Consider the following 48,102-nt stretch of genomic DNA (forward strand, 5'->3'; position numbering starts at 1 on the left):
ACCGGTGAGTCGTGCGGCCCTTCTCGCGCGCCGCCGGGCAGCGGGTGCTCAGGAGCCGGCGCCCGCGCTCCCCGCATCCCACGCGCCGGCGAGCAGGGCGTCCGCGGCGAGGGCGAGGTGACGCCGGGTGATGTTGTCGGCGCTCTCGTCGTCGAGCCACTCGTGGCCGCCCCACTCGCTGCAGAACGTGCCGGAGAAGCCCGTCCCGGCCAGCGCGGCGCCCAGCTCGCGGATGGGGGCGGACACCCGCGCGTCGCGATCGTCCAGGTCCCAGAACTTGAGATGGAAGGCGCCGGTGAGGGGGAGGATCGGGGCCAGGTCCTCGACCCGCGACCGGCCGAACCGGATCAGCAGGTTCATGTAGAGCGTGTGGATGTGCGGCGGCACGGCACCCGAGCGCAGGAACGCGACCACCTCATCGGCGGTGCCCTCGTCGCGCCACCGGTCCGCGAGGGCGTCGACCAGCGTCCCCGGGAGGCCGCCCGCGGCCAGTCGCTCCACATAGCCAGGCGGCAGCGACGGCATGAGCATGCTGATGTCGATCAGCAGCCGGATCCGCGGGTCGTCCAGCTCTGCGATGACGTCGATCGCGGCGCCGGCCGGAGAGGCGGGAGTCTGCTGGCCCTGGATCTCCTCGTACAGCGTGAGGTCCAGGTCCGCCAGCACCGGCCGGATCCGGCGGAGCAGCTCCGGTCCGGCCTGGCCGATCGGCAGCCGGGCGCCGTGCGCCCCGAGCCGCGCGGCCGCGCGCAGCTGGGGGAGCAGGAAGGCATAGCGCTCGTCCTCGTTGCGGCGCCGCGTCGGCGTGGCCCAGTCGTCGATGCTGGCGCCGACGATGCTCACCCGGCCTCCCGCGTCCTCGAGTGCGGCGCGCAGGGCATCGACGTCGCTGTCGGCGGGCTCGGGGTACGAGCGCCAGAGCTGCCCGAGTTCGAGCTCGATGGCGTCCGCGACGCCCGAGCGCACGATGTCGGCCGCGATCTCCGGGGCCGGCCGCTCGGCGCGGATGATGTCCGGCGTCCAGTTGAAGGCGCTGGCGCTGAGTGCCCAGCCTGCCGGTAGCGCCGTGGACACGGGGGTCCGCTCGTCGACGGTCTGCCGGTTCATGCGGCGTCCCTCGAGATGGAGTCGAGGGCGACGCCCGGGCGGAGCGTGCGGCTCTCCCGGAAGGGGAGGGTGAGCGGCGCATCCGGGCCGGCGGGCAGGTACGGGATGACGAGCCGGAACGCGACGTCGACCTCGTGCGGCGCGTCCGCGAGCGTCCGGCGGCCGGCCAGGACGACCCGGTCCTGGAGGAACCACCAGCCCTCGCCGTCACCGACGCGGACGTCGACCGGTTCGGAAGCGCCGTCGATGATCACCTCGACCTCGTGCAGGCTCGAGAGGGGCAGGGAACGGATCCAGGGCAGGGAGACCCGCAGCTCGAACCGGTCGTCGTCGACCGTGAGCGCGTCGTCCCGGAGAAGGGGGAGCGTCATAAGCGCTAAAGCTACCGACTTATGTCGGAAATAGGAAGAACAAGTTTCGCCCCGCTCAGGCGGCGAGGTAGACGTCCTCCGCCGTGGGCCGCCCTCCCGCGAACCAGCGCGGGAACGTCACCTCGAACAGCTGCTCGATCGCCAGCTCCGCTCCGCCGAGCAGCGGTTCGTCCTCGTCGCCGATCGAGCGGACGATGGCGAGATCGCGGGTCGCCAGCGGCAGCGAGAGCTCGTACACGCGCTGCCGCACCTCGGCGAGGAAGACCTCCCCGGCCGACGACATCGCGCCGCCCACGACGATCACGCCCGGGTTGAACATGTTCACCAGCGCGGCGATGGACTCGCCGACCAGTCGCGCCGACCGCTGCACGAGCTGGATGGCCAGCGGATCCCCGTCGATCGCCGCGATGGAGATCGCCTCGGGCGTCAGCGGCGATCCATCGGCCACCCGGGATGCCAGCAGTCCGTCGGCGCCGGCGTCGATGGCCGCCTGGGCGTCGCGGACGACGGCCCAGCCTCCGGCCTCCGCCTCGAGGCAGCCGATCTTGCCGCAGCGGCAGACGGCGGTCGAGTCGTGGATCCGCACGTGGCCGATGTCGCCGGCGGCGCCGTTGGCGCCGCGGTGGATCCGGCCGTGCGAGACGAGCCCCGCGCCGATTCCGCTCCCGACCTTGCAGTAGATGAGGTCCACCGGCTCGTCCCTGCGGTGCCGCCGCTCGGCGAGGGCCAGCAGGTTCACATCGTTGTCGACCCAGACCGGTGCGCCGAAGCGCTTCTGGAACCAGCCGCGGACGTCGAAGCCGTTCCAGCCGGGCATGATCGGCGGCGCCACCGGCGAGCCGAGGTCGAAATCCACGGGGCCCGGCGCCCCGATCGTCGCGGCCCAGATGGTGGGGCCGTCGGCATTCGTCAGGAGGTCGTCCAGCATCGAGCAGGCCGTCTCGAGCGTTCGCTCTGGGCCGTTGGCGATGTCCCAGGGGCGGTGGTCGGACGCGAGGATGGTGCCGTCGAGGTCGGCGAGCCCGACGCGGATGTGCAGTGCGCCGAGGGCGCAGACGAGGATCACGGCCTGGTCCGAGCGGAAGCGGAGGGTGCGCGGCGCCCGGCCGCCGGAGGAGGGGCCGACCGCTCCCTCCTCGAGGAAGCCCATCTGGATGGCGGCCTCGACGCGCTGCGTGACCACGCCGCGCCCGAGCCCGGTGACGCGTCCGATCTCGGGCCTGGTCTCCGCCTCACCGGTCCGCACGAGGTTGACGATCCGGAGGAGGCTGGTGACCTCGTCGGTCTGCGCGCCGAACTTCAGCGCCGATCCTGTAGCCATGGTTAATTCTGACACAAGCTCCGACGGAGAGGGAGGAAACGGCCGAACTATGGACGGGAAGCTCCGGACTTTGGCATAATCCTGACAAAAGGAGGCGAAGATGCCCTACGGAGTCGCCGTCATCGGCGCGGGCCCCGGCGCGGGAGCCCTGCACATCCCGACCCTCGGCGAACTGGACGACCTGTACTCCGTCGTCCATGTCACCGACAGCGGCAGCGGACGCGCGGTCGCGGCGGCGGAGCGGCTCGGCGCACGCCGGTCGACCGACATCGCGGAGGCGCTCGCCGATCCGCGCGTCGACGTGATCGCGCTCTGCTCGCCGCCGGACCAGCACGCGCGCCAGATCCTGGCCGCGGTGGATGCCGGAGTCCGTGGCATCTTCTGCGAGAAGCCGCTCGCCACGGAGCACGCCGATGTCGATGCGGTCGTCGACGCCTGCCGGAGCAGCGGCACCGCCCTCCTCGTGGGCACGAACCATCTGCACGACGCCGCCTGGGGCCGTGCGACCCACCACCTCACCGCCGGTTCCGGCTCCGTGCGCAGCGTCGCCCTGACGCTGGCGCTGCCGCCCAACCGGCGCTACCACGAGGTGGTGTCGGACGCGGGACCGTTCGCCTCGCCGGATCGCGGCCGGCCGGATCTGAGCGACCCGCGGGTGGCCTCCGCCGTGCTGCGCCAGCTGCTCACCGGGCTGGCCGTGCACGACATGCCCGCCGTCCGCGACCTCGCTCCCGAGCTGGAGCGGGTAGTCTACGCGCGGCTGGCGCCGCCCATCGGCTACTCGGTCGGCTTCATCGCGAGCGGGGTGATGGTGCAGCTGATGCTCACCATGCTCCCCGGCGGTCCGGACGCGCTGTGGCGGCTCACCATCACCACCGAGGCCGACCGCGTGGACGTCGACTTCCCGCCCGCGTTCGTGCACGCGGGGAGCGCCTCGGTCACGGTCCGCGGGCCCGACGGCCGCGTGACCGAGTACCGCCACGACGATGAGGACGGCTACGTGGCCGAATGGCGCGCGTTCGCACGACTGATCGACGGCGCAGACGCGGTCGAGTACGACGACATCCGCGCCGACGCGCACTACGCCATCTCGCTCGCCGACGCCGCCGCCGAGCTGGTCCGTCAGGGGGACGCCGCATGACCGACACCCGCATCGCCGTCCTCGCCCGGGACCGCCGGCACCGCGCCGCCGTCGCCGAGCTCCCGGCGCAGACCAGGCACGCGCGGCCGGGGGAGGAGCCGCAGATCGTCGTGCTCGGCGAGCGGCCTGCTCCCGACGAACGCGCCGCCGCCCACCGGGCGGGCACGGTCGTGCTCACCGCCGCCGGCGCCCCCGGATCGGAGTCCTTCGTCGGCACGGTCGTCGTCCACCGCCGCTGGCTGCGGCCCGACGTCGTCGCCGACGCGCTGAGCGCCCGCGACGGGGCGCCCCACACCGCGATCGTCGTCGAGTGCGTCGGGCCGCCGGCGGAGCTGCTCGACGTCCTGACGGACGCCGTCGGCTGGATCCGCGCGTTCGTCCCTGGCGGTGTGCTGATCGACCAGGCCGCCGGCGACGGGTCCGCGGGGCTCGCGTCCCTGCGTTCGGCGGCGGACGGCTCTCCGATCTCCGTCGGCTACGTCCGCCAGCAGGGGTCACGGGGAGGCGCGGTGCGCGTCACCGTGCTGGGCGTCGTCCGCACCGACGTCCAGGTGGACGTGGCGGCGGGCCGCATCACCGTCGACACCCGGACCGAGGATGGTGCCACGCGCACTCCGGAACGCTTCGAGCGGGCGGAGCGCGTGACGCTTCGCCGCGCCCTCCAGGCCCTCGCCGATGGCGCAGGAGCGGACGACCTTCGGGCGTTCGAGCACGACAGGCGACTGGCCGATTCGATCCTCGCGGGCGTCGCCGCCGACGTGGCTCGCGCATAAATCAGCCCGATCCCGGGGATAGGAAATATGCGCTTCCCTGATGTGCGACGGCTCGCGAATAGTAGGTGTCCAGGGCTGAACAGTCGCCCTTTCGGAAAGGATCGAAGATGATCAAGCTTCTCTCCCACCTCTCGTACGTGGCGATCACGTCGCCCGACGTCGAGGCCTCGGTGGAGTTCTACGTCGACCAGGTCGGCCTCACGGTCGTGGACCGCGTCGACGGCCGCGTCTACCTCCGCTGCTGGGGCGACTACTACGCCTACTCGGTCGTGGTCGTGCCCGGCGACGAGCCGTCGCTCGAGACGATGGCCTGGCGGACCTCCAGCGCCGAGGCGCTCGACGAAGCGGCGCGCCGCCTGGAGGCCGCCGGTGTCGAGGGCGAGTGGGTCGACGTGCACAAGATCGGCCGCGCGTACCGCTTCACCGGGCCGTGGGGTCACAGCATGACCCTGCACTGGGACGTCACCCGCCACCAGGCGCCCGGCGCCGTCGCCTCCATCTACCCCGACCGGCCCGAGAAGCGCAGCTCCGTCGCGGGCGCCCCGCGGCAGCTCGACCACGTGACGATCGCCACCAGCGACGTCGACGCGTTCGCGACGTGGTACAACGACGTGCTCGGTTTCCGGATCATGGCGCGCACGGTGCTCGACGAGGCGCCCATCTCGGTGTTCTCGGTGCTCACCACCAACGAGAAGTCGCACGACCTCGGCGTCGTGCTGGACGGCTCCAGCCGCGCCGGCCGCGTCAACCACTACGCGTTCTGGGTCGACACCCGCGAGGAGCTGCTCATCGCGGCCGACGTGCTCATGGAGAACGGCATCCCGATCGAGTACGGCCCCTCCATCCACGGCATCGGCGAGCAGAACTTCCTGTACTACCGCGAGCCGTCCAGCCTGCGCATCGAGCTGAACACCGGCGGCTACCGCAATTACGTGCCGGACTGGGAGCCGAACACCTGGAAGCCGTCGCTCGGGTCGAACAACTTCTACCGCAACGGCGCCATGCCGATGTCGATGACCGAGTCGTTCCCGCCCGCCGACGGTCCCAGCGCCACGGAGGAGGGCGTGCCGGACGAGATCAAGGACGCCCTGCTGAACCCGTACGCGCAGCAGGGCCGAGGCTGACCGAGCCGACGACCAGGGGCGGCCGCGCCCATCCATCCCCGCGGCCGCCCCGCACCACCCCGCACCACCGGAGAAGGACTCAATGACGACGAACCGACTCACCGCCCCGTTCGCGCTGGCACGCTACCGCGACGGGGATTCGCTGCGTCCCGGCCTGGTCGCGGGCGAGCGCATCCGCCCGCTCGACGCAGCCGACCTCGGCGCGGCCGACCTCAACGGCTTCCTGGCCGCGCCCGACTGGGACCGGCTGGGCGCGCTCGCCTCCGCGGAGGGGGAGTGGCGGCCGCTGGCGGAGGTCGTGCTCGGCGCGCCGGTGGAGCCGCGGCAGGTGCTCCAGACCGGCGCGAACTATCGCGAGCACGTCATCCAGCTCGTCGCCGCCGGGCTGACCCAGGACGGCTCGCGCACGCCGGAGGAGGCGCGCGCCTTCGCCGCGGACCTGATGGACAAGCGCAAGGCGCACGGAGAGCCCTACTTCTTCATCGGCCTCCCGGCCTGCGTGGTCGGCGACGACGTGCCGCTCGTGCTCCCCGCATACAGCGACGTGCACGACTGGGAGCTCGAGCTCGCCGTGGTGATCGGCGCCCCCGCCTTCCGGGTGAGCCGCGAGGAGGCCATGTCCCACGTCGCCGGGTACACGATCGCCAACGACATCACCACCAGGGACCTCGTGTTCCGCAAGGACATGAAGGAGATCGGGACGGACTGGTACCGGGCGAAGAACGCGCCCGGCTTCCTGCCCACCGGCCCCTTCCTCGTCCCGGCTCCGTTCGTCGAGCCCGCCGACCTGAACCTCCGCCTGGAGCTCAACGGCCAGGTGATGCAGGACGCGTCGACCAGCGACCTCCTCTTCGACATCCCGGCGCTCATCTCGGGCGCCTCGCAGACCATGCCGGTGCTCCCCGGCGACCTGCTGCTGACCGGGAGCCCGGCCGGCAACGGGCAGCACTGGAAGAGGTTCCTGCGCGACGGGGACGTGATGACCGGCAGCATCGAGGGCCTGGGCACCCAGGTCGTCCGCTGCGTGGCGGAAGGAGAGGGACGATGAGCGACGTGCGCACCGAGGCGCCTGCGGAGGATCCGGCGCTGCTCGACAGGAACGACCCGGAGGGCGAGATCGCCGCGCGGGCGGAGGCGTACCGCAACTGGGGCCGCTGGGGCGACGACGACGTACTGGGCACCCTCAACTTCATCGACGAGGCCAAGCGGGTGGAGGCCGCAGGGCTCGTCCGCGATGGCCTGTCGCTCTCGCTGAGCCAGTCGTTCGACATGGACGGGCCGCAGAAGGGGTGGCGCCGCCGCACGAACCCGGTGCACACCATGCTCGACACGGGCACGGACGCCGAGCGCGGCAACCAGGGCTTCCCGCACGGGCTGGGTGGCGCCGACGACGTCGTCGCGATGCCGCTGCAGTGCTCCACCCAGTGGGACGGGCTGGGCCACATCTTCGACCACGGCTTCGCCTGGAACGGCCGCCGCGCGGGCGACGTCGTCACGAGCGACGGCGACCTGGTGACCGGCATCGAGCACGCCGCGGACGTCATCGTGTCGCGCGGGGTGCTGCTCGACCTGGGCCGCCACCTCCGCCCCGCGACCGGCGAGCTGGAGGACGGCTACGCGATCACCCCGGCCGACCTCGAGGCCTGCGCCGCGGCGCAGGGAACGACCGCGCGGGTCGGCCGCGGCGACATCGTGCTGATCAGGACCGGCCACCTGGCGCGTGCCCGCCGCGAGGGCTGGGGCGACTACGCCGGCGGCGCCGCGCCCGGGCTGTCGCTGACGTCGGCCGGCTGGCTCCACCGGACAGAGGTCGCGGCGATCGCGACGGACACCTGGGGCTTCGAGGTGCGGCCGAACGAGTTCGACGTGCCCGCCTTCCAGCCGCTGCACCAGGTCGCCATCCCGAACATGGGGCTGACCATCGGCGAGCTGTGGGATCTGGACCGGCTGAGCGCGGCCTGCGCCGAGCGCGACCGGTGGGAGTTCCTGCTGACCGCCGCGCCGCTGCGGATCACCGGGGCCGTGGGTTCGCCGATCAACCCCGTCGCCGTGCTCTGATCGACCAGGCACACCGAACACAGCAAGAACAGAGAGGTTCTGACATGACCGCAGTGAAGAAGGTCGCGATCGCGGGCAGCGGTATCGCGGCGCTGGCGGCCGCCATCCAGCTCGCGAAGGCCGGCGTCGAGGTCGACGTCTTCGAGGCCAAGCCCGAGCTGAGCGCGCTCGGATCGGGCATCACCCTGCAGGGCAACGCTCTGCGGGTGTTCGACCGCCTGGGCGTGTGGGACGAGGTGCGCGACGCCGGCTATCCCTTCGAGGGCCTCAACCTGCGAGCCCCCGGCCCCGGCGCTCCGATCGTCGCCGAGCTCCCGGACGTCAAGACCGGCGGGCCGGAGTATCCCGCGGGCATGGGCATGTACCGTCCCGACCTCGCGCGCATCCTCCTCGATCGCGCGGAGGCGGTGGGGGTCCGCATCCACTGGGCGTCGAAGGTGACGGGGGTGGCGGACGACGGCGACAGCGTCGACGTGCTGGTCGACGGAGAGTCGGCCGGCCGCTACGACCTCCTCATCGGCGCGGACGGCCTGAACTCGACCGTCCGCGGCCTCGTGGGGATCGAGGACGCACCGAAGCCGACCGGGATGGGCATCTGGCGGTCGTTCGTCTCCCGCCCGGCCGACGTCACCCGCAGCGAGCTGTACTACGGCGGCCCGGTCTACATCGCGGGGTACACGCCGACCGGCGAGGACTCGATGTACGCCTTCCTGGTCGAGAAGGCCGAGGACCGCTTCGGCGTCGACGACGCCGAGGCGAGCCGGATCATGATCGCGGAGTCGCAGGCCTACCAGGGCCCGTGGGAGTCGATCCGCGCCGACCTCGAGGCCGGCGCCCGCGTCAACTACACCTGGTTCACCTCCCACCTCGTCGAGGGCGCGTGGAACCGCGGCCGCACGGTCATCATCGGCGACGCCGCCCACAGCTGCCCGCCGACGATCGCGCAGGGCGCGGCGCAGGCCCTGGAGGACGCGCTCGTGCTCACCGACCTGCTGACCGGGCGGGATCGGCTCGATCAGGACCTGTGGGACGAGTTCCACGCCCGCCGGGTCCCGCGCGCGAAGGCGGTGGTCGAGGCGTCGGTCCAGCTCGGGCAGTGGCAGATCGACGGGGACAGGGACGCCGACGCGGCCGGCCTGATCTTCGGCATCGCGCACCGGATGGCGGAGCCGGCATGAGCGCCGCGACGCAGCACCCGGTGACCGACGTCCACGCGCACCTCCTGCTCCCCGGGCTCCAGGCGGAGGTCGAGCGCCGCGCGCCAGAGGCGTTCGCGGCGGGGCAGGCGCTGGAGGCGCGGCGCAACGGGCCGGAGAGCCTCGCCGCCTCCGGGCGCATGATCGGCGAGCGGTTTCCTCGGCTCACCGACCTCGGCGCCCGGCTGGCCGCGATGGACGACCAGGGTGTCGAGCGCCAGTGGGTGAGCCCGTCGCCGAGCCACTTCTACCCGTGGGCGGAGGAGCAGCTCGCCGTGTGGATCGCCTCGGAGGCGAACCGGCTGATCGCCGAGCACGTCGCCGGCGCTCCCGACCGGCTCACCGGTCTCGGCCTGGTCCCGCTGCAGCATCCGTCCCGCATCCTGGACCTCGTGGACGACGCGGTGCTCGGTCGCGGTCTGGCCGGCGTCGAGATCTCGTCCTTCGCGGGTGACGTCGAGCTGTCCGACCCCCGGCTGGAGCCGTTCTGGTCGCGCGTGGAGGAGCTGGGCGCCATCGTCTTCCTGCACCCGTTCGGCTGCAGCCTCGACGAGCGGCTGGACCGCTTCTACCTCTCCAACACCGTCGGCCAGCCGGTCGAGAACGCGGTCGCGCTCTCGCACCTCATCTTCGCCGGCGTGCTCGACCGCCACCCCGGTCTGCGCCTGGTCGCCGCCCACGGCGGCGGCTACCTGCCGACCGCGATCGGGCGCTCGGACCATGCCTGGCGCGTCCGGCCGGAGGCGCACGGCTGCGAGCACGAGCCGTCGAGCTATCTCCGGAAGCTGTGGTTCGACACCGTCGTCCACGACCCGGGGGTGCTGCGCCAGCTCATCGCGGTCGCGGGGGAGGAGCGCGTCCTGCTGGGCAGCGACTTCCCGTTCGACATGGGACCGGACGACCCGGTGGGCTTCGTGCGGTCGGCGCGGCTCCCGGCTCAGACGGAGACGGCCATCCTGAGCGGGAACGCCGCCGCCCTGCTGGAGCAGGCGGTGCGGGCATGAGGCTGGCGCGCTGGATGCGGGGCGACCGGCCGGCGGAGGGCTTCGTCGTCGGGGAGCGGGTCGTCCCGTTCCCCGACGGACTCGCGGTGGCCGACGTGCTGTCGGCGGGACTGGGCGCCGCAGCGGAGCTGCACGGCCGAGTCGCGAGCGAGCCGGGCACTGCGCTCGCCGAGGTGCGCCTGCTCGCCCCGCTGGCGCCCGCCTCCATCCGCGACTTCGTCGCCTTCGAGGAGCACGTGGAGGGCGTCAGCGCGTCGGTCGACGGCAAGAGCGAGGTCGTGCCGGAGTGGTATCAGGCGCCGACCTTCTACTTCACCAACCCCCACACGGTGCTGGGGCCGGGCGACACCCTGTCGCCGCCGGAGTCCCAGCGGCTCGACTTCGAGCTCGAGGTCGCGGCCGTGATCGGGGGAGGGGGCGGCGCCAACCTGACCCCCGAGGAGGCCGCGCGCGCGATCTTCGGCTACACCATCCTCAACGACTGGTCCGCCCGCGATCTGCAGTCGCGGGAGATGAAGGTGCGCCTCGGCCCCGCCAAGGGCAAGGACTTCGGCTCCAGCCTCGGTCCGTGGATCGTCACCGCGGACGAGTTCGACGGGTACCTCGACGACGACGGCTTCCTCGCGATCCGTGCGGAGGTCGAGGTCAACGGCGAGCGCATCGGCCACGACCTCGTGTCGAACATGGGCTGGCCCTTCCCGGAGCTGGTGGCGTACGCCTCCCGCAACTCCGTGGTGGTCGCCGGCGACGTGCTCGGCTCGGGGACGACGGGCAACGGCGGCTGCCTGGCGGAGCTGTGGGGTCGCAGCGGCTCGCTCGAACCGGCGCCGCTGCGCGAGGGCGACGTGGTGCGGATGACGGTCGAGGGCATCGGCTCGCTGGAGAACACGGTGGGCGCGGCCGTCCCCGCGCCGCCCCTCCCGCCGGCGCGACCGCGCGATCGCGCGCGGGAGCGGGCGTCGGCCGACGCCTGAAACGACCTTATGTTGAAATCCGCCAGAAGATCGCATAAAATCGACTAGACGTTGGGGCCCACTGGGGTCCGTTCCCCGCCCGCGGAGTTGCGGGCGGGGGCACACCAGGTCGCGTCGACGACCCGATCGTTCGGGTGAATCCGCGTATGCAGCTCTCACCGCTCAGACTCCGCCTCCTCGTCGGCTCCCTGCTCACCGTCTCGTTCCTCGGCGCGCTCGACAACACCATCGTCAGCACGGCGCTGGCGACGGTCGCCGGCCAGCTCGGCGCCCTCGAGCACATGGGCTGGATCGTCGTCGGCTACACGCTCGCCAGCACGGTCCTCCTCCCGGTGCTCGGCAAGCTCGGCGACATCATCGGCCCGCGGGCCGTCTTCCTGGCCTCGCTGGTCGTGTTCATCGTCGCCTCCGTCGCCTGCGGGTTCGCGGCCAGCATGCCGTGGCTGATCGCCGCGCGCGTGGTGCAGGGGATGAGCTCGGCCGGCCTCCAGCTCATGTCGCAGACGATCATCGCCCACGCGACCACGCCGCGGCAGCGGCCCAAGTACCTCGCGATCGTGGGCGCCGCCTTCCCGGTCGCCATCCTCATCGGTCCGGTCCTCGGCGGCCTGATCACCGACTACTGGGGCTGGCCGTGGGTGTTCTGGGTCAACGGCCCGGTCGGTCTCGTGGCGCTCGCGCTGGCGATCTTCGCCGTGCCTCACGTCGCCGAGCGGAACCCGGGCCGGTTCGACGTCGGGGGGACGGTGACGCTGACGGTCACGCTCGTCGCCGTGGTGCTCGGCGTGACCTGGGCGGGGGAGCCGGGGCAGGGGCCGAGCGCCGCCGTCGCGTTCGTCGTCGCCGCGCTGTTCTTCTCGGCGTTCCTGCTCTTCGAGCTGCGGGCGCCGCACCCGCTCGTCCCGCTCGGCCTGTTCCGGAGCCGCACGATCGCGGCCGGCATGGCCGTCTCCGCCGTCGTCGGGGTCGGGCTCTTCTCGATCACCTCGTACCTGCCCACCTACTTCCAGATGGCCTACCGCACGAGCGCCACGGTCTCGGGACTCGTCCCGATCGCGACCGTCTTCGGGATGCTGGTGAGCAACCTGCTGACAGGCTGGCTCTCCAGCCGGACCGGTCACTATCGCGTCTTCCCGATCGTGGGCACGGCGCTGGGCGCGGCCGGCCTGCTCGCGATGGCCGCCCTCCCGGTCGGCCTGCCGCTGGGGGTGCCGATGGCCGTCATGGCGGTGGTCGGGCTGGGAACGGGCGCGTTCATGAGTCTCATCGTCGCGGTCGTGCAGTCCGGCGCCCCGCGCAGCCAGACCGGTGCGGTGACCGCGACCGTCAACCTCGTCCGCCAGATCGGCTCCACGGTGATGACCGCGGTGATCGGCGGCGTCGTCGGCGTCGGCGTCGCCGCCCTCCTGCCAGGAGGACTCGACCCGGCCACCCTCACGCCGGCGATCGTGCACGGCTCCGCGCCCGAGGTGCAGAGCCAGATCGCCCAGATCTACCGGGACGTCTTCGCACCCGTGTTCGTCGCGCTGGCCGCCACCTACGCCGTCGGCTTCGTCGCCGCCCTGCTGCTGCCCGCCGGCACGCTCTCCGACGAGCACACGCCGGCGCCGGCGCCCGCTTCCGAATCCCTGACCGCCTGAACCACACGGAGAACCAGATGACCACCTCACCGACCATCGCCATCGTCGGAAGCGGGCCGATCGGCTCGACCTACGCCCGGCTCCTGCTGGAGGGGCTGCCCGACGCGAACGTGATCATGTTCGAAGCGGGTCCCCAGCTGACCGACATCCCGGGCGAGAGCGTGCGCAACATCCCGGACCCCGCCGTGAAGGAGCGGGCCCGCGAGCGGTCGCAGGGCCCGCAGGCCGGATCGTTCCGCGAGTCGCTCGGCATCCCGGAGTCGGTCGTGGTCGAGGGCATGTTCACCGCGCGCGGCGGCACGCACCTGCTCGACTTCGGCGGCGCCGGTTCGGCGCACGCCGAGACCTTCCCGGCCGCCGCGGCTTCGACCAACGTCGGCGGCATGGGCGCGCACTGGACCTGCGCGACCCCGGCGCCCGCCTTCTCCGAGCGGGTGTCCTTCATCCCGGACGCCGAGTGGGACGAGCTCATCGGCCAGGCGGAGGCGCTGCTGCACGTGCAGCGCTCGGCCTTCGGCGACTCCGGGGTGGGCGCCGCGATCCGCTCGCTGCTGGCGGACGAGTTCGGCGCCGAACTCCCCGAGGGCTACGGTCCCGGCACGCTCCCCGTCTCGGGCGACCCGCAGCCGGACGGCTCCATGCGCTGGGCCGGCGCCGACGTGGTGCTCGGTCCGCTGGCCGACCCGTCGAGCGACCTCTCCGAGCGCTTCGAGCTGCGCGACCTCACGCTCGTGCGCCGGGTCGAGCGCGACGGGTCGCGGGTGACCGGTGTCACCGTGGAGGATCTCCGCACCCACGAGACCTCCTTCGTCGCCGCCGACCTCGTGGTCGTGGCCGCCGACGCGTTCCGCTCACCGCAGCTGCTCTGGGCGTCCGGCATCCGGCCGCGGGCGCTCGGGCACTACCTGACCGAGCACCCCGTCGTCATCTCCACCGTCGCCCTCGACGGCGAGAGGATGAGCCGCTACGCCACCGAGGAGCAGCTGGACGCCGAGCTGGCCCGACGGGCCACGAACCCGGCCGACCCGGTCGCCGCGGTCAACCGCATCCCCTTCTCCGAGCCGAACCACCCGTTCTCCCTGCAGGTGATGTACGCCGAGAACCCGCCGTTCCAGCTCGACCCCGAGCACCCCGCCGCCGGCAACCGCTGGGGGTACGTGAACATGGGCTACGGGATGCGCAAGAGCCCGCGCTTCGAGGACGCCGTGACCTTCGACGACGCCGAGCCCGACTACCGCGGCTTCCCGAACATGACGATCCGGTACGAGCTGACCGACACCGAGGAGGCGGAGATCGCGAACGGCACCGAGCACCTGCGCCGAGCGGGAGCCGCGCTGGGCGAGTTCATCGCCGAGCCGCGCCTGCTGCCCAACGGGTCGAGCCTCCACTACCAGGGCACGATGCGGATGGGCGAGACGGACGACGGGACCTCGGTCGCCGACCCGTACTCGCGCGTGTGGGGGCACGAGAACCTCGTCGTCGGCGGCAACGCGCTGATCCCGACCGCGACCACGATGAACCCGACGCTCATGAGCGTCGCCATCGCAGTGCGCGGGGCCAGGCGGGCGATCGCCGACCTGAGCGACTGAGTCTGGCCGGCCGTAGGCTGTTGCGATGGCGGGCGGTGCGGCGGACGAGCGGAGCGTCGCCTCGCGGGTGTTCGCGATCGGCGACGCCTTCGAGCGCGGCGACGAGCTGACGCTCAGCGAGGTCGCCCGCCGCGCCCGTCTCCCGGTCTCGACCACGCATCGCCTGCTCGCCGAGTGGGTGGAGTGGGGCGGCCTCGTCCGCGGCGACGACGGCCGCTACCGCGTCGGCATCAAGCTCTGGAAGCTGGGCGTGCGCCAGCCGACGGCGCGGCGCCTCCGCGAGACTGCCCTGCCCTACCTCGAGGACCTGCTGCACGCCACCGGCGAGCACGTGCACCTCGCGGTCCGCGACGGGCTCGGCGCCGTCTACCTCGAGCGGCTCTCCGGCGATGGCGCCGTCCCGGTGATCAGCGACGTCGGGTCCGTCCTGCCGCTGCACGCGACGGGTGTCGGCCTGGTGCTGCTGGCGTACTCGCCGCCGGAGGTCTTCGACGCCGTGCTCGCCGGCGGCCCGCGCAAGTTCCTGCCGAACACGCTGACCGGGGAGCGCGAGCTCCGAGAGCGGCTCGCCGGCATCCGGGCGACCGGCCTGTCCGTCTCGGTCGAGGAGATGACGCGCGGCGCCTTCTCGGTCGCCGCTCCGATCAAGGATGCGGGCGGGGAGGTCGTCGCGGCCGTCTCGGTGATCGCACGGGCCGACAGGAGGGCGGAGCCCCAGTTCGAGCTCGGTGTCAGGATGGCCGCCCGCGGCATCTCGAACGCCCTCGGATTCGCCTTCCACTGAGCGGAAATCGCGGTCCGCGCCGCGCGTGCGGCGACGACGATGGGGTGACCTTCCCGACGTCGTGAGAGGCGGAGCATGCGCACCCAGGTCGCCATCATCGGAGCCGGCCCCGCCGGGCTGCTCCTCGGCCACATCCTCCACCGCGCCGGGATCGCGTTCGTGATCCTCGAGCAGAAGAGCCGCGACCACGTCCTGAGCCGCATCCGCGCGGGCGTCCTCGAACAGGGCTCCGTCGACACCCTCCGCGGGCTCGGTCTCGACGCCGACCTCGCCGAGCGCGGCCTCACCCACCACGGCATCTACCTGCAGTACGAGGGGCAGCGGCACCACGTCGACTTCCTCGACCTGGTCGGCCGCACCGTCACGGTCTACGGGCAGCAGGCGCTCGTGAAGCACCTGCTCGCCGAGCACGAGCGCATCGGGTCGGACATCCGCTTCGAGGTCGACGCCGTGACCCCGCACGAGATCGACTCGGACGTGCCGTACGTGACCACCGGCGACGGTGAGCGGATCGACTGCGCGTTCATCGTCGGCGCCGACGGCTACCACGGCGTCTGCCGGCCGAGCATCCCCGGCGTCAAGGCGCTCGAGCGCAGCTACCCGTACGCCTGGCTCGGGATCCTGGCCGACGTCCCGCCGTCCACCGACGACCTCATCTACGCGCTGCACCGGGACGGGTTCGCGATGCACTCGATGCGGTCGCCGCAGGTGTCGCGGCTGTACCTGCAGGTCGATCCGGCGGAGTCGATCGACGAGTGGCCGGACGACCGCATCTGGGAGCAGCTGCAGACCAGGCTCGGCGTCGCGGGCTGGACCCTGCGGGAGGGGCGGATCACCGAGAAGTCGATCACGCCGATGCGCAGCTTCGTCGCCTCCACCCTGGGGCACGGCCGCCTCTTCCTTGTCGGCGACGCGGGCCACATCGTCCCGCCGACCGGGGCGAAGGGGCTCAACTCCGCCATCGCCGACGTCGCCCTGCTCGGCCGCGCGCTCGTCGCGCAGCACCGTGGCGACGAGACCCCGCTCACGCACTACAGCTCGTCGGCGCTCGCCCGGCAGTGGAAGGTGCAGCAGTTCTCGCAGTGGATGACCGAGATGCTGCACGTGCACCGCGAGATCGCCGACGAGGCGACCCGCGCCTTCCGGTACCGCAGCCAGGTCGGGCAGCTCGAATACACCACCGGATCCCGGCACGCGCAGGCCGCGCTCGCCGAGCAGTACGCCGGCCTCCCCTTCTGAGGTGAAGAGATGACGCAGAACGACCCGATGCCCAGCCAGGAGCAGATCACCGCCGAGATCGCCGAGGCGCAGGCCGCGGCCCGCGCTGCCGGGCCGCTCACCGCGCACCCGCTGCGCGACTTCGCGCCCTACCGCAGCTCGACGCTGCGGCACCCCACCCACGAGCTGGTGCGCGCCGACCCCGAGGAGATCGAGCTGGTCTCACCGGCCTTCGGGCACTCCGACGTCGCTCCGGAGGAGAGCGATCTGACGATCCAGCACAGCGGGGAGCCGCTGGGCGAGCGCATCGTCGTCGCCGGCCGGGTGCTCGACGGCGAGGGCCGGCCGGTCCGCGGCCAGCTCATCGAGATCTGGCAGGCGAACTCCGCCGGACGCTATGTGCACAAGCGCGACCAGCATCCTGCGCCGCTCGACCCCAACTTCACGGGCGTGGGCCGGGCGATCACCGGCGACGACGGCTCGTACCGGTTCGTCACCATCAAGCCGGGGCCGTACCCCTGGAAGAACCACCGCAACGCGTGGCGCCCGGCGCACATCCACTTCTCGCTGTTCGGGTCGGAGTTCACCCAGCGCCTGGTCACCCAGATGTACTTCCCGACCGATCCCCTGTTCGCGCTCGACCCGATCTACCAGGCCATCGTCGACCCGGCCGCCCGCGACCGGTTGAAGGCGAGCTACGATCACGACCTGAGCGTGCCGGAGTGGGCGATGGGCTACCGCTGGGACATCGTCCTCACCGGAAGCCGGGCCACCTGGATGGAGCCGGAGGAGGGCGAGCATGCCTGACCAGACAGCACACCTGCAGACGCCGTCGCAGACCGTCGGTCCGTTCTTCGGGTACGCCCTGCCGTACGACGGCGGACCGGACGTCGCCCCACGCGCCGACCCGGCGTCCATCCGGCTGCACGGCACGGTCTACGACGGGGCTGGCGAGCCCGTCCCCGACGCGATCCTCGAGATCTGGGGCCCGGACGAGGCCGGCGCGCCGATCAGGCAGCGGGGGAGCCTGCACCGGGACGGCTACACGGTCACCGGATTCGGGCGCGCCGCCGTCGACCGCGCCGGTCACTACACCTTCACGACGGTGCGGCCAGGAGCCCCGGCCGACGGCCGGGCGCCCTACCTGCTCGTCACGGTGTTCGCGCGCGGACTGCTCCACCACCTGTTCACGCGCGCCTACTTCTCGGCCGACGACCCCTTCCTGGAGACCGTGCAGGAGGATCGGCGCGGCACGCTGCTCGCCGTGCCGGACGGCGAGCGCAGCTACCGCTTCGACATCCGGCTCCAGGGCGATGGCGAGACCGTCTTCCTCGACTTCCGGGGGGACGGCCGTGGCTGACGGGTTCGACTGGGGGCTGCTGGAGCCGGCCGGTGCCGAGGGGGCGCGCGTCTCGGACGACCGCGTGCTCGCGGCGATGGTCGCGACCGAGCGCGCCCATCTGTCGGCGTGGAGCAGCCTCCTCGGAGCGGAGGCGCCCGCCGCGCTGGATGAGGCGGCGCTCGATCGGACGGAGCTGCTCGCGGCCTCCCGCCGCGCCGGCGTCCCGATCGTCGGCCTGGTCGAGCAGCTGCGGAGCCAGGGCGGCACCCTCGTCCACCAGGGGATGACGAGCCAGGACGTGCTCGACACGGCACTGATGGTGGTCTCGAAGGAGGCGCTCGCGGCGGCCCGCGACGACCTCGTCCGCGCCGGCGATGCGTTCGCGGCGCAGGCGCGCGAGTACCGCGAGACGCCGTTCGCCGTCCGGACGCTCACCCAGGAGGCGCAGGCGACGACCCTGGGCGCTGTCATCGCCGGCTGGGTGGACGCCGTGACCTCGGCGCTGGAGGTGCTCGACGCCGTCACCTTCCCGCTCCAGCTGGGCGGTGCCGTCGGCGACGGCGAGGCCGTCACGCGCATGTCGGGCCGGGCGGACGCCCTGCCGGTCCTGCGCGGCCGCGTGTCCGCCGCGCTCGGGCTCGACGATCCCGGCCGCGCGTGGCACACCGACCGGGCGCCCGTCCTCGCTGTGGCCCGCGGCGCTGCGAGCGTGTGCGCCGCGGGCGGCCGCGTCGGGCGCGACCTCGGGCTGCTCGCCCGAGACGGCGTCGTCACGCCCCTCCACGGCGGCGGGTCCTCCGCCATGCCGCACAAGCAGAACCCGGTCGACGCCGTGCTGCTCGTCGCGAACGGGCTGCGCGCCGCCGGACCCGGCGCCGTGATCCAGGCGGCCGCTCTCAGCTACGACGCCCGCCCGGCCGGCGAGTGGCACGCGGAGTGGCAGGCGTGGCGTGAGAGCCTCCGTCTCGCCGCCGAGTCGGCTGCCCTGCTCGCGCACGCCGCCGAGGGCGCCGTCATCCGCGTCGGCCGGGCGGACGGGCCGCGGCCGTCGCCGCAGGCGGGGGTGCTCGTCGTCGATGCCGCTCTCGAACGGTTCGAGCGGACGCGGGAACGGGGTGCACGATGACCGACCTTCGCCTTCGCGGGACGATGAGCCCCGCCGCTCCTGGTGCCGTGTCGGCGCCCCTCCTGGTCCTGCTGCCCTCGCTCGGCACGACGGCCGAACTCTGGGACGGCGTGGTCGAGGAGCTCTCGGCCGAGCGATCGCGCCCGCGCATCCTCCGCGTCGACCTCCCCGGCCACGGTGTGTCGCAGGCGACGCGCGAGCCGTTCACCGTCGCCGATCTGGCGGCGGGTGTGCTGCGCGTCGTGGACGAGGTCGGCGGCGGTGCGTTCCACGTCGCCGGAGACTCGCTGGGGGGAGCGGTCGCCCTGGAACTGGCGCTCACCGCGCGCGAGCGCGTCCTGAGCCTGGCGATGTTCTGCTCCGGCGCCGCCATCGGGACGCCGGACGGCTGGACGGCGCGGGCGGAGCAGGTGCGCGCCGCCGGCACCGCCTCCGTCGTCGCCGGGAGCGCGGAGCGCTGGTTCGCCCCGGGGTACCTCGACGAGCATCCCGACGGACCGGGCGGCCGGGCGCTCCGCACCCTGATCGACGTCGATGACGAGTCGTACGCCCTGTGCTGCGAGGCGCTGGCCCGCTTCGACCGCCGCGCCGACCTGGGTTCCGTCGGCGCCCCCGCCCTGATCGTCGCGGGAGGGCACGACGCGGTGACGACGCCGGCGCTGATGCGCGAGCTCGCCGCGGCCATCCCGGGGTCGCGCTTCGTCGAGCTGCCCGACGCCTGCCATCTCGTCCCGCTCGAGGATCCGCGCAGCACCGCGACGCTGCTGACCTCGCTCGTGGAACCCGCCGCGGCCGCGACGAGCGGCATGCGCGTGCGGCGCGCCGTGCTCGGCGACGCGCACGTCGACCGCGCGACGGCGGCCATCACGCCCGAGACGGCGGACTTCCAGGACTTCATCACCCGCTACGCGTGGGGCGAGGTCTGGTCCCGCCCGCAGCTGAGCAGGCAGCAGCGCTCGATCGCGACGCTCGCCAGCCTGATCACCGGCGGCCACGAGAACGAGCTCCGGATGCACGTGCGGGCGGCGCTGCGGAACGGCCTCACGCGAGCGGAGATCGCGGAGGTCGTCCATCACACGGCGCTGTACGCCGGGCTGCCCGCTGCGAACGGGGCGATGGCGATCCTGCGCGAGGTCTTCGCAGAGCCCACCGACGACGACACGGAGGAGTCGCATGGATAAGACGTATGCATCGGCGGCGGAGGCGGTCGCCGACATCCCCGAGGGCGCCTCCCTCGCGGTGGGCGGCTTCGGGCTGTCCGGCGTGCCGATCGTGACCATCCGCGCGCTGCTGGCCCGCGGTGTCGGCGGCTTCGAGGTGGTCTCGAACAACTGCGGCGTGGACGGCTGGGGGCTCGGCGAGCTGCTCGCCGCCGGCCGCATCCGCCGGGTGATCGCCAGCTACATCGGCGAGAACAAGGAGTTCGCGCGGCAGTACCTCGGCGGCGAGGTGGAGGTGGAGCTGACCCCGCAGGGCACGCTCGCCGAGCGCCTCCGCGCCGGCGGGGTCGGCATCCCCGCGTTCTACACCGCGACGGGCGCCGGCACGGCCGTCTCGGACGGCGGCATGCCGATCCGCTACGCGCCGGACGGCTCGGTGGCGGAGGCGAGCGCGCCGAAGGAGCTGCGCCCCTTCGACGTGCTCGGGAGGAGCCGGGAGTACGTGCTCGAGACCGCGATCCGCACCGACTTCGGCCTGGTGCGCGCGGCCGTCGGCGACCGCCACGGCAACCTGCGCTTCGAGAAGTCGACCCGCAACTTCAACCCGCTCGCGGGCATGGCCGGCCGCATCACCATCGCCGAGGTCGACGAGCTGGTCGAGCCGGGCGTGCTCGGCCCCGACGACATCCACCTGCCCGGCATCTACGTCGACCGGGTGGTGGCGCTGACGCCGGAGCAGTCGTCCGACCTGCCGATCGAGAAGGTCACCGTCCGCCCCCGCCCGGAAGGAGCCTGACATGCCGCGCACACGCGACGAGATGGCGGCCCGCGCCGCCCAGGAGCTGGAGGACGGCTCCTACGTGAACCTGGGCATCGGCCTGCCGACGCTCATCCCCAACCATCTGCCGGAGGGCGTGCACGTCGTGCTGCACTCCGAGAACGGCATCCTCGGCGTCGGCCCGTACCCGTGGGAGGGCGAGGAGGACCCGAAGCTCATCAACGCGGGCAAGGAGACGGTCACCGTCCTCCCCGGAGCCAGCTACTTCGACTCGGCGACCAGCTTCGGGATGATCCGCGGCGGGCGCATCGCGACGGCCGTGCTCGGCGCGATGCAGGTCTCCGCGGCCGGCGACATCGCGAACTGGGCGGTGCCCGGCAAGATGGTGAAGGGGATGGGCGGGGCCATGGACCTCGTCAACGGCGCCGAGCGCGTCATCGTCGTGATGGAGCACGTCGCCAAGGACGGCAGCCCCAAGCTCGTCGAGCAGTGCACGCTGCCCCTCACCGGCCGTGGCTGCGTCGACCGGATCATCACCGACCTCGCCGTGATCGACGTGACCGACGACGGCCTCGTGCTCCGCGAGCTCGCCCCCGGCGTCACCGAGGAGGACGTCGTCGCCGCCACCGGCGCGCCGCTGACCATCGCCAGGGAGGCCGTGGATGCCTGAGCTGCGCGAGGTCGTCGTCTGCTCGCCGCTGCGCACGCCGGTCGGGCGGATGGGCGGCGCGCTCGCACCGCTCCCGGCGTTGGCACTTGCCGAGACGGTGCTGCGAGCCGTCGTCGAGCGCACCGGGATCGATCCGGCACAGGTGGAGGGCGTCATCGGCTCGCAGGGCTACCCGACGATGGAGGCGCCCGCCTTCGGCCGGGTCGCCGCGCTGAATGCGGGCTTCCCGGTGACCACGACCGGATACCAGCTGGACCGCCGCTGCGGCTCCGGCCTGCAGGCCGTGATCAACGCGGCGATGGAGGTGCAGACCGGCGCGAGCGAGGTGGTGATCGCCCTCGGCGCCGAGTCCATGTCCAACGCCCCGCTGTACACCGAGCAGGGCCGGCGCGGCCTCCCGCCCGGCGGCCTCCTGCTACACGACGCGCTCGCGCGCGGGCGCGAGACGGTCGGCGGGCGTGCGTTCCCCACCCCGGAGGGCAACGTCGGCTCGGCCGAGGAGCTCCGTCGCCGGTACGGCATCTCGCGGGAGGCGCAGGACGCGTTCGCCCTGCGCTCGCACCGTCGTGCGGTCGCCGCCCAGGACTCCGGAGCGTTCGACGACGAGCTGGTCCCGGTGACCGTGCCGGGCCGTCGCGGCGACGTGGTGGTGGATCGCGACGAGCACCCGCGCGCCGATACGACGATCGAGGCGCTGGCGGCCCTGCGCCCCATCCTGGGTCGCGACGATCCCGAGGCCACGGTCACCGCCGGCAACTCCAGCGGGCAGAACGACGCGGCGGCCGCGGCGATCGTCACCACTCCCGAGCGCGCCGCGGAGCTGGGGCTGACGCCACTGCTCCGGCTGCGCTCGTGGGCCGTCGCCGGCAACGATCCCCGGATCTTCGGGGTCGCGCCGGTCCCTGCCGCGGAGCGCGCGCTGCAGCGGGCCGGCCTGGGCTGGGGCGACATCGACGTGATCGAGCTCAACGAGGCCTTCGCCGTCCAGGTGCTCGCGTGCCTGGCCGACTGGGGCATCGATGCGGAGGACCCGCGGCTGAACCCGCGCGGGAGCGGCATCTCGATCGGACACCCGATCGGCGCGACGGGACTCCGGATGCTGGCGACCCTGGCGCACGAGCTCCCCGCCCTCGACGGGACGCTCGCCGTCGAGACCATGTGCATCGGCGGCGGGCAGGCGCTCGCCGCGGTGTTCGAGCGCGTCTGAGCGGCCCGGCCGACGCAGAAGGCGCCCCTCCGGATGCATCCGGAGGGGCGCCGTCGTGCGTGCGGGGATCAGTCCTCGCGCTGGAGCTTGATCGCGGCGAGTGCCTTCGTGTCGAGGCGTTCGCGGATCTCGGCGTAGCGCGCCTCCGTGATGCGGTAGAACAGCAGCGGCACGATCGCCAGGGCCGCGGCGATGGCCGGACCGATGTTGACCACGAGGTTGATGCCGTCGAGCACCGCAGGGGCCTGCTGGTGCGCAGAGGCGACGTAGCCGACGGCGCCGAGCAGCGCCAGGCCGACCGCGCCGCCGAGGGCGCTGGCGATCTTCGTCGCGAGGCTCGTCAGCGCGTACGAGGTGCCGTCGGTGCGGACGCCCGTCTTGTCCTCCGCGTAGTCGATGGCGTCCGACACCATGGCGAGCACCAGCGGGATGCCGTACGAGCTGAGTCCGTAGAGGGCCGTGAGCCCGATGACGACGCCGATGTCCTCCCACCCGGTGAGATACAGGGCCACGAGCACCACGGCCTGCGCCGCGAACGAGATCATGAGCATGGTGCGCTTGCCGAACCGGTGGCCCAGCCGCGAGAACACCAGGATGCCGACGACGGTCGAGAGCGGCGCCAGCGCCATCAGCACCGACACGAGCGCATAGTTGCCGACGTTGTTCAGGTAGTAGAAGAGCACCACGCTGATCCGGCCGAACAGGGAGGTCAGCGAGAGCACGAGCACGACGAACAGCAGCATCAGCTGGCCGTTGCCGAGCACGAGCCGGAAGGTCTTCGAGAACGGCACGCGCTCCTTGTGGACCGGCGTCACGACCTCCTTGGAGGTGGCGAAGACCAGGAAGAACAGCGGCAGGGCGGCGACGGCGAACACGGCCGCGGCGATCGTGTAGCCCTGCACGGTCGGCCGGCTGCCGTCACCGCCGCTGAACGCGAGGATGATCGGGAGGATCGCGATGCCGAGCACCACACCGCCGACGTTCGTGCCGATCATGCGCCAGGAGTTGAGCGAGACGCGGTCGGCGGTCCGCTCGGACATGACCGTGCTGAGCGCGCCGTACGGGACGTTGACGCCGGAGTAGAGCGCGCCGAGCAGGCCGTACGTCAGCACGGCCCAGATCACGGCGCCGATGCTCTTCCCGTCGAACGGGGCCGTGAAGGTGAGCACCACCATGATCGAGAGCGGGACCATGCCGTACAGGATCCACGGACGGAACCGGCCGAACCGGCTGCGCGTGCGCTCGGCGAGCGCCCCGATGAAGGGGTCGATCACGGCGTCGAAGACGCGGGCGACCAGGATGAGCACGGCGACCGTGCCCGCCGCGATGCCGACCATGTCGGTGTAGAAGACGGCGAGGAACGAGCTCGTGATCGTCCAGATGAACTGGCTGGCGATGTCGCCGAAGCCGTAGATGACCCGGGTGCGCAGCGGCAGCGCGGGGGCGCCTGCGACGTTTCCGTTCCCGGGGGCCGCGCTCGTCCGCTGGGACTCGCCGGTGGTTGTTGCCATTGGTGTCTCCGAACACTTCATCGTGTGCGGGACGCGGCCGTGAGGCCCGTCCCGCGCCGTAGGGGATGTGCGAAAACATATGTGGGAAAACGACAGAAGTCAACATAACTCAGACTGATGTGGTTTGGCTGCGCACCCGATCCCGTCTATGCTTCTTCGAGTCGGTCCGCCGTTGGACGCGGTCGCGAGAGCGATCCGGGCTGGAAACCCCGCGTCAACGTCTGAAGGACCGAACCATGTCTTCTGCTGCCTCCGCCCGCTCGCGCTGGGGGATCCTCGCCGTCGTCTCGCTCACCCAGCTGCTCGTCATCCTCGACGGCACCATCGTCGGCGTCGCGCTCCCGCGCGCCCAGGTCGAGCTCGGCATGTCCGACGGCGACCGCCAGTGGGTCGTCACCGGGTACGTGCTCGCGTTCGGCGCGCTCCTGCTGCTCGGCGGGCGCATCGTCGACTATTGGGGCCGCAAGCGGTCCTTCCTGCTCGGGATGGTCGGTTTCGCCGCGGCATCGGCCTGGGCCGGCTTCGCCCAGTCCGGGCTGGAGCTCCTCGGCGCCCGCGCGGTGCAGGGCGCCTTCGCCGCCCTCATGGCTCCTGCGGCCCTGGCCATCCTCACGGTGACCTTCCCCGGCGGCCGGGAGCGCGACTCCGCGTTCGCGATCTTCGGGGCCGTGTCCGGCGCCGGCTCGGCCATCGGCCTGCTGCTCGGCGGAGTCCTCACCGAGTTCCTCGACTGGCGCTGGTGCCTGCTCGTCAACGTCCCGATCGCGGCCGTCGGCGTCGTGCTCGGGCTGCTGCTGCTGCGCGAGAGCCGCGCCGAGGGCGACCGGCGCTACGACCTCCCCGGTGCGATCACGGTCACGCTGGGCTTCGGCGCCATCGTCTACGGGCTGACGCTCGCCGAGGCGCCCGAGAACGCGCTGCTCGCCGTGCTCGTCGCCGCGCTGGGCGTGATCCTCGTCGTCGCGTTCGTGCTGATCGAGCGCCGCAGCCGCAACCCGCTCCTGCCGCTGCGCATCCTGACCGACCGGATCCGGGCGGGCGCCTTCCTCATCCAGGCGCTGACCGGAGCGGTCATGATCGGCGCGATGGTCTACCTGAACTTCCACTTGCAGTTCATCCTCAGGCTGACGCCGCTGCTCGCCGGGCTCGCGACGCTCGCCATCACGGTGTCGATCATGGTCACCGTCCCGTTCGCGGCCCGGCTGCTCGGCCGCGTCGGCCCGCGCCCGCAGCTCGTCTTCGGCCCGGCCATCGCGGCGGTCGGTGTGGCGCTCCTGCTCAGGATCACCCCGGACGGCGACTACTGGACCCAGGTGCTGCCCGCCCTGGTCCTGCTCGGCGTCGGCATGGGGTTCACGTTCGTGCCGCTGCAGAACCTCGCGCTGCACGGCGTCGCCCCGCACGACGCTGGCGCCGCGGCGGCCACGGCCAACGCGGCGAACCAGGTCGGAGGGTCGATCGGGCTCGCTCTCGTCACCAACGTCTACGTCGCGGTCGCGGGAGGCTCCACCCGGCCCGCCGACATGGTCGCCGGATACCAGGCCGTGTTCGGGATCGGCGCACTCCTGCTGGCGCTGGCGGCGGTGCTGGCCTTCGTGCTGATCCGTCCGAAGCGCGCGGAGCAGCTGCACGAGGAGCCCCGCCCGGTCACCGATTCGGTGCGGGCACGAACAGAGCGAGCAGGTCGCGGATCGCAGCGACCGGTTCGATCTCGTCGGGCGAGAGCAGCGCTTGGAGGGCGACGCCGTCCTTGATGGCGAGGAGGAGGACCGCGACGGTCTCCGGCGGCCACTCCGCCGGCAGGTCGCCGGCCTCCTGCGCCGCCGTGATCGCGGTGGTCAGCTGGGCCCGCAGCCGCGGATAGAGCGCGGCGAAGTACCCGTGGGCCGCGTGCTCGGGGTTGGTCGCCTCCGCCGAGAGCACCGTGTACAACCGCATCACGCTCGGTGCCTCGGCGTTGTCCGCCACGATCTCGGTCAGCGCCTCGCCCGGCGTGCGGCTGCGCGCGATCGCATCGGCGAACCTCCGGCCGTCGAGCTCGTCGCGGCGTTCGAGGACCGCGGTCAGCAGCTCCTCCTTGCTCCCGAAGTGGTGAAGCAGCCCCTGCCGTGACACGCCGCAGGCCGTCGCGATGTCGGTCAGGGTGGCGTGCTCGAAGCCCGCGGTGCCGAAGGCGGCGACCGCGGCCTCGAGGATGCGCTCCTTGCGGGCGCGCCCCGGCGCGTACCCCTCTTCTCTGGTGCTCACAGCGGTAGCCAATCACGAAGAACAAAAACTTACGAGTGAGTAGGGATTCGTGCTAGCGTCCGGACACGCGGGCTCTGCGTCCCGCGCAGCCCTCAATGGAGAAAGGCACGGCCCACCGCACATGACCGACACGCTCAACGTGCTCATCCTCTCGGGTCACATGACCAGGGAGCACGACAACGAGTTCCGCAGCTTCCGCCAGCACAACGTCTGGCTGACCACCCTGCTCGAAGACACCGGCCGCTTCCGGGTGCGCGTGGTGGAGGATCCGCGAGGCCTCGGCGCCGAGATCATCGACAAGTACGACGCGGTGGTCGTCGTCTTCGAGGGACGCGACGGCTACCACGAGAAGGCCACCGGCTTCGGCGCGGAGACCGATGCCGCCCTGCTGAAGTTCGTCCACGACGACGGCAAGGGCATCGTGTGGTTCCACGGGTCGGCGGCGCAGGAGGACGACTGGGGCTACCCGGACGAGTACAACATCATGCGCGGCTCCCGCCTGACGGTGGCCGGCGGCCTCCGGCCCCGCCCGTGGGGCGAGGCGCAGCTCGACACCGTCGAACCGCGCCACCCGATCACCGAGGGCATCAGCGCTCGCTGGACGGTGACGGGCGACGACATCCTGACCGGGGTGGAGATCCTCGACGGCGCCCAGGTGCTCCTCACGACGTTCGACGACCTCGAATCGTACGAGAACGCGCCCGTGTGGCCGATGTCGCACTACCCGGTGGCCATCCCGGAGGAGGGGATCGCCGCGCTCCCCGGCATGAACACCGACCAGCCGATCGCGTGGATCAACGAGTACGGGAAGGGCCGCTCCTTCACCATCACGATCGGCCACGACATCGACACCTTCCGCCGCATCGAGTTCATCCGCATGTTCCCACGCGGCGTCGAGTGGGCGGCGACCGGCGAGATCACGCTCGACGGCCCGGATCGCCGCGGCGAGCGGCGGTTCCTGCCGTGGCCGTATTACAACCGGGAGGGGTGAGGGGCGGGGTGTCCCGCGCGGAAGCAGGCCGTGCGCCCGCCACACGGACGCACGGCCCCGTCGCCAGCCGTTGGCCCCCGCCGGCTGACGTGGTGAGCACACCTCCGGTCGCCCCTCGCGACGTGTCGGGTGTGCTCCTGCAGGGGGATGTCCGGACGGGCGGGTCCGGTTCCATCTGCGGGAGGGATGGTGCTCCGCGTCAGCTGGTCTCGCCGCGGACCAGCTCCACCAGGCTGTCGAGGTCGAGGTCCGCCCGTCGCGGCACCGGGTGGCGTGTGCGCAGCGACGCCAGCTCCTGGACGAGGTGGTCCATGAGCGCCGGCTGGTTCACGAAGACCGTGCTGAGCCGGGGCTGGATCAGCTGCCCGACCGCCGTTCTGTCGACGCCGACGATGGTGACGTCTCGGGGGATGCGGAGGTCGAGGGCTCTGGCCGCGGCCAGGACGGCGATCGCGACGTCGTCGTTGTAGCAGCAGATGCCGAGCGGGGTGGCGCCGGCCTCCTCCACGAGCCGGCGGAGCGCCGCGGTGGCGCCAGCTGCGTCGAGCGGGATGCGGGCGGTCAAGGGAGCATCGAGACCGCGCTCGCGCGCCTCCCGCTCGATGCCCTCCAGGCGCGGCGGGCCGAACGGGTCGAGACGCTTGTCCTCGAGGGCCGCGTACACCAGGCGGCGGTGGCCCCTCCGCAGCAGCTCGCCGACCTGGAGGCGGCCGATGTGGATGTCGAGCGGATCGGGATCCGTGCCGTCGGCGATCGGCATCCGGCGCGGGAGGACGTGCGTCCCGATGGCCTCGATGCGTTCGCGCTGCTCGGTGCTCAGCACTCCGAAGTCGACGACGGCCGTCGGCCGCAGATCGAGCACCGAGGTGACGGTGGAGTCGTCGCGTGCGGTCGCGAAGCGGACCACGACGCTCATGCCCTCTGTGGCGGTGGCCCCGGCGATCCGGTCGACGGAGTCCTGGAGGTGGGGCCCGAACGTGGCGTTGGGGACGACGATGACGACGATGTCGCTGAGGCCGGTGACCAGCGCCCTCCCCGCCCGTGAGGGGCGGTAGTCGAGAGCTTCTGCCGCCGCCTGGACGCGTGCGCGGGTCGCCTCGGGGAACCGGTCGTCGCCGTTGAGGATCTGGCTGACCGTCGAGCGGGAGACGCCTGCACGTGCCGCGACGTCCTTGCTCGTCGCTCGCCGCGTGGGACGCGCATCCACCGTCATGGTCCCAGTCTGCCACACGCTATTGACACGTGACACCGGCGCCATCTACGGTAGTGGCGCGTGTCACTGACACGTGACACCAACCGGTATGTGACCGGTCCCACTCTTGACGAGGGAGTCAACAATGGCGAAGGATTCCACCCGCACGTCGGCTGAGCAGCAACGAGCGGCCGTCGCGCTGAGCGCCGAGGAGTCGCTGACCGCCTCGCTGGCCGCGACCGCGGTCGGGCAGGCGGTCGGCGACACGAGCGGCCAGCGGCTCACGATCCGCGAGCGCCTCGCATACGGTGTCGGCGACATCGGCGGGAACCTGATCTTCGCGCCGATCTCCGCGTTCCTGCTGTTCTACTTCACGGACACGGTCGGCATCGGCGCCGCCGTCGCCGGCACCCTGCTCCTGTTCGGGCGGGTGCTCGACGGGACGATGGACCTCATCATCGGCACGCTGATCGACAGGACCTCCACCCGATGGGGCAAGGCGCGGCCCTGGATCCTGTTCGCGACCCCGGTCGTGGTGATCTCCTTCATCCTGCTGTTCAACATCCCCGCCGGGCTGGGGACGGGCGCGAAGGAGATCTACGCGTTCGTCATGTACTTCATCTGCCTGGGCGTCGGCTTCGTCGGGTCGAACCTGGCGTACCACACGCTGCTCTCGGTCATCACCAGCAGCTCGACGATGCGGGTGTCGCTCACCGTCATCCGGACGTTCTTCGCCCTCGTCACCACCCTGGTCGTGAACTTCGTGACCATCCCGGTCGTGACGGCGAACGGCGGCGGGCAGGGCGGCTGGACGCTCATCTCGATCGTCTACGGCGCGATCTCGGCCGTCACCTTCCTGATCGTGTTCTTCGGAACCAAGGAGCGCGTGAAGGGCACGATCACGCAGGACGACGGCAACAAGCTCCCGCTCCGGACATCGCTGGGCATCCTGCTCCGCAACCCGTACTTCTTCCTCGCGTTCGCGTTCTTCCTGCTCAACTACATGCTCACCGGCACGGCAGGAGTCGGCGTCTACTACGCCAAGGACGTGCTCGGCGACCCGAACATCTACAGCTTCCTGGGCCTCGTCCAGCTGCTCCCGCTGATCGTCGGGCTCTGGTTCATGCCCGCGATCATCGCCAGGTTCGGCAAGCGCAGGCTCATCCTCGTCGGCGTGGTCGTCACCATCCTCGGCGCGGTCATCTCGCTGATCGACCCCACGAATCTCACGCTCGTCATCGTCGGCGGCCTGGTCCGCGCGGTCGGCGGCATCCCGGCCGCCGCCGGCCTCTTCGCCCTGGTGGCCGACGTGGTCGACTACGGGGAGTGGAAGAGCGGATACCGCCTCGACGGGATGACGTACGCCGCAGCCACCGCCGGGCAGAACTTCGGCGCCGGTCTCGGCGTGGCGCTCGTGGGCTGGCTGCTGGCCGCCGGCGACTACGACGGCCAGGCATCCACTCAGCCGGCGTCGGCGGTGAGCATGGAGATCTTCCTCTACCTGTGGCTCCCGCTGATCGTCGCCGTGCTGATGGGCGTCATCATCTGGTTCCTGAACATCGACAAGAACCTCTCGCGGATCCAGCGCGATCTCGCGGCCCGCCGTGCGGAGAAGTCCGCCGGAACGACCACCCCTGCAACCCCGGAGGAGACCCGATGAAGCGCACCACGTTCAACGACGGCTGGCAGTACCGCCGCGCGGTCAACCCGTTCGCCGAGCTCGGCGGGGCGAGTGCGCCCTACGTGGACGCGGTGGTCCCGCACGACGCGCTCATCCACGAGAAGCGCGACCCCGCCGGAGACGGCGCCGTCGCGTACTTCCCTGCCGGCGCGTACCAGTACCGGAAGACCTTCCTCGCCCCGGCCGATCTCGACGACGCGCGCGTGGTCCTCGAGTTCGAGGGTGTCTACCGCGATGCGACCGTCCACATCAACGGCGCCTTCGCCGGCCAGCGGCCCTACGGGTACTCCGGTTTCACGATCGACGCCGACCGGTTCCTCCTCGCCGGCGAGGAGAACCTGATCGAGGTCGACTGCCGCCAGGGGGAGGACTCCCGGTGGTACACGGGCGCGGGGATCTACCGCGACGTCTGGCTGCACGTCGGGCCAGCCGTGCACCTCCCCGTCGGGGGCGTGCGGGTGAGCGCGGACGACATCGACGCCGAGGGCGCGGTCGTCGAGGTCGATGTGACCGTCGCGAACGCCGGCACCCGGCGCCAGACCGTTGATGTCGCCGTGGAGCTCCTCGACGCCGACGGAGCGACGGTCGCCGGCGGATCCGTGCCGGTGACCGTGGACGCGAACGGGGAGTCGCGCAGCCGCCAGCGGCTCTACGTCGCGGCCCCGCGGCTGTGGAGCGCCGAGAGCCCCGCCCTCTACAGCGCGCGGGTGCAGCTCGCGGCGGACGGGTCGACGATCGACGACAGCTCCGTCTCGTTCGGCATCCGGAGACTCCAGGTCGACCCCGTGCACGGGCTGCGGGTCAACGGGAGGACGGTGAAGCTCCGCGGCGCCTGCGTGCACCACGACAACGGGATCCTCGGCGCGGCCACGTTCGCCGATGCGGAGGAGCGCCGGGTCCGGCTGCTCAAGGAGGCGGGCTTCAACGCCATCCGCTCGTCGCACAACCCGATGAGCGTCGCGATGCTCGAGGCGTGCGACCGGCTCGGGATGTACGTGATGGACGAGACCTTCGACGTGTGGACCTCGAACAAGATGCCGCACGACTACTCCCTCCGGTTCGCCGAGTGGTGGGAGCGCGACGTCGAATCGCTGGTGAGGAAGGACATCAACCATCCGTCCGTCATCCTGTACTCCATCGGCAACGAGATCCCGGAGACCGGCTCGCCCGACGGCGGTCTCACCGGCCGCGCGCTCGCCGAGAAGGTGCGCGATCTCGACCCGACCCGGTTCGTCACCAACGCGGTCAACGGCATGCTCGCCGTCATGGACGACCTCAAGACCCTCGCCGCGCAGCGGGGGGAGGACGCGGACGAGGGTGTCGGGATCAACACCCTCATGGCCGGCCCCGGCGAGTTCATGAACCAGATCGGTGCGTCGCCGCTGGTCACCGAGAAGACCGCCGAGTCCTTCGGAGTGCTGGATGTCGCGGGCATGAACTACCTCGACGCCCGCTACGTCATGGACAAGGAGCTGTTCCCCAACCGGGTGATCGTCGGAACGGAGACGTTCCCGACACGGATCGACCACAACTGGGCGCTGGTCACGGCGAACGATCACGTCATCGGGGACTTCACCTGGACGGGATTCGACTACCTCGGGGAGGTGGGCATCGGGCGCCCCAACCACCTCGAGGAGGGTGAGACCCCGAGCCTGAGCGGGCCGTATCCCTGGATCGCCGCCTGGTGCGGAGACCTCGACCTGGTCGGCGGCCGCCGTCCTGCCTCCTACTACCGCGAGATCGTCTTCGGACTCCGTCGCGAGCCCTACATCGCGGTGTGCCGGCCGGGGAACGAGGGCAAGACCTTCGCGGCGGGCCCGTGGACGTGGAGCGACAGCATCGCCGGCTGGACGTGGGACGGTCACGAGGGCGCCCTCCTCGCGGTCGAGGTCTACAGCGATGCGGATCAGGTGGAGCTCGCCCTGAACGGGGAGGTCGTCGGCGTCGCGCCGGCCGGCCCCGACCACCGCTACAAGGCCGAGTTCGCCGTGGCGTACCAGCCCGGCACCCTCACGGCCACCGCCATCCGCCAGGGCCGCCGCGCCGAATCGTGGGCGCTCGTCAGCGCAGGGGCTCCTGACCGCCTGGCCCTGAGAGCGGAGGAGGGCGGTCGAGGCGACCTGGCGTTCATCGGTGTCGCCGTCACCGACGCCGAAGGCCGGACCCACACGAGCGCAGACCAGGCCATCACCGTCCGTGTCGACGGGGATGGGGTGCTCGCGGCGGTGGGCAGCGGCAACCCGGCGCCGAGCGGCGGATACGACGGACCGGATCAGGAGACGTTCGACGGCGCGGCCCTCGTCGTCATCCGCCGGACCGGCTCTGGTCCGGTGCGGGTGGAGGTGGAGGCAGCCGGGGGCGTCGCCGGCGCGACGGTGGAGCTGGGCGCCGAGTAGTCGCGATCAACCCGTCACCCCATCGGCACCGTCTCACCCGTCGCCTGCCCCCGCTCGTCGAGGAAGTGCCCGAGGTGCTTCACCGTCCGCAGGACCACCGAGCGGTCGGCGATCGTGACGCCGGGGAGGCGCTCCTCGATGATCGCCTCCAGGCGGTTGACGTCCTGGAGGGTGCGCAGCCAGACGGCCATGATCACGTTGTACTCGCCGACCGTCGTGACGACCAGCCGCACCTCCTCCATGCGGCCGAGCTGGGGTCCGACCGAGGCGACCATGGAGGCGGGGACGCGGAGGAAGTACCAGGCGTAGACCGGCCAGGGGGTCTGCGCCCGCGCGATGTCGACGCGGATGACGAGCCGGCCGGAGGCACGCAGTGCCGTGATGGCGTCCCGCACCTTGCGCGGTGCGACGCCCGAGCGTTCGGCGATCTCGGCGATCGGCGCGCGTCCGTCGATGGCGAGCTGCTCGGTGAGCGAGGCGAGCTGCTCGGCCGCGAGGCGGGGCATGGGCGTGGCGGCGCGGCGGTCGGCCGACTCGACCGCGGCGACCTCCGTGCGGGAGAGCGCCCGCAGCCTCCAGTTGCGCGCGTCCGCGACCGGCTGTGAGACCAGGTGGGTGCGCATGGAGCGCACGCCCGCGATCGACCGGATGCGCTCCAGCGTCCAGGTGCTCAGCTCCGCCGCGTCGTGCGTGATGAGACTGACGAGGATGTCGCGTCCGCCCGCGGTGAGGTCGATGGTGAACGCCTCGCGGTCGGCCGCCAGCGCGGTCGCCACGTTCAGCGTCTCGCCGGGGATGCACTCGAACTCGATCAGCGACAGCAGCATGTTGGCCGTGGCGCCGTACCCGGTCGCGTACACGAGCCCGTCGTCGGTGAGCCGGGCCCAGCGTCGCGCGAGCGTGACCGGGTCGGCCCCGACGATCGGGGCCAGCGCCGCCCACGACGCCCTCGGGGCGATCTGGACGGCGTGGATGAGTCGCTGATCGAGATCCGTCAAAACCGAATCCTGCGCCAAGGGGGAGTTTTCGACCATTTTCCTGCATTCATCGCCGGGGGAATCGTTGCCTTCATATTCTCGCCCGAACACTTCCCCCCAGAGCAAGGAGCCTCTTGTGAACCATCGGGCACCATCCGTCACCGCCCCTCCCGCGTCGTCGCGCGCGGCCTTCCGTGGAGTGGTCGGCTTCCTCGTCGTCATGGAGCTCGGCAGCGGCATGCTGCAGGGCTGGTATCCCGTGCTGCTGTCGGCGATGGGCACAGAGTTCAGGGTCAGCGCGGCCACGCTCAACTGGGTCAGCGCGGGCTACATGCTCGCCACCGTCGTGTTCGTCCCGATCATCGCCAAGCTCGGCGACCGGTACGGCCACAAGCGGATGCTGACCGTCTCCGCCGCCCTGGTCGCGCTCGGCTCCATCGTCGTCGCGATCGCCCCGAACTTCGGGGTGCTGCTCCTCGGCCGGGCGCTGCAGGCGCCGCTCGCCGCCTTCCTCCCGCTGGAGTTCGCCATCGTCCGCGACCGCGACGAGAAGTCCTCCGGCCGCTCGATCGGCAAGCTGGTCGGCGCGCTCACCTTCGGCGCGGCGCTCGGCGCGCTCGGCGCAGGGCTGCTGTTCACCGCGACGGCCAACCTCCGGCTGGTGCTCTGGGTCCCGGCGATCTTCCTCGCGATCTGCGTCCCCGTCGTCGCGTTCCTCGTGCCCGAGTCGAAGACGCGCGCGACCGGGCGCATCGACTGGGTCGGCGCCGCGCTGCTGGGCGTCGGCCTCCTGGTCGCGCTCGGCGGAATCTCCAACGCGGCCACCTGGGGCTGGGCGAACCCGGTCACCTGGCTGGTCATCCTGGTCGGCGTCGCACTCGTCGCCGCCTGGGTCGCCGTCGAGCGCCGCGTCGCGCATCCGCTCATCGACCTCCGCGTGCTGACGAAGGGAGGCGTCGGCCTGCCGATCGTGATCGCGTTCCTCTTCGGCGCCCAGCTGTTCGGCAGCCAGACCGCGTCGACCGTGTACCTGCTCTCCGACCCGGCGACGGTCGGGTTCGGACTCGGCGTCTCGGCGGGCACCGTCGGGATCGTCAGCCTCGTCACGGCGCTCGCCGCCTTCGTCGCCGCCACCCTGGGCGACCGGCTGGCCACGCGGATCGGCGCCCGGCTGGCCCTGGTCGTCGGCGGGGTCCTGGTCATGGTCGGCTACCTCGCCCTGATCGCCTGGTCCACGTCGCTCGGGCTGGTCGTGGTCGCGATGGTCCTCGGCGGCCTCGGCAACGGCGTGCTCATCGCCGTGCTGCCGACCATCGTGGTCAAGCGCGCGCCCGCGGACTCCGTCGGCATCGCCTCGGCGCTCTACAACACCTCGCGCACCGCCGCGGGTGCCGTGGCCGGCGCGCTGTTCGCGCTCGTCATGGCCAGCTTCCTCACCACCATCGGCTCCGGGTCGACGGCCGTGACCACGACCTCCTACGCCGGTTACGTCGCGGTCTGGGCGATCTGCGCCGCGATCGGTCTGGCCGTCGTCGTCCTCTCGCTCCTCATCCGCGAGCCGCGCACGGCGAGCACCGCGGGCCACATCGAGACCGAGCCCGAGCCCATCACCGCAGTACCGACCACCCTCGCAACAGGAGAGACCGCATGACCATCACCGACACCGCATCCAGCACCGGCACCGGGCTGGAGGACGCCAAGCGCACCGTCGAGGCGGCCATCCGCGCCGCCGGCCCCGGTCTGGTCGAGCTCAGCCACGACATCCACGACCACCCCGAGACGGCGTTCCAGGAGCACTACGCCGCAGGAGTCGTCGCCGCGGCGCTGCGCGAGGCCGGCTTCACGGTCGCGACCGGGGTGTACGGACTCGACACGGCGATCGAGGCGACGTACGGCGACGGCGAGTTCGTCGTGACGGTCTGCGCCGAGTACGACGCCCTCCCCGTCATCGGGCACGCGTGCGGCCACAACATCATCGCCGCGGCCGGTCTCGGCGCCGCGCTCGGCCTGGCCGCCATCGCCGACGACGCCGGCATCACCGTGAAGCTGCTGGGCACGCCCGCGGAGGAGCACGGCGGCGGCAAGGTCGTCATGCTGGAGGCCGGGGCCTGGGAGGACGCGACCGTCTCCCTCATGGTGCACGGGGCTCCCGGGGTGGACATCCGCTGCGACGCCTTCACGAGCCAGGCGGTGGACCGGCTGCGGGTGACCTTCCTGGGCCGCCCGGCCCACGCGGCGGCCGCGCCCCAGAACGGCGTGAACGCCCTGGATGCCGCGACGATCGCGCTGACCGCCGTCGGCCTCCTCCGCCAGCAGCTCGGCCGCGGCGTGCGCGTCGCCGCGATCATCACCGAGGGCGGCGACGTGACGAACATCATCCCGGCCCGCACGGTGGTCGACCTCGAGGTGCGCGCCTTCGACCTCGACGAGCTGACGGACGCCCGCCGCCGGGTGCTCGCGTGCTTCGAGGCCGGGGCGCTCGCCTCCGGCTGCTCGTGGGAGTACGTGCGCACCGAGCCGCGCTACGCCAACCTCCTGCAGGAGCCGCTGCTGGCGACGGCGTGGAACGAGGCGCTGACCGAGCTCGGCCGAGAGCCGCTGGTCCTCGAGGGCGGCGCGACGGGAGGCTCGACCGACATGGGCAACGTGTCGCAGGTCGTGCCGTCCATCCACCCGGGCATCGCCGTCCGCGGCTCGGTCGCCCCGCCGCACACGGCGGAGTTCGCGGCCGACGCCGTGACCCCGGAGGCCGACGTGGCGGTCGTCGACGCGGCGATCGGGCTCGCCTGGGCCGCGGTGACCGCGGCGCTCGACCCGGAGTCGCGCGCCGACCTGCTGGCGCGGCAGGCCGCGCGACCGGACGGCGCGACCCGGGTGCCCGCGAGCGAGGACTGAGCACGACGTGACCGACCTCTCGATGGGGACGACCCGGACCGCCGAGCGCGGCCCGGGTCGTCCCGGTGTGTACACCTCGGCGCTGGAGCTCTTCTCGATCGGGATCGGGCCCTCGTCGTCGCACACGGTCGGGCCGATGCGCGCCGGCCTGGACTTCGCCCGGCGGGCCGCCGCGACGCCGGGCATCGTGCGGATCGAGGCGACGCTGTACGGCTCCCTCGCCGCCACGGGACTCGGCCACGGGACCCCCGACGCCCTCGTCGCGGGGCTGGCGGGGCTCGAGCCCGAGACGTGCGACCCGGCCGCCGTCCGCGGCGCGTGGTCGGAGCATGCCGACGGCGCGCCGCTCCTCCTCGGCGGGGTGCGTCCCGTGGCGTTCTCGACCTCGGATGTGGGCTTCGAGCCGTTCCGGCGCGGGCTCGAGCACCCGAACACCCTCCGGCTGCTGGCGCGGGCGGACGGCATCGGCGAGCCCGTGCTGGAGGAGACCTACTTCTCGATCGGGGGCGGCTTCATCCGGCGTCGCGGCGAGGGCGTCGACGCGCCGGCCGCCACCTCGGGCCCGGTCTTCCACGACGCGAGCAGCCTGCTCGCCCTGTGCGAGGGCGGCCGCTCGATCGCCGATGTCGCGTGGCAGGCGGAGACGGCGCAGCGGTCGCCCCGGCAGGTCGAGGACGGTCTCGACGCGGTGTGGGCGGCGATGCGCGCCTGCATCGACGCCGGGCTCCGCACGGAGGGGACCCTCCCGGGCGGCCTCGCCGTCCAGCGCAGGGCCGCGGGGATGCGAGCGCGGCTCGACGCCGAGGGCAACCCGGCGTCCCCGGGCTGGCTGCAGGCGTACGCGCTCGCCGTGAACGAGGAGAACGCCGCAGGCGGCCGGGTCGTGACCGCGCCTACGAACGGCGCAGCGGGCATCCTCCCCGCCGTGCTGCAGCACTGGTGGAGCACGACGCCGGATGCGAGCGACGCGGGCGCCCGCACCTTCCTGCTCACCGCCGCGGCCATCGGCTCCGTCATCAAGGCGAACGCGTCGATCTCCGGTGCCGAGGGAGGCTGCCAGGCCGAGGTCGGCTCGGCCTGCGCGATGGCCGCCGCGGGCCTCTGCGCCGTGCTCGGCGGCACGCCGCAGCAGGTCGAGAACGCCGCCGAGATCGCGATGGAGCACCACCTCGGCCTCACCTGCGACCCGATCGCCGGACTCGTGCAGATCCCGTGCATCGAGCGCAACGCCGTCGCCGCGAGCACGGCCGTCACCGCCGCCCGGCTCGCCCTCCACGGCGACGGGAGCCACATCGTCTCCCTCGACGCGGTCGTCGAGACCATGCGCCAGACCGGCGCCGACATGAGCGACAAGTACAAGGAGACGAGCCGCGGCGGGTTGGCGGTGAACGTGGTGGAGTGCTGAGGCGTCAGTACGCCAGCACGCTCACCCGGTCCTTCCCGCGGTCCTTCGACTGGTACATCGCCTTGTCGGCGACGCGGAGCAGCTCGGCCTCGTCGAGGAGACGGGCGGGGCCGGTCGAGTGGACCGTGACACCGACGCTGGCGGTGATCGTGCGCTGCCAGCCGGCGGCGCTCAGCGGCTGGCGGATCGCGACGCGGATGCGCTCCGCGACGATCGCGGCCTGCTCCTCGTCGGTGTCCTGGCACACGATGATGAACTCGTCGCCGCCGTAGCGGCACACCAGATCCTCGCTGCGGACCGCGCCGCGGAGCCGGGCGGCGACCAGCTGCAGGACCGTGTCGCCCGCGGTGTGGTCGAGCTCGTCGTTGATGGACTTGAAGTCGTCGAGGTCGACGAAGATCAGCGCGAGCGGGTGCCCGTGCTCGAGGGCGGTCGTGACGCTCTGCGTGATGTGGCTGCGCAGCAGGACCCGGTTCGCGAGCCCGGTGAGCGGGTCGTGCAGGGCGAGCGCGGCGAGCTGGGCCTGCAGCTGCAGCCGGGCCAGGGTCTGCGCCGCCTGCCGGCAGAGCGCGCGGGTCAGCTCCAGGAGGTGGTCGTCGAGCTCCGGCTCGCGGGCGAAGTAGCAGGCGAGGGTGCCGATGAGCTCGGTCCCGCGCAGCAGCGGAGCGACAAGGAGCGACTCCAGGCGGGCCGCACGGAGCGCCGCGACGGTCGCCGGGTCGTCGGTGATGGCGGAGGCGGAGTCGATGCTCCAGATCAGGATGTCGGTGGCGACGGCCCCCGCGGCGGGCAGGCCACCCGGGAGGAGCGCGGCGTCGAGCGGCACGGTACCGCCGGCGAGGCGCGGCTCATGGCCGGCGAGGAACACGGCGGCGGCGCTCGCGTCGAGTCCTGCGCGCGCACTGTCGGCGAGGGCCTGGGCGACCGACTCCACGGTCTCGCTGTCGCCGAAGGCCGTCGTCGCGTTCTGCAGCACCCGCGTGCGCGTCTCCGAGCTCTCGGCCGACCGGCGCGCGCCGAGCAGCTGCCGCTCGTAGCCCTGCCGCTCGCTGGCGTCGAAGATGGCGAGATGCGTGACGGGAGCTTCCCGGCTCCGGTCGACGACCGCGTTGACCAGGACGGGGATGGCGGCGCCGTCGGACGTGCGGAACGAGAGCGCGACCTCCCGCACCTCCCCCTGGAGGCTCAGCACGGGGAGGAACCGCGTCTCGTAGAAGATGCGCCCGCCCGGCTCCAGCCAGGCGGTCAGCGGCGTCCCGACGACCGCTTCGCCGCCGCGACCGATCCACCGGGCGAAGGTGGCGTTCGCCCGGGCGATGCGGCCGTCCTCGGTCAGCGTGACCAGACCGCAGGGGGCCCGGTCGTAGAGGTCGTCGGCGCTGAGGTCGTCGGCGCTGAGGTCGTCGGCGCTGAGGCCGGCGGGCGCGACGGTCGGCCTGTCGCTCATCCCAGGTACGCCCTGATCGCGGCGGCGAGTTCCTCCGGGCCCGACAGGTTGGGGCAGTGGCCCTTCGCCGCGAGCTGCTGGAACACGCTGCCCGGGATGTGCTCGGCGACGTACCGGCCCACCGGCTGGGGTGCGATCACGTCGTCGTCGCACTGCAGCACGAGGGTGGGAACAGTGACGTCCGGGAGGTCGCGGCGGTTGTCGGAGAGGAACGTCACGCGCGCGAAGTGCGCCGCGATCGCCGGGTCGGTGCGGCAGAAGCTCTCGGTGAGCTCGGCGCCGACCTCGGGGTGCTCGGCGTCGCCCGCGATGATCGGCGCCATCGTCTCCGACCAGCCGAAGTAGTTCGCGTCGAGTGCGTCGAGCAGGCCGTCGATGTCCGCTCGCGTGAAGCCGCCGACGTAGCCGGCGTCGTCGATGTAGCGCGGCGACGGACCGACGAGGACGAGGGAGGCGAAGCGCGACGGGTCGCGCGTGGCGGCGAGCACGCCGATCATCGCGCTGACCGAGTGCCCCACGAAGACCACATCGCGCAGGTCGAGGGTCTGGACGATGTCGAGCACGTCGTCGGCGTAGCCGCCCAGGGTGTCGTACTTGCCGCGGTCGTACGCGGAGACATCGGACTCCCCGGCGCCGACGTGGTCGAACACGATCACCCGGTGGTCGCGCTCGAAGTGCGGCGCGACCCTGCGCCACATCTCCTGGCTGCAGCCGAACCCGTGGGCGAAGACGATGGGCCGTCCGGCGGGATCGCCGCTCTCGCGCACGTTGTTGCGTCGAAGAACGTCGACAGCCTCCACCGGTTGCGCCATCACAGGTCCTCTCTGCTTCGCAGAGCCGCAGCCCCCACGCTCATTATGGGTGCACGGCGGCCGGTGTTGCGAATGATGCGCGTGCGGCCGTCGGGCGCGAGCGCCGACCGCGTCGGCTCAGCCCTCGTCGTCGCCGCGGCCGTGGTCGTCCCGCCGCAGCGCCCCCTTCACCCGCTCCACCCCCTCGGTCACCAGCGACGTCGCCGAGTCCTTGATCGCGCCGAAGCCCTCGGGATCGCCGGAGAGGAGCGCCTTCGCGGTGTTCTTCGCGAACTCGAACGTGATGTGCGGCGGGAGGGGCGGCACGTTCTTGCTGGTGTGCGCGTCGATCAGCGTGACGCCGCGGTGCGCGAACGCCGCGTCCCAGGCCGCCGCGACGTCGTCGTCCTCCGTCACGGTGATGCCGTTGAACCCGAGGAGCCGCGCCCAGCCGGCGTAGTCGACCGACTCCACGTCCTGCGAAGTGGACCACACCGGGTTGCCGTCCTCGGTCCGCATCTCCCACGAGACCTGCGTCAGGTCATCGTTGTGCAGCACGAGCACGATGAAGGTCGGGTCCGCCCAGCGGGACAGGTACTTCTTGATCGTGATGAGCTCGTTCATCCCCAGCATCTGGAACGCACCGTCGCCGATCGTGCACACCACGGGCCGGTCGGGGAACGCGAACTTCGCCGCCTCCGCGTACGGCATCGCCGCGAGCATGCTGGCGAGCCGCCCGGAGAGGTCGCCGAGCATCCCGTCGTGCAGCCGGATGTAGTGGCCGTACCAGTCGGCGGTCGTGCCGGCGTCGGCGGTGACGATCGCCCCGGCGGGGAGGCGCTTGTTCAGCTCCTGGTACACCCGGCGGGGGTTCACGCCGTCGTCGTACGTCTGCTCGGCCTGCGCGGTCAGCTCGTCGTCCCACTTCGCCATGTCGGCGGCGACCTTCTCCTGCCAGGAGCGGTCCTCGGTGCGGGTCAGCAGGGGGAGGAGGCCGTCGAGCGTCGTCTTCACGTCGGCCCAGATGCTCACCTCGGTGGGGTACCGCATGCCGAGCTGCTCCGGGCGGAGGTCGACCTGCACGGCTCGCGCCTGGCCCGTCGCGGGCAGGAACTGTCCGTACGGGTAGTTCGTGCCCAGCAGGACGAGGGTGTCGCAGTCCTTCATCTGCTGGGAGCTCGCCCGCGAGCCGAGGAGGCCGAGCTGCTGGGTGTGGAACGGCACGTCCGACGGCACCACGTGCTTCCCGCGCAGGCTGGTGACGATGCCGGCGCCGACGAGCTCCGCGGCGTGGAGGATCTCGGCCGTCGCGCCGTTGGCGCCCGCGCCGACCAGGAAGGTGACCCGCTCGCCCGCATTGATGATCGCGGCCGCGGCCTCCAGCTGCTCCAGCGGAGGGGCGAGACGGGTCGATGGTGCGACGGCGCTGGACCGCGACTGCCACATCTCGGCACCGGGCTCCACCATCTTCTGGCCCTGCACGTCGTGCGGAAGGATGATCACGCACGGCTGCAGGCGGGTGATCGCCGTGCGGAACGCGGTGTCCACGACGGCCTGCGCCTGCGCGGGCGACACGATCGTCTGCACGTAGGCGGCGACATCCGAGAACGTCCGCTCCAGGTGGCTCTCCTGCTGGTTGAAGGTGCCCAGCGAGTCCAGACCCTGCTGGCCGACGATGGCGACGACCGGCTGGTTGTCCATCTTCGCGTCGTAGAGGCCGTTCAGGAGGTGGAAGCCGCCCGGGCTGGACGTCGCGATGCACACCCCCACCTCGCCGGTGAACTTGGCGTGCGCCGTCGCCATGAAGGCGCAGATCTCCTCGTGGGTCGGCCGGATGTACTCGAGCCCTTCGCCGGCACGCTCGGCTTTGCCGAGTGCGCCGTCGAACTCCCCGATGCCATCGCCCGGATACCCGAAGACGCGCCGGACGCCCCACTCCCGGATCCGGTCGATCACGAACTCGCTCACCGTCGCCATGGTGTTCCTCCCGGTCTCGTTGCCGCTGTCCGCCATCCAACGCCTCAGAGCGGAGGCGTCAACGCCCCCGGCGTGTCGGCGACCTCATCCCGCTCAGGACGACACCCGGCGCGTCCGCGTCGGGTGGGCCACCCGCGACTCCGGCGGGGCCGCTGGAACCCGGCCGGCGAAGGAGATCGAGACGACGCCGTAGAGGATGGGAGCCGCCGTTCGCACGAGTCCCTCGAGCGACAGCAGCACCGACGCGACCGCCGGCTCGGCGGCGACCGGGAGCTGCTCGACCAGCCACAGCGCGGCCATCGCCGCGAGCACACAGGCGGGCGACCACACCCACGGCTCCGGGACGACGCGAGCACGGACGATCTGCACGACGACGACCAGCGCGAGCGCGAACTGCACCAGTGCCGTGACGTACCCGTAGACCATCGAGGATCCGGTCGAGATGAGCCAGACGCCCGCGAGCTGCTGGACGACCGCCACCGCGGGCGTCCACACCGCGAGCGCGCACATGGCGACGGTGCCCAACGGCCGGCGAGCGGTGACGCTCCCGCGTCCGCCGACGCCGAGCGCGAGAACGACCAGCGCGGCCGAGAAGAGCAGCGTCGCGACGATCGTCCCGCCCGCATATGTCGGGAACACCGGCTGGAGGCCGACCCCGACGATGACGGAGGCGAGGAAGAGGACCCCGCCCGCGATCCATGCGCGACCGGGCGCGACCCGGGCGGAGTCCCCGTTGCCATCCATAGGGGCAGTGTAGGGGTGGCGTCCCTACGCCCGCCCCTTCTTCAACTGCGAGATCGCCTTCGCCAAATCCCGGGCCGCCGCCGCCACATCCTGCGTGGTCGCCCGCGGGCTCACCATCACGACGTCACCGGTCGCGACCGCATCGTCCAGCCGGTCGAGCGACACCGCCGAGTAGGCCGACCGGTCGATCGACCGCGCCGAGGCGAGGGCCGAGGCGAGCGAGGACTTGTCGGTGTCCGTGGTCGCGAGCGACGCCGCATCCACCAGGCTCACGTCGTCGAGCACGCCCCAGGCGCCGGCCGACAGCGTGAACGAGGCCGAGAGGTCGACCACGCCGTCCGCGCCGACCGTGATCGCCGGGACCGATGCCGTGTGGAACTGGTTCCAGGAGGTGAACTCCAGCGGGGCGCTCCAGGTACCGGCGGACGTGCGGGCGGTCAGCGTGCGCGTGTCGGTGGCCGGGCTGTTCGTGCCCTGGGTCGTCGCGCGCAGCACGTACGTGCCCGCGGGGATGCCCGTCAGGTGCTGGGAGGCCGTCGCGGTGTACGCGGAGCCGCTCCAGAACGTCACGGCGAAGGAGCCGGTGTGGGCGTCGGAGGTCTGCTGCCGGGCCGCGGGACCGCTCAGGGTCCAGGCGCTCAGGTCCGCATCCTCGAAGCCGCCGTTCAGCGCGTGCTCCGGCGCCACCACCGTCACCGTGGCGACGGTGGGCTGCTTGCTCGTGGTGGTGCCGGGGATGGCGTAGGTGCCCGGTCCGCGGATCGCGTCGACGGCCTTCGACCACTTCACGTTCGGGTGCTCGACGCTGCCGTCGTTGTAGGTGACCGCGACGGTCTTGGGCAGGGTCACCTTCTGGCCATCCGTGACCGTGATCGACGGCTGCTCCACGGAGACCACGGCACGCGGCGCCACGGCCCCGGTGCGCACGTACGAGAAGGTGCTCAGCGACTCCAGCGGGGTGCCGTTCCACGAGAACAGCGACTGGTTGTCCCACGACGAACCGCCGTACCAGGGGCCGACGTTCGCCGGGTCGTACGCGCTCGCGGCGCTCGTCGCCCAGCCGGAGCCGTCCCGCTCCCAGAGCGCGCGGTTGGCGTCGAGGGCGGACGGGGGGCCGACCGGGAGCCAGGCCGGCTCCCAGTAGGAGACGCCGATCCCCGCGGGGCCGACGGCCGCGACGGCGGCGATGACGTCGCGCAGCTCGGTCGCCTGGCCCTGGACACTGACGGGGTACTGGGTCGCCTGCGATGCGTCGCCGATGGAGTTGGCGAAGCCGTCGCCGTCGTCGAGCGTCCTGACCCAACTCGTCTCGGCGACCATGACCTTCTTGCCGTACGTCGTCGCGATCTGGCTCAGCACCGCGGTCAGGTTCTGGGTCGTGCCGTGCCAGTAGGGGTAGTACGAGCTGGCGAAGACGTCGTAGTCGACGCCGTACTGCTGCAGTCCCGCCGCGTACGCCGCGTACCGTCCGGGCGTCTCCGGGTTGGTGAAGTGCACCGCCACCAGCGCGTGCGGCAGCACCTGGCGCACGGCCGAGGAGCCGGCCTGGAGCAGCTGGGCGAAGGGCGCGTCGATCGCCGTCCCGGCGCGCGTGTAGCCGGCGATGCCGTTGTTGGTCTCGTTGCCGATCTGGACCAGCTTCACGTTCACGCCCGCCGCCGTGAAGCGCTGGAGGGTGGAGGCCGTGAAGTCGTGCAGCGCCGTGGCCTTCTGGTCGACGGTGAAACTCTGCCACGCCTTGGGCGCGAGCTGGCGGCCGGGGTCGGCCCAGAAGTCGGAGTAGTGGAAGTCGACGTCCACGCCGAGTCCGGCCGCGGCCGCGCGCCTGCCGATCTCGACGGCGCGCGTCACATCCACGTTCCCGCCGCCGTAGCCCTGGCCGGTGGCGTCGTCGAACGGGTCGTTCCAGACGCGGATGCGCACGGTGTTCACACCGTGCTGCGCGAGCACCGCGAAGACGTCGGCGGCCCTGCCGCTGTCGTCGCGGAAGACCACGCCGCTCTCCTCGAGCGAGAGCACCGACGAGACGTCGACGCCCATGGCGAAGTCGGGGGAGAGGCCGTCGACCTTGGGGACGGTGATGCCGGCCTCCACCGGCCCGGTCCCCGCCGCCTGGGCTGCGGTGGTGCCGCCGAGCGCGGCGGCGATGGTCGCGATCGCGAGGGTCGCGCCGAGCGCGAGCCTGCGTGTTCCGAACGGTCGTCGTCGTTGCACGAACCGCTCCTTCCGGTCGGGCAGCGGGATGCCGTCATCGGCCGCCGCGCTGCGGGAAACTGTGTGCGCTCACAGTAGTAGCACATCGTGTGCCCGCAATCCAGAGCGGCGCGCGCGCTTCATTCGCGAGAACGACGATGGAATGACTGGGAGCGTTCACAGCCGGGAACGAGCACACAAGAAGGCCCCGGGCCGAGCGCGCTACGCGGACTCGCGGACCACGAGCTCCGTCGGCACCGTGATGGCCGCGTAGCCGCCGCCGTCCACCTCGTCGAGCAGCATCTGCACCATCGCCCGGCTGATCCGGTCGAACGGCTGGCGCATCGTCGTCAGCGGCGGATCGCTCTGGAGGGCGGCCGGCGAGTCGTCGAAGCCGGCGACGGCGACGTCCTCCGGCACCCGGCGGCCCGCCGCCTTCAGCACCTCGATGGCCGCCGCGGCCATCCGGTCGTTCGCGGCGAAGACGGCGTCCAGGTCCGGTGCGGTCTCGAGCAGGTGCCGCATGCCGTCCGCGCCGCTCGAACGCCCGTAGTCGCCGTACGCCACCAGGGACTCGTCGAACGCGTCGCCGAGCGCCTCCCGGTAGCCGGCCAGGCGGCCGCGCCCGCCCGAGGTGTCCTGCGGGCCGGCGAGGTGGGCGATCCTGCGACGTCCGGTCGACCGGAGGTAGTCGACCATCTCGCGCGCGCCGTCCTGGTCGTCGGCGGTCACGTATCCCATCTTCCGCTCGAACCCGAGCGGGATGCCGCACGCGACGGCGGGCAGGCCGAGGCGGTTGATGGCCGACACGAAGCCCTGGCCCCCGCTGTGCGAGGACACGAGCAGGACCCCGTCGACCGACCCGGCGGCGATGAACTCGACCGCGCGCCGCTGCTCGTCCGGGGTGGAGGCCATGATGAGCACGAGGGAGACGTCGCGCTCCGCGAGCGCATCGGCCGCGCCCCGCATCAGGATCGAGAAGTTCGGGTCCTCGAACAGCAGGTGGTGCGGCTCGGTCAGCAGGAAGGCGATGGAGTGGGCGCGTGCTGTCGCGAGGCTCCTGGCCGCCGCGTTGATGCGGTAGCCGGTCTTCTTGATCGCGGCGGTCACGGCCGCGTGCGCGTCCGGGCTGACCCAGTGGCCGCCGTTGAGCACCCTGGAGACGGTTCCGCGTGACACACCGGCCGCTTCGGCGACGTCGTTGATCGTCGGCCGTCGTCGCGCCGCATCGCTTGCCATGAGGGAATTCTAGGGACGGATCAGGCTTTGACGGCGCCGGCGGCGAGGTCCACGCGCCAGAACCGCTGCAGCAGCAGGAACAGGATGATCAGGGGCACGATGGACAGCAGCGCGCCGGTGATCACGAGTGTGTACATCGCCGGGACCGTCGCTCCCTGGTTCAGCAGTCCGGAGAGCCCGACCGTGATCGGGAAGAGCTGGTCGTTGCCGAGCATGATGTACGGGAGCATGAAGTTGTTCCAGATCGCGACGAACTGGAACAGGAAGATCGTCACCAGTCCCGGCGCCATCATCGGCAGCGCGATGCCGTGGAAGATGCGCAGCTCGCCCGCCCCCTCGGTGCGCGCGGCCTCCACCACGTCCGGCGGCACGGCGGCCGCGGCGTAGATGCGGGCCAGGTAGATCCCGTAGGGGCTGATCAGCTGCGGCAGGAGGACCGACCAGTAGGTGTTGGTCAGCCCGACCTGGGCCAGCAGGAAGTACTGCGGGATGGCAAGGATGACGCCCGGCACGAGCACGCCCATGAGCAGCACGGAGAACACCGCGCCCTTGCCCGGGAAGTCGAAGCGGGCCAGCACGTACCCGCTGAGGGCCGACACGTAGGTCGAGACGAGGGCGCCGACGCCGGCGTAGAGGGCGGTGTTGACCATCCAGCGCCAGAAGAGACCGTCGCGGTACTGCGTGAGGGCCACGATGTTGTCCCAGAGGTGCGAGCTGGGCGCCAGGGTGAAGGTCGAGAACAGCTCCGAGCCGTCCTTGGTGGAGGCCGTGAGCACCCAGAACACCGGCAGGAGGCAGTAGACGGCGCCGAGCAGCAGGATGGCGGTGCCGAACACGCTGGGGCGCTCCGTGGAGCTGCTGCTGCGGCGGGTGCGCAGCGCCGGCACGTCGGTCGCGGTGATCGTGGCCATCGTCAGTCCTCCTGACCGAACGCCCTGCGCTGGACGACGCGCAGGAAGATGAACGAGAGCACGAAGGTGCCGAGCGCGATCAGCACGCTCGTCGCCGCCGCGGAGTAGATGTCGCCCCGGATGAAGGCGTCGCGGTACACCTTCATCAGCGGCGTCCAGCTGCTGGAGATGGCGTTGGTGAGCGGCTTCAGCGTCGTCGGCTCCGCGAACACCTGCAGCGTCGCGATCACCGAGAACAGCGCGGTCATGATGAGGGACGGCATCACGATGGGGATCTTGATCCGCCACGCGATCTGCACCTCGCTCGCGCCGTCGATCCTGGCCGCCTCGTAGATGTCGGTGGGGATGGCGCGGAGGGAGGTGTAGATCACGATCATGTTGAAGCCGACGCCGCCCCAGAGCGCGATGTTGGCGACGGCGAAGATGATCAGGTCCGGGCTGAGGATGTTCAGCGGCGATCCGCCGACGAGCTTCGTCAGGTAGGCGAACGGGCTCACCGAGGGAAGGTAGAGGAAGCCCCACAGCAGCGAGCTGATGACCGCGGGGACCGCGTACGGAAGGAAGATGCTGACGCGGCTGAAGCGCACGGCGCGCGACCGCCGGGAGTCCAGCAGCAGCGCGAAGACCAGCGCAAGGCCCAGCATGACGGGGATGAGCACCGCGCCGTACAGGAGCACCCGCAGCACGCTCGCCAGGAACTCGGGGTCGCTCACCGCGTCGATGTAGTTGGACAGCCCGGCGAACTCGAGGCTCTTGCTGCCGGACCCCAGGCCGAGCCCCTTCACCTTCACCGTCTGGAACGACATGACGACCGTGTAGACGATCGGCGCCGCCATGAACAGCACGAACAGCACGATGGCCGGGGCGAGCATCGCGTATGGGACGCTCACCGACCGTCTGGCACGGCGCCGATCGTCTACAC

At 72.0% G+C, this 48,102-nt stretch carries 41 protein-coding genes; 26 read left to right on the plus strand and 15 right to left on the minus strand.

The window, feature by feature from the left end:
- Positions 1 to 48 precede the first annotated feature (48 nt).
- Genes ACR9ZG_RS04295 through ACR9ZG_RS04305 form a run of 3 tightly spaced genes read right to left on the minus strand, consistent with a single transcriptional unit; the run spans position 49 to position 2,799 of the window.
- Positions 49 to 1,107, minus strand: a complete 1,059-nt coding sequence (locus ACR9ZG_RS04295; protein ID WP_481283587.1) for a sugar phosphate isomerase/epimerase family protein — start codon at positions 1,105 to 1,107, stop codon at positions 49 to 51.
- Entirely contained in the window at positions 1,104 to 1,478 is a 375-nt protein-coding gene (locus ACR9ZG_RS04300; protein ID WP_481283588.1) for a hypothetical protein, read from the minus strand. The genes ACR9ZG_RS04295 and ACR9ZG_RS04300 overlap by 4 nt, the downstream gene beginning before the upstream one ends.
- A 55-nt stretch (positions 1,479 to 1,533) precedes the next feature.
- Complete coding sequence (locus tag ACR9ZG_RS04305) at positions 1,534 to 2,799, minus strand: ROK family protein (RefSeq protein WP_481283589.1); 1,266 nt, start codon at positions 2,797 to 2,799, stop codon at positions 1,534 to 1,536.
- A 100-nt stretch (positions 2,800 to 2,899) separates the two neighbouring features.
- On the opposite strand from ACR9ZG_RS04305, the gene ACR9ZG_RS04310 reads away from it, so the two are divergent.
- The 19 genes from ACR9ZG_RS04310 to ACR9ZG_RS04400 all read left to right on the plus strand — a co-directional run bounded on the left by ACR9ZG_RS04310 (position 2,900) and on the right by ACR9ZG_RS04400 (position 22,583).
- Positions 2,900 to 3,940 carry a Gfo/Idh/MocA family protein gene (locus ACR9ZG_RS04310; protein ID WP_481283590.1) on the plus strand — a complete coding sequence of 347 codons (1,041 nt, stop codon included), beginning with the start codon at positions 2,900 to 2,902 and terminating at the stop codon, positions 3,938 to 3,940.
- Positions 3,937 to 4,713 carry a hypothetical protein gene (locus ACR9ZG_RS04315; RefSeq protein WP_481283591.1) on the plus strand — a complete coding sequence of 259 codons (777 nt, stop codon included), beginning with the start codon at positions 3,937 to 3,939 and terminating at the stop codon, positions 4,711 to 4,713. The genes ACR9ZG_RS04310 and ACR9ZG_RS04315 overlap by 4 nt, the downstream gene beginning before the upstream one ends.
- Positions 4,714 to 4,820: 107 nt before the next feature.
- The gene (locus ACR9ZG_RS04320; RefSeq protein ID WP_481283592.1) at positions 4,821 to 5,837 is read left to right on the plus strand and encodes a VOC family protein; all 1,017 of its coding nucleotides are present in this window, start codon (positions 4,821 to 4,823) and stop codon (positions 5,835 to 5,837) included.
- Between the two features lie 82 nt (positions 5,838 to 5,919).
- Entirely contained in the window at positions 5,920 to 6,885 is a 966-nt protein-coding gene (locus ACR9ZG_RS04325; RefSeq protein WP_481283593.1) for a fumarylacetoacetate hydrolase family protein, read from the plus strand.
- Positions 6,882 to 7,895 (plus strand): cyclase family protein, encoded by a 1,014-nt coding sequence (locus ACR9ZG_RS04330; protein ID WP_481283594.1) that lies wholly within the window; start codon positions 6,882 to 6,884, stop codon positions 7,893 to 7,895. Before ACR9ZG_RS04325 ends, ACR9ZG_RS04330 begins: the two co-directional genes overlap by 4 nt.
- A 44-nt stretch (positions 7,896 to 7,939) precedes the next feature.
- Positions 7,940 to 9,073, plus strand: a complete 1,134-nt coding sequence (locus ACR9ZG_RS04335) for an FAD-dependent monooxygenase (protein WP_481283595.1) — start codon at positions 7,940 to 7,942, stop codon at positions 9,071 to 9,073.
- Entirely contained in the window at positions 9,070 to 10,095 is a 1,026-nt protein-coding gene (locus tag ACR9ZG_RS04340; RefSeq protein ID WP_481283596.1) for an amidohydrolase family protein, read from the plus strand. The genes ACR9ZG_RS04335 and ACR9ZG_RS04340 overlap by 4 nt, the downstream gene beginning before the upstream one ends.
- Positions 10,092 to 11,069 carry a fumarylacetoacetate hydrolase family protein gene (locus tag ACR9ZG_RS04345; protein ID WP_481283597.1) on the plus strand — a complete coding sequence of 326 codons (978 nt, stop codon included), beginning with the start codon at positions 10,092 to 10,094 and terminating at the stop codon, positions 11,067 to 11,069. Before ACR9ZG_RS04340 ends, ACR9ZG_RS04345 begins: the two co-directional genes overlap by 4 nt.
- Positions 11,070 to 11,215: 146 nt before the next feature.
- Positions 11,216 to 12,709: an MFS transporter gene (locus ACR9ZG_RS04350; protein ID WP_481283598.1), complete on the plus strand. Its 1,494-nt coding sequence runs from the start codon at positions 11,216 to 11,218 to the stop codon at positions 12,707 to 12,709.
- A 17-nt stretch (positions 12,710 to 12,726) separates the two neighbouring features.
- Positions 12,727 to 14,298, plus strand: coding sequence for a GMC oxidoreductase (locus tag ACR9ZG_RS04355; RefSeq protein WP_481283599.1), 1,572 nt, complete (start codon positions 12,727 to 12,729; stop codon positions 14,296 to 14,298).
- 25 nt (positions 14,299 to 14,323) lie between these two features.
- On the plus strand, positions 14,324 to 15,082 hold the full coding sequence (locus ACR9ZG_RS04360) for an IclR family transcriptional regulator (protein WP_481283600.1): 759 nt from the start codon (positions 14,324 to 14,326) through the stop codon (positions 15,080 to 15,082).
- A 75-nt stretch (positions 15,083 to 15,157) separates the two neighbouring features.
- Complete coding sequence (locus tag ACR9ZG_RS04365) at positions 15,158 to 16,321, plus strand: 4-hydroxybenzoate 3-monooxygenase (RefSeq protein WP_481283601.1); 1,164 nt, start codon at positions 15,158 to 15,160, stop codon at positions 16,319 to 16,321.
- 9 nt (positions 16,322 to 16,330) lie between these two features.
- On the plus strand, positions 16,331 to 17,107 hold the full coding sequence (gene pcaH / locus ACR9ZG_RS04370) for a protocatechuate 3,4-dioxygenase subunit beta (RefSeq protein WP_481283602.1): 777 nt from the start codon (positions 16,331 to 16,333) through the stop codon (positions 17,105 to 17,107).
- Positions 17,100 to 17,660, plus strand: a complete 561-nt coding sequence (gene pcaG / locus ACR9ZG_RS04375; protein WP_481283603.1) for a protocatechuate 3,4-dioxygenase subunit alpha — start codon at positions 17,100 to 17,102, stop codon at positions 17,658 to 17,660. Before pcaH ends, pcaG begins: the two co-directional genes overlap by 8 nt.
- The gene (locus ACR9ZG_RS04380; protein WP_481283604.1) at positions 17,653 to 18,768 is read left to right on the plus strand and encodes a lyase family protein; all 1,116 of its coding nucleotides are present in this window, start codon (positions 17,653 to 17,655) and stop codon (positions 18,766 to 18,768) included. Before pcaG ends, ACR9ZG_RS04380 begins: the two co-directional genes overlap by 8 nt.
- On the plus strand, positions 18,765 to 19,949 hold the full coding sequence (gene pcaDC, locus ACR9ZG_RS04385) for a bifunctional 3-oxoadipate enol-lactonase/4-carboxymuconolactone decarboxylase PcaDC (RefSeq protein ID WP_481283605.1): 1,185 nt from the start codon (positions 18,765 to 18,767) through the stop codon (positions 19,947 to 19,949). Before ACR9ZG_RS04380 ends, pcaDC begins: the two co-directional genes overlap by 4 nt.
- The gene (locus ACR9ZG_RS04390) at positions 19,942 to 20,724 is read left to right on the plus strand and encodes a CoA transferase subunit A (RefSeq protein ID WP_481283606.1); all 783 of its coding nucleotides are present in this window, start codon (positions 19,942 to 19,944) and stop codon (positions 20,722 to 20,724) included. The genes pcaDC and ACR9ZG_RS04390 overlap by 8 nt, the downstream gene beginning before the upstream one ends.
- Position 20,725: 1 nt before the next feature.
- Positions 20,726 to 21,376: a CoA transferase subunit B gene (locus ACR9ZG_RS04395; RefSeq protein WP_481283607.1), complete on the plus strand. Its 651-nt coding sequence runs from the start codon at positions 20,726 to 20,728 to the stop codon at positions 21,374 to 21,376.
- The gene (locus tag ACR9ZG_RS04400) at positions 21,369 to 22,583 is read left to right on the plus strand and encodes an acetyl-CoA C-acetyltransferase (protein ID WP_481283608.1); all 1,215 of its coding nucleotides are present in this window, start codon (positions 21,369 to 21,371) and stop codon (positions 22,581 to 22,583) included. The genes ACR9ZG_RS04395 and ACR9ZG_RS04400 overlap by 8 nt, the downstream gene beginning before the upstream one ends.
- Positions 22,584 to 22,651: 68 nt before the next feature.
- Here the strand turns inward: ACR9ZG_RS04400 and ACR9ZG_RS04405 are convergent, their stop codons facing one another.
- Positions 22,652 to 24,094, minus strand: a complete 1,443-nt coding sequence (locus ACR9ZG_RS04405; RefSeq protein ID WP_481283609.1) for an MFS transporter — start codon at positions 24,092 to 24,094, stop codon at positions 22,652 to 22,654.
- A 236-nt stretch (positions 24,095 to 24,330) separates the two neighbouring features.
- Between ACR9ZG_RS04405 and ACR9ZG_RS04410 the strand changes: the two genes are divergently transcribed.
- The gene (locus ACR9ZG_RS04410; protein WP_481283610.1) at positions 24,331 to 25,848 is read left to right on the plus strand and encodes an MFS transporter; all 1,518 of its coding nucleotides are present in this window, start codon (positions 24,331 to 24,333) and stop codon (positions 25,846 to 25,848) included.
- Here ACR9ZG_RS04410 and ACR9ZG_RS04415 read toward each other — a convergent pair.
- Positions 25,742 to 26,341, minus strand: coding sequence for a TetR/AcrR family transcriptional regulator (locus tag ACR9ZG_RS04415; protein WP_481283611.1), 600 nt, complete (start codon positions 26,339 to 26,341; stop codon positions 25,742 to 25,744). The two genes, ACR9ZG_RS04410 and ACR9ZG_RS04415, sit on opposite strands and share 107 nt — an antisense overlap.
- 121 nt (positions 26,342 to 26,462) lie before the next feature.
- On the opposite strand from ACR9ZG_RS04415, the gene ACR9ZG_RS04420 reads away from it, so the two are divergent.
- On the plus strand, positions 26,463 to 27,332 hold the full coding sequence (locus ACR9ZG_RS04420) for a ThuA domain-containing protein (RefSeq protein WP_481283612.1): 870 nt from the start codon (positions 26,463 to 26,465) through the stop codon (positions 27,330 to 27,332).
- A gap of 199 nt (positions 27,333 to 27,531) precedes the next feature.
- Here ACR9ZG_RS04420 and ACR9ZG_RS04425 read toward each other — a convergent pair whose 3' ends face one another.
- Entirely contained in the window at positions 27,532 to 28,545 is a 1,014-nt protein-coding gene (locus tag ACR9ZG_RS04425; RefSeq protein WP_481283613.1) for a LacI family DNA-binding transcriptional regulator, read from the minus strand.
- 124 nt (positions 28,546 to 28,669) lie between these two features.
- On the opposite strand from ACR9ZG_RS04425, the gene ACR9ZG_RS04430 reads away from it, so the two are divergent.
- Complete coding sequence (locus ACR9ZG_RS04430; RefSeq protein WP_481283614.1) at positions 28,670 to 30,184, plus strand: MFS transporter; 1,515 nt, start codon at positions 28,670 to 28,672, stop codon at positions 30,182 to 30,184.
- Entirely contained in the window at positions 30,181 to 32,601 is a 2,421-nt protein-coding gene (locus ACR9ZG_RS04435) for a glycoside hydrolase family 2 TIM barrel-domain containing protein (protein ID WP_481283615.1), read from the plus strand. The genes ACR9ZG_RS04430 and ACR9ZG_RS04435 overlap by 4 nt, the downstream gene beginning before the upstream one ends.
- Positions 32,602 to 32,615: 14 nt before the next feature.
- On the opposite strand, the gene ACR9ZG_RS04440 is transcribed toward ACR9ZG_RS04435, so the two are convergent.
- Positions 32,616 to 33,599 carry an Lrp/AsnC family transcriptional regulator gene (locus tag ACR9ZG_RS04440; RefSeq protein WP_481283616.1) on the minus strand — a complete coding sequence of 328 codons (984 nt, stop codon included), beginning with the start codon at positions 33,597 to 33,599 and terminating at the stop codon, positions 32,616 to 32,618.
- Between the two features lie 115 nt (positions 33,600 to 33,714).
- Here ACR9ZG_RS04440 and ACR9ZG_RS04445 point away from each other — a divergent pair, with 115 nt between their 5' ends.
- From ACR9ZG_RS04445 to ACR9ZG_RS04455, 3 genes are read left to right on the plus strand one after another with little or no spacing between them, the layout of a single operon-like run.
- A complete protein-coding gene (locus ACR9ZG_RS04445; protein WP_481283617.1) occupies positions 33,715 to 35,229 on the plus strand; it encodes an MFS transporter in 1,515 nt (504 codons plus the stop codon).
- Positions 35,226 to 36,473 (plus strand): amidohydrolase, encoded by a 1,248-nt coding sequence (locus ACR9ZG_RS04450; RefSeq protein ID WP_481283618.1) that lies wholly within the window; start codon positions 35,226 to 35,228, stop codon positions 36,471 to 36,473. Before ACR9ZG_RS04445 ends, ACR9ZG_RS04450 begins: the two co-directional genes overlap by 4 nt.
- A 22-nt stretch (positions 36,474 to 36,495) precedes the next feature.
- Entirely contained in the window at positions 36,496 to 37,878 is a 1,383-nt protein-coding gene (locus tag ACR9ZG_RS04455) for an L-serine ammonia-lyase (RefSeq protein ID WP_481283627.1), read from the plus strand.
- A 4-nt stretch (positions 37,879 to 37,882) separates the two neighbouring features.
- Here the strand turns inward: ACR9ZG_RS04455 and ACR9ZG_RS04460 are convergent, their stop codons facing one another.
- The 8 genes from ACR9ZG_RS04460 to ACR9ZG_RS04495 form a co-directional block, all read right to left on the minus strand.
- On the minus strand, positions 37,883 to 39,325 hold the full coding sequence (locus ACR9ZG_RS04460) for a GGDEF domain-containing protein (RefSeq protein WP_481283619.1): 1,443 nt from the start codon (positions 39,323 to 39,325) through the stop codon (positions 37,883 to 37,885).
- Positions 39,322 to 40,137: an alpha/beta fold hydrolase gene (locus ACR9ZG_RS04465; RefSeq protein WP_481283620.1), complete on the minus strand. Its 816-nt coding sequence runs from the start codon at positions 40,135 to 40,137 to the stop codon at positions 39,322 to 39,324. Before ACR9ZG_RS04465 ends, ACR9ZG_RS04460 begins: the two co-directional genes overlap by 4 nt.
- A 117-nt stretch (positions 40,138 to 40,254) precedes the next feature.
- On the minus strand, positions 40,255 to 42,129 hold the full coding sequence (locus tag ACR9ZG_RS04470) for a thiamine pyrophosphate-requiring protein (RefSeq protein ID WP_481283621.1): 1,875 nt from the start codon (positions 42,127 to 42,129) through the stop codon (positions 40,255 to 40,257).
- 57 nt (positions 42,130 to 42,186) lie between these two features.
- Positions 42,187 to 42,837, minus strand: coding sequence for a hypothetical protein (locus tag ACR9ZG_RS04475; protein WP_481283622.1), 651 nt, complete (start codon positions 42,835 to 42,837; stop codon positions 42,187 to 42,189).
- A 24-nt stretch (positions 42,838 to 42,861) separates the two neighbouring features.
- Positions 42,862 to 45,051 carry a glycosyl hydrolase 53 family protein gene (locus tag ACR9ZG_RS04480; protein ID WP_481283623.1) on the minus strand — a complete coding sequence of 730 codons (2,190 nt, stop codon included), beginning with the start codon at positions 45,049 to 45,051 and terminating at the stop codon, positions 42,862 to 42,864.
- A 201-nt stretch (positions 45,052 to 45,252) separates the two neighbouring features.
- On the minus strand, positions 45,253 to 46,269 hold the full coding sequence (locus tag ACR9ZG_RS04485) for a LacI family DNA-binding transcriptional regulator (protein WP_481283624.1): 1,017 nt from the start codon (positions 46,267 to 46,269) through the stop codon (positions 45,253 to 45,255).
- Between the two features lie 20 nt (positions 46,270 to 46,289).
- A complete protein-coding gene (locus ACR9ZG_RS04490) occupies positions 46,290 to 47,180 on the minus strand; it encodes a carbohydrate ABC transporter permease (protein ID WP_481283625.1) in 891 nt (296 codons plus the stop codon).
- 2 nt (positions 47,181 to 47,182) lie between these two features.
- Positions 47,183 to 48,102: carbohydrate ABC transporter permease (locus ACR9ZG_RS04495; protein WP_481283626.1), on the minus strand; the 920-nt coding region annotated here is incomplete at its 5' end.

This window comes from Leifsonia sp. KNZ12-8B (assembly GCF_056755495.1).

Excerpts from the sequence above, each read along its gene's own strand:
- ACR9ZG_RS04295 (WP_481283587.1), bottom strand. The coding sequence starts at position 1,107 with ATGAACCGGCAGACCGTCGACGAGCGGACCCCCGTGTCCACGGCGCTA.
- ACR9ZG_RS04300 (WP_481283588.1), bottom strand. The coding sequence starts at position 1,478 with ATGACGCTCCCCCTTCTCCGGGACGACGCGCTCACGGTCGACGACGAC.
- ACR9ZG_RS04305 (WP_481283589.1), bottom strand. The coding sequence starts at position 2,799 with ATGGCTACAGGATCGGCGCTGAAGTTCGGCGCGCAGACCGACGAGGTC.
- ACR9ZG_RS04310 (WP_481283590.1), top strand. The coding sequence starts at position 2,900 with ATGCCCTACGGAGTCGCCGTCATCGGCGCGGGCCCCGGCGCGGGAGCC.
- ACR9ZG_RS04315 (WP_481283591.1), top strand. The coding sequence starts at position 3,937 with ATGACCGACACCCGCATCGCCGTCCTCGCCCGGGACCGCCGGCACCGC.
- ACR9ZG_RS04320 (WP_481283592.1), top strand. The coding sequence starts at position 4,821 with ATGATCAAGCTTCTCTCCCACCTCTCGTACGTGGCGATCACGTCGCCC.
- ACR9ZG_RS04325 (WP_481283593.1), top strand. The coding sequence starts at position 5,920 with ATGACGACGAACCGACTCACCGCCCCGTTCGCGCTGGCACGCTACCGC.
- ACR9ZG_RS04330 (WP_481283594.1), top strand. The coding sequence starts at position 6,882 with ATGAGCGACGTGCGCACCGAGGCGCCTGCGGAGGATCCGGCGCTGCTC.
- ACR9ZG_RS04335 (WP_481283595.1), top strand. The coding sequence starts at position 7,940 with ATGACCGCAGTGAAGAAGGTCGCGATCGCGGGCAGCGGTATCGCGGCG.
- ACR9ZG_RS04340 (WP_481283596.1), top strand. The coding sequence starts at position 9,070 with ATGAGCGCCGCGACGCAGCACCCGGTGACCGACGTCCACGCGCACCTC.
- ACR9ZG_RS04345 (WP_481283597.1), top strand. The coding sequence starts at position 10,092 with ATGAGGCTGGCGCGCTGGATGCGGGGCGACCGGCCGGCGGAGGGCTTC.
- ACR9ZG_RS04350 (WP_481283598.1), top strand. The coding sequence starts at position 11,216 with ATGCAGCTCTCACCGCTCAGACTCCGCCTCCTCGTCGGCTCCCTGCTC.
- ACR9ZG_RS04355 (WP_481283599.1), top strand. The coding sequence starts at position 12,727 with ATGACCACCTCACCGACCATCGCCATCGTCGGAAGCGGGCCGATCGGC.
- ACR9ZG_RS04360 (WP_481283600.1), top strand. The coding sequence starts at position 14,324 with ATGGCGGGCGGTGCGGCGGACGAGCGGAGCGTCGCCTCGCGGGTGTTC.
- ACR9ZG_RS04365 (WP_481283601.1), top strand. The coding sequence starts at position 15,158 with ATGCGCACCCAGGTCGCCATCATCGGAGCCGGCCCCGCCGGGCTGCTC.
- pcaH (WP_481283602.1), top strand. The coding sequence starts at position 16,331 with ATGACGCAGAACGACCCGATGCCCAGCCAGGAGCAGATCACCGCCGAG.
- pcaG (WP_481283603.1), top strand. The coding sequence starts at position 17,100 with ATGCCTGACCAGACAGCACACCTGCAGACGCCGTCGCAGACCGTCGGT.
- pcaDC (WP_481283605.1), top strand. The coding sequence starts at position 18,765 with ATGACCGACCTTCGCCTTCGCGGGACGATGAGCCCCGCCGCTCCTGGT.
- ACR9ZG_RS04390 (WP_481283606.1), top strand. The coding sequence starts at position 19,942 with ATGGATAAGACGTATGCATCGGCGGCGGAGGCGGTCGCCGACATCCCC.
- ACR9ZG_RS04395 (WP_481283607.1), top strand. The coding sequence starts at position 20,726 with ATGCCGCGCACACGCGACGAGATGGCGGCCCGCGCCGCCCAGGAGCTG.
- ACR9ZG_RS04400 (WP_481283608.1), top strand. The coding sequence starts at position 21,369 with ATGCCTGAGCTGCGCGAGGTCGTCGTCTGCTCGCCGCTGCGCACGCCG.
- ACR9ZG_RS04405 (WP_481283609.1), bottom strand. The coding sequence starts at position 24,094 with ATGGCAACAACCACCGGCGAGTCCCAGCGGACGAGCGCGGCCCCCGGG.
- ACR9ZG_RS04410 (WP_481283610.1), top strand. The coding sequence starts at position 24,331 with ATGTCTTCTGCTGCCTCCGCCCGCTCGCGCTGGGGGATCCTCGCCGTC.
- ACR9ZG_RS04420 (WP_481283612.1), top strand. The coding sequence starts at position 26,463 with ATGACCGACACGCTCAACGTGCTCATCCTCTCGGGTCACATGACCAGG.
- ACR9ZG_RS04425 (WP_481283613.1), bottom strand. The coding sequence starts at position 28,545 with ATGACGGTGGATGCGCGTCCCACGCGGCGAGCGACGAGCAAGGACGTC.
- ACR9ZG_RS04430 (WP_481283614.1), top strand. The coding sequence starts at position 28,670 with ATGGCGAAGGATTCCACCCGCACGTCGGCTGAGCAGCAACGAGCGGCC.
- ACR9ZG_RS04435 (WP_481283615.1), top strand. The coding sequence starts at position 30,181 with ATGAAGCGCACCACGTTCAACGACGGCTGGCAGTACCGCCGCGCGGTC.
- ACR9ZG_RS04450 (WP_481283618.1), top strand. The coding sequence starts at position 35,226 with ATGACCATCACCGACACCGCATCCAGCACCGGCACCGGGCTGGAGGAC.
- ACR9ZG_RS04455 (WP_481283627.1), top strand. The coding sequence starts at position 36,496 with ATGGGGACGACCCGGACCGCCGAGCGCGGCCCGGGTCGTCCCGGTGTG.
- ACR9ZG_RS04460 (WP_481283619.1), bottom strand. The coding sequence starts at position 39,325 with ATGAGCGACAGGCCGACCGTCGCGCCCGCCGGCCTCAGCGCCGACGAC.
- ACR9ZG_RS04465 (WP_481283620.1), bottom strand. The coding sequence starts at position 40,137 with ATGGCGCAACCGGTGGAGGCTGTCGACGTTCTTCGACGCAACAACGTG.
- ACR9ZG_RS04470 (WP_481283621.1), bottom strand. The coding sequence starts at position 42,129 with ATGGCGGACAGCGGCAACGAGACCGGGAGGAACACCATGGCGACGGTG.
- ACR9ZG_RS04475 (WP_481283622.1), bottom strand. The coding sequence starts at position 42,837 with ATGGATGGCAACGGGGACTCCGCCCGGGTCGCGCCCGGTCGCGCATGG.
- ACR9ZG_RS04485 (WP_481283624.1), bottom strand. The coding sequence starts at position 46,269 with ATGGCAAGCGATGCGGCGCGACGACGGCCGACGATCAACGACGTCGCC.
- ACR9ZG_RS04490 (WP_481283625.1), bottom strand. The coding sequence starts at position 47,180 with ATGGCCACGATCACCGCGACCGACGTGCCGGCGCTGCGCACCCGCCGC.